This is a genomic window from Pseudoxanthomonas taiwanensis (genome assembly GCF_010093135.1).
GTDB classification, from domain to species: domain Bacteria; phylum Pseudomonadota; class Gammaproteobacteria; order Xanthomonadales; family Xanthomonadaceae; genus Pseudoxanthomonas; species Pseudoxanthomonas taiwanensis.
Genome location: NZ_PDWK01000017.1, coordinates 1 through 48,631, shown reverse-complemented (window position 1 = coordinate 48,631; position 48,631 = coordinate 1). Strand labels below are relative to the sequence as shown.

Below are 48,631 nucleotides of genomic sequence, written 5' to 3'. Positions count from 1 at the left end.
CCGCCGCCGGCACCGCCCAGGCCAGCAGCCCGACCACCGCCGCGCCGGCCAGGCCGCCGACCAGCAGTGGCTGCAGCGAGAGCAGGAACACCGAGTCCAGCGCGTCCACGTCGCCGGCCAGGCGCGCCACCAGGTCGCCGTCGCGCCAGCGCGCCAGCCGCGCCGCGTCCTCGCGCAGCAGCCGGCCGAACACGCGCACACGCAGGTCCGACAACAGGCCCAGGGTGGCGGCATGGCCGGCCACGCGCTCCCCGTAGCGGGCCAGGATGCGCACGAACGCCAGCCCGCGCACCAGCGCCGAGGGCGCGAACAGGTTGAAGGTGGCCAGCGCCCCGGCCACCAGTGCGGTGGCGGTGATGAACCAGCCCGACACGCCGAGCAGGCCGATGCTGGCCAGCAGGGTCACCAGCGCCAGCAGCAGCGCCAGCCCCAGCCGGCGGCGCTGCCGGCGCAGCAGCGGCCACAGCTCGGCCAGCAGCGCCTTCATGCCGCCACCACCCGGCCATCGGGCAGCACTTCCCACAGGCGCGAGGCCAGCGCCACCACCGCCGGATCGTGGGTGGCCACCACCAGGGTGCGGCCGGCGGCGAAGCGCGCCAGCGCGGCCAGCACACGGTCGCGGGTGGCCGCGTCCAGATGCGCGGTCGGCTCGTCCAGCAGCACGATGCGCGGATCGGCCAGATACATCCGTGCCAGCGCCAGGCGCTGCAGCTGCCCACCCGACAGGCCCTGCCCGCGCTGGCCCAGCGGCATGTCCAGGCCGCGCGGCAGGGCCCGCACCACCTCGTCCAGGGCGGCCTGGCGCAGCGCCTGCCACAGCGCGGCCGGGTCGGCCTGCGGCGCGGCCAGGCGCAGGTTGTCGGCGATGCTGCCGGGCAGCAGCCACGGCCGCTGCGGGATCAGCAGCAGCTCGCGGCGCAGCGCCGCCTGCGGCCACGCCCGCGGAGCCAGCCCGGCCAGCTCCAGCCGTCCGTCGTGCTCGCGCAGCCCGGCCAGGGCCTCCAGCAGGGTGGACTTGCCGCTGCCGCTGGGGCCGGTGAGGGCGATCCACTCGCCCGGCGCCACCGCCACCGGCCCCTCCAGGCGCAGCGTGGCGCCGGCCCGCATCGGCACGCGCAGGCCGGCGATCTCCAGCCGCCGCGGACCGGCCGGCGGCGCGCCGGCATCCACCGCCGGGGCGGCCGGGGCGGGATCGGGCAGGGTCCCGTACAGCGAGGCGATCTGCGCCACCGCGCCGCGCGCGGCGGCGCGGTCGTGGTAGTGCGCGGCCAGGCGCCGCAGGGGCAGGTACACCTCGGGCGCCATCAGCAGGCAGAACAGCCCGGTCTCCAGGGTCAGCGGCGCGGCGCGCAGGTCGATCAGGCGCAGGTAAGACAGGCCGAAGTACAGCGCCACCCCGGCCACCCCCAGGGCGGCGAAGAACTCCAGCACCGCCGAGGACAGGAAGGCGATGCGCAGCACCGCCATGGTGCGCTCGCGCAGGGCCTCGCTGGCGGCGCGCACCCGCGCCTGCTCGGCTTCGGCCCGGCCGTGCAAGCGCAGCGTCAGCAGGCCGCGCACGCGGTCGGCGAACAGCCCGGACAGGCGCGCCAGCGCCGCCGCATGGCGGCGGCTGGCCGCCCCCGCGCCCCAGCCGACCAGGGCCATGAACAGCGGGATGGCCGGCACGGTCAACGCCAGCCCCAGCGCCGCCACCACGTCGAAGCCGGCCAGCACCGCGCAGAACAGCAGCGGCAGCACCGCCGCGCCGGCCAGCGCCGGCAGGTAGCCGGCGAAGTAGCCGTCCAGCGCCTCGGCCTGGGTGCCCAGGGCGTCGGCCAGCTCGCCGGAGGGCCGCGCCCGGCTCCACAGCACGCCGGCCTCCAGCAGGTGCGCGAACAGCGCCCGCCGCGCCGCCAGCTTCACCGCCTCGGCCGCCTGTTGCCCGGCGCGCTCGGCCCACCACAGCAGGGCCGCGCGCACCAGCACCAGCGCCGCGGCCAGGGCCAGGGGCGGCCAGGCCTGCGCCAGGTCCGCGCCGTCGGCCACGATCCGCTGCAGCGCCCGCGCCAGGGCGGCGGCCTGGACCAGCAGCAGCAGGCCGGCCAGCAGGGGCAGGCCCATGGCCAGCGCCAGCGGGCGCCGCGCCAGCGACGCCAGCGCCCGCAGCCAGGCCGCGTGCTCCGCGGGCAGGCGCGCGGCCGCGGCGGCCTGCGGCCCGCCCTCAGTGCTCATGTGCGCGGACCGTCCTCCCCGGCGGCATCACGGTCGTGCTCGCGCAGCTCGAACCACATCGCGTTGAGGATGGCGAAGGCGCAGGCCAGGCCCAGCCCCAGGATCCACGAGAAGTACCACATGGCTGTCAGCTCCCGATCAGTGGCCGATGACGCTGGAGACCATCAATACGCATTGGGATTCTCCGAGACCGACTCCGGCGTTACCGTGCCGCGCATCACCCGGTACACGTAGCCGGTATAGAACACCACGATCGGCAGAAACACCACCGTCGCCAGCAACATCACCCACAAGGTGAAATGGCTCGACGAGGCATCCCACACCGTCAGCCCCATGCCCGGCTGCAGCGACGAGGGCATCAGGAACGGGAACAGCGCGAAGCCGACGGTCAGGATGACGCCGGTGATCGCCGTCGACGTCGCCAGGAACGCCGACACCCGCGCGCCGCGCCACAGCAGCAGCGCCGCCAGCAGCGATCCGGCCACGCCGAGCCCCGGCGCGAGCCACATCCACGGCCAGCGCGAGAAGTTGTGCATCCAGCCGCCCCCGACCACCTCCACCGCCTTCAGCGCCGGGTTGCTCGCCGCCGAGACGTCAACCGTGCCGGCGATCACGTGGCCGTCCATCGACGCCACCAACACGCCAGCGAGCGCGAACAGCACGCCGCAGGCCAGTGCCAGCACGGCGCCGATCCTGCGCGCGCGCGCGGCGATCAGGCCATCCGTGCGCCAGGCCAGCAGCGCGGCGCCGTGCGCCAGCAGCATCGCCACGCTCACGACGCCCGCCAGCAGCGGGAACGGTGTGAACAGCTGCCACAGGCTGCCCGCGTACAGCGGGCGCAGCGTTTCCGGGTCCGAACCGAACGGCAGGCCCAGCAGCAGATTGCCCATCGCCACGCCGAACACCAGGCTGGCGACGACGCCGGAGAAGCACAGCAGCCCATCCCAGGTGGCGCGCCAGCGCGCGTCGGGCAGCTTGCTGCGGTACTTGAAGCCCACCGGGCGCACGATCAGCGCGACCAGCAGGAGCAGCATCGCCAGGTACAGGCCGGAGAACGAGGCCGCATACAGCAGCGGCCACGCGGCGAAGATCGCACCACCGCCGGTGATCAGCCAGACCTGGTTGCCCTCCCACACCGGGCCGACGAGGTTGAGCATCACCCTCCGCTCTTCGTCGGTCGTGGCCACCACCGGCAATAGCGCGGCGACGCCGAGGTCGAAACCATCCATGACCGCGAATCCGATCAGCAGCACGCCCAACAGCAGCCACCAGATCACGCGCAACGTGGCGTAGTCCAGCGGAATCATCGAAACGTCCATCGTCGCCTCCTGTCAGTGCGCCGTGAGCATGGCGGGATCGGCTTGCACGCCCGGCGCATCGGCGGATGCCCCGGACGGCTCTTCCGGCCCCTTGCGGATCGCCTTGAGCAGCAACCGGAAACCGACGATCGCCAGCGTGGTGTACAGCACGAAGAACACCAGCAGGCTGATCACCAGGTCGAGCACCGACAATCCGGACACCGCATAGAAGGTCGGCAGCACGCCCTCGATCACCCACGGCTGGCGCCCGAACTCGGCCACGAACCAGCCGCACTGGATGGCGACCCAGGGCAACGCAATGCTCCAAAGCGCGATTTTCAGGAAGCGCCGGCTGTTCTCGATCCTGCCGGTCGACACCAGCCAGAAAGCGAACGCGAAGAAGCCGATGAAATAGAAGCCCAGCGCCACCATCACCCGGAACGTCCAGAACAGCGGCATCACCTGCGGCACGGTGTCGAATGCCGCGGCCTCGATCTCGTCCGGCGTGGCGTTCTGCACGTCCTCGCGGTAGCGCTTGAGCAGCAGGCCGTAGCCCAGGTCCTGCCAGTTGGCGGAGAACTCCGCGCGCGCGACCTGGTCATCCGGATTGGCGCGCACCCGCTCGAGCGCGGCGTAGGCGCGCATGCCGTTCTCGATGCGCCGCTGCGCCGAGGCGACCAGGTCGTTGATGCCCGGCATCTCCTTGCTGATCGAGCGCGTGCCGATCAGGCCCATCACCCAGGGGATCTGGACCTGGAACGCGTTGCGCCACGCCTCCTGGTCGGGCCAGGCGACGACATTGAAGCTGGCCGGCGGCGGCTCGGTCTCCCACATGGCCTCGATCGCCGCCAGCTTCATCTTCTGGTGCTCGGTGCTCAGGTAGCCGCTCTCGTCACCCAGCACCACCACGCTCAACGAAGCCGCCAGGCCGAAGCTGGTGGCCACCGCCATCGAGCGCTTGGCGATGTCGAGGTGGCGCCCACGCAGCAGGTACCAGGCACTGATCGCGGCCACGAACATCGCCGCGCTGACGTAGCCGGCCGCCACCGTGTGCACGAACTTGGCCTGCGCCACCGGGTTGAACACCACGGCCAGGAAGTCCGTCATCTCCATGCGCATCGTGTCCGGGTTGAACACCGCGCCCACCGGGTTCTGCATCCAGCCGTTGGCGACCAGGATCCACAGCGCTGACAGGTTGGTGCCCAGCGCCACCAGCCAGGTCACCACCAGGTGCGCCAGCTTCGACATCCGGTTCCAGCCGAAGAAGAACAGGCCGATGAACGTCGCCTCGAGGAAGAACGCCATCAGGCCCTCGATCGCCAGCGGGGCGCCGAAGATGTCGCCCACGTAGTGGCTGTAGTAGCTCCAGTTCATCCCGAACTGGAACTCCATCACGATGCCGGTTGCCACGCCGAGCGCGAAGTTGATGCCGAACAGCGTGCCCCAGAACATGGTCATCCGCCGCCAGATCTCGCGGCCGGTCATCACGTACACGCTCTCCATGATCGCCAGCAGGAACGACAGTCCCAGCGTGAGCGGCACGAAAATGAAGTGGTACATCGCCGTCAGCGCGAACTGCAGCCGCGACAGGATCACAAGGTCGAGCTCAGGGAACATGACACTCTCCGATCACGTGGTGAGACAGCCATGCGTCATGGCTGTCCAGATCAATCCTTGCCGCGTTCCATCATCCCGGTTTATTCCCGAAACCATAAGATGACAAAATGACGCACCCGCGACCGGATCACGCCGGCTGCGCGGAAAACTCCTCGAACGCCGCCAGCGCATTGGCCGCGTACATCAGCGAAGGCCCGCCGCCCATGTAGACGGCCACGCCGAGCATTTCGCGGAACTCCTCCGGCGTCGCGCCCAGCCTCACCAGCGCCTTGGCATGGAAGCCGAGGCAGGCATCGCAGCGGCTGGCGACGCCGATCGCCATCGCGATCAGTTCCTTGGTCTTCTCGTCGAGTACGCCCGGCGCCAGCGCCGCCTTGCTGAGCGCGCCGAAACCCTGCATCACTTCGGCGTTGTGGGTACGCAGCGGCGCGAGGTTCTTCGAGACGGCGCGGGTGAGATCGGTGTAGGAATCGATGGCGGACATGGCTGTCATCCTTCAGTGGGGTGGCGTGCGGGAGGCAACCGGCGCTTGCGCGCGACCAGGTCGATCAGCGCGGACATGCCCGCGTGGCCGGAACCCTCGGCCAGCGCGCTGTCGTGTTCATGCAGGTACAACAATTCCATATCGGCGGTGTAGAGCTTGTCCACGTCCGACGGGCCGCCGGTGCCGTATTCGAGTTGCTCGGGGCGATAGCCCTGCAACAGCAGCAGACCGCCGGGCTTGAGCGTGCGCTGCATGCCGGCAAACATGGCCTCGCGCAGCGCCGGATCGGCGAACTGGACGAAGATCGCCACGACCGCGTCGAAACGTTCCGCGCCCCAGTTCCACTCGCCCAGGTCGACCTGTTCGGTGGCGATGCGCACGCCGCGTGCGGCGGCCAGCTTCCTGGCTTTCTCCAGACCCGTTTCGGAAGCGTCCACGGACAACACGTTCATGCCCTGCGCTGCCAGCCAGACGCCGTTGCGACCCTCGCCGTCGGCCACCGCCAGCACGGACATGCCGGGCATCAGCCGGTGGGCCTGCGAGGCGAGGAAGGCGTTCGGCTCGGTACCGAACACGTAGTCGTCGGTGCCGTAGCGTGCGTCCCAGCGCGCGATGTCGGCCCTGTCGGCTTCCGCAGCGGTCATGGCGCCCTCCCGCTGCGGACGATCGGCAAACCGCTGGCCGCCCACGCGGCCATGCCGCCGTCGACATTGACGTAACGGCGGCGCGCATCCTTGGCCAGCGACGACTGCGCGATGCGCGAGCGCATCCCGCTCTGGCAGACCAGCAGGACTTCAGCGCCTTCCGGCACCGAGCACGCGTCGAGTGCGCCCGCGCCCTGCGCGCGGATGCGGCCGAGCGGCAGGTGGACGGCATCGGCGGCGTGGCCGGCGGCGAATTCGCCGGGCTCGCGGACATCGACCAGCACCGCGCCGCGGTTGATGCGCTGCACCGCCTCGCGCGGGCCGACCTGCTCGCCGCCCATCCCCAGCAGCGCCTTGAGCAGTCCGATCATGCCGCCCCCTTCTTCTTCGCCCGCGCCGGAGCGGGGCTGCAGTAGATGCCGTGCAGCGTCTGCATCACCTGCGCCGCCGGCCCGGGCATGAGCGAGTAGTAGATGACCTGCGCCTCGCGGCGGGTCTGCACCAGTCCTTCCTCGCGCAGCACCGCCAGGTGCTGCGACAGCGCTGACTGGCTGAGATCAAGCATAGAGTTGATCTCGCCGACCGACCGCTCCCCTTCCGCCAACAGGCACAGCACCTGCAGGCGCTTCTCGTTGGCCAGCGCCTTCAACAGCCGCGCCGCGTCGCCGGCATGCGCCCGCATCGCCTCCATGTCGAAGGCGATGTTCGCTGCCTTCGCCGTCTTGGTCTTCTTCGGTGCCATCGTCATTCCATGCTCACGGACAGGTCTGCATTGCGCCACGCCTCGAAGCCGCCGGCAAGCGAACACACGTCGGTGAAGCCCAACTGCCGCAGGCTGTCGGCGGCCAGCGCGGATCGCCCGCCCGTCCGGCAGTACAGCACCACACGGCGGGACGGCACCGCCAAGGCTTCGTCCGCGACGCAGCCCATCGCCGGATGCGCATGGATCTGGAACTCGAGCACGCCCCGCGGCAGGTTGACCGCGCCCGGCAGGTGGCCCTGCGCGTACTCGTCCGGTTCGCGGACGTCGACCAGCACGAGGTCGCCCGCAAGCGTGTCCACCAACTCTTCCAAGGAAATCTCGCGGATTCTCGAACGTGCCTCAGCCACCAAGTCTTCGACAGTACGGGACATTGCTGTGTTCCAACAACATTAGTTGACTATAATATACGGTATTGCTAATTTAGATACAACTGGCTAGACGAGACCCATTTCCCGGGTCGGATCCGGCGCCTGGGAGGGCATCCAATGACGCACATCGTGGTACTGGGCGCGGGCATCGGTGGCATGAGCGCTGCCTACGAACTGCGCGGCACGCTGGGCTCCGGCCCGGACATCACCGTGGTCGGTGAGGGCGACCGCTTTTCGTTCACTCCGTCCAATCCGTGGGTGGCAGTGGGCTGGCGGAAGCCAGCCGACGTGGAGATGCCGGTCGCGGCCTATCTGGCGAAGAAGAAGATCGCCTTCGAAGGCGCCGGCGCCGAGAAGGTGGAACCCGATGCCAACCGCATCGTGCTGCGCGACGGGCGCACGCTGGACTACGACTACCTCGTCATCGCCACCGGCCCGCGGCTGGCGTTCGACGAAATCCCTGGCCTCGGCCCGGACGGCGGCTTCACCCAGTCGATCTGCACCACCCCGCATGCCAGCACCGCGTGGGAGGCCTACCAGGCCTTCCTGCAGGACCCCGGCCCGATCGTGGTCGGGGCCGCGCCCGGCGCCAGCTGCTTCGGCCCGGCCTACGAGTTCGCGATGATCCTCGACCGCGACCTGCGCAAGCGCAAGCTGCGCGACAAGGTGCCGATGACCTACGTCACTCCCGAGCCGTACATCGGCCACATGGGCCTGGGCGGCGTGGGCGACTCCAAGGGCCTGATGGAAACCGAATTCCGCCAGCGCCACGTCCACTGGATCACCAACGCCAAGATCACCGCCGTGCGCGATGGCGAGATGGAGGTGGCCGAAGTGGACGAGGACGGCCAGCCGAAGAAGACGCACGTGCTGCCGTTCAAGTATTCGATGGTGCTGCCGGCGTTCACCGGCGTGCCGGCGGTGCGCCAGGGCGAAGGCCTGTGCAATCCGCGCGGCTTCATCCTGATCGACAAGCACCAGCGCAACCCGGCCTATCCCAACATCTATTCGCTGGGCGTGTGCGTGGCCATTCCGCCGGTGGAAGCCACGCCGGTACCGACCGGCGCGCCCAAGACCGGCTTCATGATCGAGTCGATGGTCATCGCAGTGGCGCAGAACATCCGGGCCGACCTGAAGGGAGAGCCTGCGACCGCCGAGGCGACGTGGAACGCGATCTGCCTGGCCGACATGGGCGACACCGGCGCGGCCTTCGTGGCGCTGCCGCAGTTCCCGCCGCGCAACGTGACCTGGGCCAAGGTCGGCTACTGGGTGCATCTGGCCAAGGTCGCGTTCGAGAAGTACTTCATGATGAAGATGAAGTCCGGCAACACCGAGCCGATCTACGAGAAATACGTGCTGAAACTGCTCGGGATCACGCGCACGCGCTGATCCTCCACCACACCTTGAGGAAACAACACCATGAACCTCGACCGAGCCGTCCTCGCCTTCGCCGGCGCCATGGTCCTGCTGAGCCTGACCCTGGCCCATTTCCATTCGCCGCTGTGGCTGTGGTTCACCGCCTTCATCGGCCTGAACATGCTGCAGGCCAGCGTCACCGGCTTCTGTCCCGCCGCCATTGTGTTCCGCAAGCTCGGCGTCCCCAGCGGCTGCGCGTTCAAGTGAGGCCGGCATGCCGATGCTTCACGCCCGACTCCTGCTCCCGGCGGCACTGGTCATCGCGCTCGGCGCCTGTGCCGGCGACGTGGCCCCGCCGGCGCCCGCCCCCGGGGCGCCCGTCGGGCTGGCCACGCTACGGGTGGAGGCCGGCCGGCCGTCGGCCCACGCATGGGATGGCGTGATCGAGGCCGAGCGCCAGGCCGTGCTGTCGGCGCAGACGGCGGGCCGCGTCGCCGAGGTCGCGCACGACGTCGGTGACCACGTGCCCGCGGGAGCACTGCTGGTGCGGCTGAGCGCGGTCGAGCAGCAGGCCGGGGCGGACGCCGCGCGCGCGCGCGTCCGCCTGGCCGAGGCCACGTACCGGCGCATGGCCGAGCTGGCCAGGGATCGCTACGTCTCCGGGATGCAACTCGACCAGGCCCGCGCCGAACTCGACGCCGCCCGCGCGCAACTCGCCGAACTGGAACAGCAACGCGCGTACACGGTCGTCCACGCACCCTACACGGGCTTCGTCAATGCGCGCCACGTGCATCCAGGCGAGAGCGTGGGCATCGGCCAGCCGCTGATGGCGATGTTCGAACCCGGTGCGATGCGCATTGAGGTCAGCGTGCCGCAGTCGGATGCGGAAGCGATCCGCCGCGACCCGGTGGCATCCGTGCGCCTCGACGACGGCCGCACCGTCGAAAGCGCCGACGTGACCGTGTTCCCGGCCGCCGATGCCGCGAGCCATTCGGTCCGGATCCGGGTGAGGCTGCCGCCGCTCGACCCGCCGCCGTGGCCGGGCACAACCGCGAAGGTATCGTTCCGCTCCACGGCCGGCGAGGCGTTCCCGCGGATCCCCGCTTCCGCGCTGGTCCGCCGCGGCGAAGTCAACGCCGTGTACGTGCTCAAGGACGACCGCCTGTCGCTGCGCCACGTGCGCCCCGGCGGGCAGGAGGGCGACGCGGTGGAGGTGATCTCCGGGCTCGAACCGGGCGAGATTATCGCCGTCGACGCAACCGCGGCACGGCGGGCCCTGGTCGCCGCACGCGGGAAAGACTGACATGGCGACGGCAGGCGATATTCCGCTGGGCCTGTCCGGACGCATCGCGCGTCAGTTCCAGGACAGTCCGCTAACGCCGATCCTGGCGCTGCTGGGCCTGCTGCTCGGGTTCGTGGCGGTGATGATCACGCCGCGCGAGGAAGAACCACAGATCGACGTGACCATGGCCAACGTCATCGTGCCCTTCCCCGGCGCCGATGCGCGCCAGGTCGAGCAGCTGGTGACGTTCCCGCTGGAGCAGAAGCTGTCCGAGATCGAGGAGATCCGGCACACCTATTCCACCAGCCGCCCGGGCATGGCTCTGGTCACGGTGGAGTTCGAGGTCGGAGTGAAACGCCAGGCTGCGCTGGTGCGGCTCTACGACAAGGTCCTTTCCAACCAGGACTGGCTGCCGCGCGACCTCGGCGCCGGGCCCGCGGTCGTCAAACCCAAGGGCATCGACGATGTGCCGGTGATGGCGCTGACGCTGTGGAGCGACGATCCCCACTATGGTCCGCGCGAGCTAGCAGAAGTCGCGCACACGCTGGAGACGGAACTCAAGCGCGTCCCAGGCACGCGCGACATATATACCATCGGCGCGCCGGACCGGGCGATGCTGGTCACGCCGGATCCGGCACGGCTCGCAGCGCACGGGCTGACCCTGACCGACCTCGCCGACGCGCTCCGCGCGGCCAACGTCGTGCGCCATGCCGGAAACCGCACCGGCGCGGAGGGCGTCGTGCAGGTGACCTCCGGGCAGTTCCTCGCCGGGCGCGGGGACGTGGCCGAACTGGTGCTGGGCGTGTCGGGCGGGCAGCCGGTGCGCATCACCGACGTGGCCACGGTGACCGATGCTGCCGACGCGCCGTCGAGCTACGTCTGGCACGGCGCCCCGGCCGGCCGCGACGGCCCCGAAGCCGGCGTCGCCCCCTCTGTCACCCTCGCCATCGCCAAGAAACCCGGCAGCAACGCCGCCGACATCACCCAGGCCGCGCTGCGCCGCGTGGACGTGCTGCGCGGACAACTGATTCCCGACGGCGTGCATGTCGAGGTCACCCGCGACTACGGCCTGACCGCCAGCGACAAGGCGCAGACGTTGATCAAGAAATTGATCTTCGCCACGCTCTCGGTGGTGCTGCTGGTGCTGTTCGCGCTGGGCCGCCGCGAGGCCATCGTGATCGGCAGCGCGGTGATCCTGACCCTGTCGGTGACGCTGTTCGCGTCGTGGGCGATGGGCTTCACCCTCAACCGCGTGTCGCTGTTCGCGCTGATCTTCTCGATCGGCATCCTGGTCGACGACGCCATCGTGGTGGTCGAGAACATCCACCGGCACATGAGCCAGGGTGGCAAGACCCTGCGCGAGGCGATCCCGCCGGCGGTGGACGAAGTCGGCGGCCCGACCATCCTCGCCACCTTCACCGTGATCGCGGCGCTGATGCCGATGGCGTTCGTGACCGGGCTGATGGGCCCGTACATGCGCCCGATCCCGATCAACGCCTCGGTCGGCATGCTGCTGTCGCTGATGATCGCGCTGGTGGTCACGCCGTGGCTGTCGCTGAAGCTGCTGCGCCGCCACGCCGCCGACCACGCAGCCAACGATGCCGTCGGTCACGGCGGCCACGGCCATGCCGAAGGCACGATGGCGGCGAAACTGCACCGCCTGTTCGAGCGCACGATGGGCCCGTTCCTTGATGCCGACCGCGGTGCCCGCCGCCGCCACGCGCTGTTCGCGGCCATGGCCGCGCTGGTGCTGCTGGCCGCGAGCCTGGCGGTGTTCAAGCTGGTGGTGCTGAAGATGCTGCCGTTCGACAACAAGTCGGAATTGCAGATCGTGGTCGACCTGCCCGAAGGGCGCACGCTGGAAGACACCAGCGCATTGCTCGCGGAACTGGCCGCGGTACTCGATGACACGCCGGAGGTGCTCCACTACCAGGGCTACGTGGGCACGTCCGCGCCGATCAACTTCAACGGCCTGGTGCGCCAGTACGACCTGCGCCAGGGCGCCAACGTCGGCGACCTGCAGGTCAACCTCGTGGACCGGCGGGAACGCGAGCGCAAGAGCCACGAGATCGCGCTGGCGCTGCGGCCACGACTGGCTGAGATCGGCCGCCGCCATGGCGCCTCGGTCAAGGTGGTGGAAGTACCGCCCGGCCCGCCGGTGCTGTCGCCGATCGTGGCCGAGGTCTACGGCCCGGATTACGCGCACCAGCGTGCCGTGGGCCGCGCGCTGGAACAGCGATTCCTCGACACCGAGGGCATCGTCGATGTCGACACCAGCATCGAGGCCGACGCCGCACGCGACGTGATCGTCATCGACCGGGTGCGCGCCGCGCGCCTGGGCGTGTCGCAGGCGGCCATCGCCGAGGCCATTGCCGCCGGCCTCTCGGGCAGCGATGCCACCTGGGTGATCGACGGCAGCAGCAAGTATCCGCGGCCGATCCGGCTGCGCCTGCCGGTGGCCGGGCAGGCCTCGCTCGACGGCCTGCTGGCGCTGCGCGTGCGCGGCGGCAACGGCCAGCTGGTGCCGCTGTCGGAGCTGGTCACGGTGCAGCGCACGCCGTGGGACGGCGCGATCATGCACAAGGACCTGCTGCCGGTGGTGTACGTGATGGGCGACGAAAGCGGCACCGTCGACAGCCCGCTGTACGGCATGTTCGACCTGGTCGGGCAGGTGGCCGACAACGCCATCGACGGCCAGCACCTGTCGCAGCACTACATCGCGCAGCCGGCCGACACCAGCGGCTTCTCGATCAAGTGGGACGGCGAGTGGCAGATCACCTGGGAGACCTTCCGCGACATGGGCATCGCCTACGCCGCCGGCATGGTGCTGATCTACCTGCTGGTGGTGGCGTACTTCCGCAACTACATCGTGCCGCTGGTGATCATGGCGCCGATCCCGCTGACCGTGATCGGGGTGATGCCCGGCCATGCGCTGCTCGGCGCGCAGTTCACCGCGACATCGATGATCGGCATGATCGCGCTGGCGGGCATCATCGTCCGCAACTCGATCCTGCTGGTGGACTTCGTCGACCACCTGCTCGCCCGGGGACACACCCTGGAAAGCGCGGTGGTGGAGGCCTGCGCGGTGCGCGCCCAGCCCATCGCTCTGACCGCGGTGGCGGCCATGGCCGGCGCGTTCTTCATCCTCGACGACCCGATCTTCAACGGCCTGGCCATCTCGCTGATCTTCGGCATCCTCGTCTCGACGGTGCTGACGTTGGTGGTGATTCCGTTGCTCTACTACGCGCTGCTGCGGCAGCGTGCCCCCAAGGAGGCTTCCACATGAACAAGAGGGCATTTCCCCCCGCCGCGCTGGCCGCATGTCTCGTGTTCGCCACGACGGCCTGCGCACCTGGAACCGATCAGGACGCCGCCCCCGAACGACCGATGCAGGCGCAGGGCGATCCCCTTCCCCCGCCCGCGCCTGCATCGGCCACTTCCACCACCGATCCCGCCACCGATCCGGCGCTCGACCGCGCGAAGGCCGCGGCGATGGCGTTCAGCGGACAACTGCGCGGCAAGCTGCAGGCGGCGATGCAGGCCGGCGGCCCGACCGCGGCGGTCGAGGTCTGCCACGCCGAAGCACCGGCCATCGCCGACGCGGTGATGGCCGAACACGGCGTGCGGCTGGGGCGCGTGGCGCTGCCCGGCCGCAACCGCCATCCGGCGCAGGCCGCGCAGGATTGGCAACTGCTGACGCTGGACCTGTTCCAGCAGCGCGTGTCCGGCGGTGAAGCCGCCGCCGACCAGGTGGCAGTGATCCGCGAGCACCTGCCCGACGGCATCGCGCTGCGGATGATGCGCGGCATCGCCACCGAACCCGGCTGCCTGGCCTGCCACGGCAGCGAGGTGGCCGAACCGGTCCGCGCCGCGATTGCCGAACGCTATCCGGACGACCACGCCACCGGCTTCGCCGTCGGTGACCTGCGCGGCGCGCTGTGGGTGGAAGTCCCCGCCGACGCCGGCACCACGGGAGACACGCCATGAGCACCGACACTCCGATCCGCATCCGCCTGGAGCAGGACAGCGACTACGCCTTCCGCATCCTCTTCGACGACACCGCGCTCGATCCGCTGCTGACCGACGAACCGGCGCCACTGGGCCACGACCGCGGGCCCAACCCCTCGCGCCTGCTGCTGGCCGCGGTGGCCAACTGCCTGGCCGCCAGCCTGCTGTTCGCGTTGCGCAAGCACCGCAACACGCCCGGCCCGCTGCACGCGGAAATCTGCGCGTTGCCGACGCGCAACGAACAGGGCCGCTGGCGCATCGCTTCGGCGAAGGCCACGCTGCACCTGCCCGGCCACAACGCCGATTACCACAACCTCGACCGCGTGTTGGCACAGTTCGAGGACTTCTGCGTGGTCACCCAGAGCGTGCGCCAGGGCATCAATGTGGAAGTCCGCGTGGTCGATGGCGAAGGCCGCGTGCTGCTGGGCGACAAGAGTTTCGAGGCCGGGGCATGAACGCGGCCAACGCCCTGCAGGTCGCCTGCCCGCAGTGCAACGCGATCAACCGCATGCCGCAGGCGCGGCTCGGCGATGCGTCGCAATGCGGTCGCTGCGGCAAGCCGCTGTTCGACGGCCATCCGGCCACGCTCGAAGGCGTCGATGGCTTCGAAGCCCACGCCTCCAAAAGCGACCTGCCGCTGCTGGTCGATTTCTGGGCACCGTGGTGCGGCCCGTGCCGGATGATGGCACCGCATTTCGAAGCCGCGGCGGCACAGCTGGAACCGGCGCTGCGACTGGCCAAGGTCGACACCCAGTCGCAGCCGGAGCTGGCGCATCGCTTCGACATCCGCAGCATTCCCACGCTGGCCCTGTTCCGGCAGGGCCGCGAACTGGCACGCCTGTCCGGCGCGATGCCGTCGGCCGTGATCGTGCGCTGGGCACACGCGCAGCTCGCGCACGCGCAGTAAGGCGATGGCCGTGTCCCGACGTCGCGCCTTGCTGTGGCTGGCCGCCGGTCTGGGTGCGCTCGGCCTTGCCGGCGTGCGCTGGCGCGACCGGGCGGCCTCGACATCCTCCGCGTTGGTCCGCCCGGCGCCTCTTTCCGCAGCACAGGGCCACGCCATGACCCGCATCGTCATCCTCGGCAGCGGCTTCGCTGCGCTCACCGCCCTGCGCAAGCTGCGCGAACTGCGCGTCGACGCCGAGATCACCGTGGTCTCGCCGCGCAACGAACTGGTCTACCTGCCCAGCCTGATCTGGCTGCCGTCGGGCGAGAAGACCGGCGACGACCTGCGCATCCCGCTGGCCGGCTTCTTCCAACGCATGCGCGCGCGCTGGTACCCGGGCAGCGTGCAGCAGGTGCTCGACGGTGGCCGCCGTGTGGTCACCGACACCGGCGAGCTGGCCAACGACGTGCTGATCCTCGCCACCGGCGGGCGCTACCTGCGCAAGCTGCCGGGCATCGAACACGCGATCATTCCCTGCGAAGGCATCGCCAGCGCCGAGGCCATCCGCGACCGCCTGGCGGCAATGGACGGCGGCACCATCGCAGTCGGGTTTGCCAGCAACCCGAAGGAGCCCGGCGCGGTGCGCGGCGGGCCGATGTTCGAATTCCTGTTCGGCATCGACACCCTGCTGCGCCGGCAGGGGCGGCGCGAACAATTCAAGCTGGTGTTCTTCAACCCGTCGCAGGAACCCGGCCAGCGACTCGGCCCGTCCGCGGTGCGCAAGCTGCTGGCGCGCATGCGCGCCCTCGGCGTCGACACCCACCTCGGCCACAAGCCGGTGCGGTTCGAGGCCGGCAAGGTGGTGACCGAAGGCGGCGAGATCCCCGCCGACCTGATCCTGTTCATGCCCGGCCTCACCGGCCCGGCGTGGCTGGACGACAGCACGTTGCCGCGTTCGGACGGCGGCTTCGTCGCCGCCGACGCGCAGTGCCGCGCACGCGGCCTGGACCGGGTGTACGTGGCCGGCGACATCGGCAGCTATCCCGGCCCGGACTGGATGGCCAAGCAGGCGCACCAGGCCGCCCTGCAGGCCGAAGCGGTGGCGAAGAACATCGCCGCCGGACTGCACGGCGAACCGGCCGACCACGGCTTCAAGACCGAGCTGGCCTGCATCGTCGATTCGCTCGACGGCGGCCTGCTGGTCTATCGCAGCGAATCGCGCACCTTCACGTCACCGAACTCGCGCATGCTGCACTGGCTCAAGCGCCGGTTCGAGGACCGCTACCTCAAGGTCTACCGTTGAATTCGCTGGGCCCGTTCCCGATGCGCGCGGTGCTGGTGGCCGGCGCCGGGTTGCTGGCGTGGTGGCTGGTGCGCGTGCTGGCCCGGCGCATGGGCGGCGCCGTCGATGCCTCCGTGCCGAAGCTGGCGGCCGCGTTGTTCACCGACGCGTTCTTCGTCGGCCTGCTGGCGGCGCGGCTGGGCTACGTGCTGCGCTGGTGGCCCGAATACGCCGCGTCGCCGTGGTCGGTCGTCGCCATCGGCGACGGCGGTTTCCTGTGGTGGATCGGCCTGCCGGCGGCGCTCGCGTTCACGTGGTGGCGCACGCGGCGGCAGACGCGGCTGCGCCGTCCCGTGTTCGCCGGCCTCGTCGCCGGGCTGCTGGCGTGGTTCGCGCTGACCGGCACGCTGTCGCTGCTGCAACGCTCGGCGCCGCCCCTGCCCGATATCCCCGCCGCCACGCTGGACGGTGCGCCGGTGAGGCTGGCCGAGCGCAGCGGCAAGCCCGTGGTGCTCAACCTCTGGGCGACCTGGTGCCCGCCCTGTCGCCGCGAGATGCCGGTGTTCGCCGATGCGGCGCAACGTTATCCCGGTCTCGACATCGTGCTGCTCAACCAGGGTGAGGACGCGGCCACCGTGCGCAATTTCCTCGAACGGCAGGGGCTGGCGTTGCACGAACAGGTGCTGCTCGATCCGCCATCGCAAGCGATGCTTGCCACCGGCACCCGCGGCCTGCCGACCACGCTGTTCTTCGATGCCAATGGCCGTCTCGTCCACACCCACATGGGCGAACTGACCCGCGCCAGCCTGGCCGACACCCTGCGCAAGCGTTTCGGCACACATGTCGCCAAACAGTCCGAAGCCAAAGAATGAGCAGGCGATTGTCTCCCACCAAATTAAAGTCGACTGGCCTTGGATGAAGGGCTGAAGCCGAAGCAAGCTGATACGCTACTCCGCCATGGGTTATGAACGCTACGAACCGCCGATCACCGCGCCGGTGCCTCGCTGGCGCGAGCGCCTGGGCCAGTACTGGAGGCTGATGCGGGGCGACCGCCCCATCGGCGTGCTGCTGCTGCTGTGGCCGACCTGGTGGGCGCTGTGGCTGGCCGCCGGAGGCCTGCCGGACCCGTGGACGCTGTTCGTGTTCACCGCCGGCGTGTGGCTGACCCGCTCGGCCGGCTGCGTGATCAACGACTACGCCGACCGCTGGCTGGACCCGCAGGTCGAGCGCACCCGCGACCGCCCGCTGGCCACCGGCGCAGTGTCCGGGCGCGAGGCGCTGGCGGTGTTCGCGGTGCTGATGCTGGTGGCCTTCGGCCTGGTCCTGACCATGAACCGGCTGACCGTGCTGCTGAGCTTCGTCGGCCTGTTCCTGGCGGCCACCTACCCGTACCTCAAGCGCTACACCTATCTGCCGCAGGTGTACCTGGGCATGGCCTTCGGCTGGGGCATCCCGATGGCCTTCGCCGCGGTGCGGGGCGAGGTGCCGGCGCTGGGCTGGCTGCTGTACTGCGCCAACATCCTCTGGTCCACCGCCTACGACACCTGGTACGCGATGGTGGACCGCGAGGACGACATCCGCGCCGGCTCCAAGTCCACCGCCATCCTGTTCGGCGAGCTGGACCTGGTGATCCAGGGCGTGCTGTACGCGCTGCTGTTCGTGGCCCTGGCCTTGGCCGGACGCCAGGCGCAGCTGGGCGCCGCCTACTGGACCGGCCTGGCCGTGGCGGCGGCGCTGGTGGCCTGGGAGTTCTGGATCGCCCGCCGGCGCGAGCGCGGTCCGTGCTTCCGCGCCTTCCTGCACAACAACTGGGTGGGGCTGGCGGTGTTCGCCGGCATCGCCGCCCACTACCACCTGCCGGCCGCCTGAGCCGGCCTCACGGCACCCGCGCGCACACCCAGGCGTCCACCCGCACCACCCCGGCGCGGCGCAGGGCCTGCGCGGCCGCGTGCAGGGTGGCGCCGGTGGTCATCACGTCGTCCACCAGCGCCACGTGCGCCGGCAGCGGCCCGCCGCGGACGGCGAAGGCCCCGCGCAGGTTGGTCCGCCGGGCGGTGGCGTCCAGCGCCGACTGCGCCGCGGTGGCGCGCACCCGGTGCAGGCGGCCGTCCAGCAGCGGCAGGCCGAGCCGGCGCGCCAGGGGCCGGGCCAGTTCCAGCGCCTGGTCGTAGCCGCGCTCGCGCAGCCGCGCCCGGTGCAGCGGCACCGGGACCAGCGCCTGCGGCCGCTCCGCCCCGGCGAAGGCCGCGGCCATCAGGGTCGCCAGCAGGCGGCCGGCGGCCAGGTCGCGGTGGAACTTGTGGCGGGGCAACAGGCGGTCCACCGGCGCGGCGTAGAGGAGGGCCGCGCGGACCTCGTCCAGCGGCGGCGGCCGGCGCTGGCAGGGGCCGCACACGCCCGCTTCCGGCAGCGGCAGGGCACAGCGCCGGCAGGCGGCCGTCGGCACCGGCAGCGCGTCCCGGCAGGCGGCGCACAGGTCCAGGCCGCCGCTGCCGGCCTCGCCGCAGACCAGGCAGCGCGGCGGCAGCAGGGCCAGGGACAGGGCGTGCAGGAGCCGGCGCAGGCTTCCGTAAACCATTTCCATTGTATTTGGGTTGACAGGATCGGGCCGGATTTCCAGACTGCCCGGCTTCGGCCGCCGGCCGCAGTCGGAAAACCTCCCCCATGCCTTCGGAAATCCGCCACGACTGGCGCCGCGAGGAACTGCTGGCGCTGTTCGACCTGCCTTTCCCCGAGCTGCTGTTCCGTGCCGCCAGCGTCCACCGCGCCCACTTCGACCCGGCCGCCGTGCAGGTTTCCACCCTGCTTTCGGTCAAGACCGGCGGCTGCCCGGAGGACTGCGCCTACTGCCCGCAGGCGCAGCGCTACCACACCGGGGTACGGGCCACGAAGCTGATGGAGGTGGAGGCGGTGCTGGAGAAGGCGCGCCAGGCCCGCGCCGCCGGCGCCAGCCGTTTCTGCATGGGCGCGGCCTGGCGCAGCCCGAAGGACCGCGACATCCCGAAGGTGGCCGAGATGATCCGCGGGGTGAAGGCGCTGGGCCTGGAGACCTGCGCCACCCTGGGCATGCTCAGCGCCGAACAGGCGCAGGCGCTGAAGGACGCCGGCCTGGACTACTACAACCACAACCTGGACACGGCGCCGGAGTTCTACGGGGACATCATCCACACCCGCCAGTACCGGGACCGCCTGCAGACCCTGGAGCACGTGCGCCGGGCCGGGCTGAAGACCTGCTGCGGCGGCATCGTCGGCATGGGCGAGAGCCGCGAGCAGCGCGCCGGCCTGCTGCAGGCCCTGGCCAACCTGCCCGAGCATCCGGACTCGGTGCCGATCAACCGCCTGGTGCAGGTCGAGGGCACGCCACTGCACGGCACCGCCGAGCTGGATCCGTTCGAGTTCGTGCGCACCATCGCGGTGGCGCGGATCGTGATGCCGCGCTCGATGGTGCGGCTGTCGGCCGGCCGCGAGGGCATGAGCGAGGAACTGCAGGCGCTGTGCTTCCTGGCTGGCGCCAACTCCATCTTCCACGGGGAGAAGCTGCTGACCACGGGCAACCCGGACGCCGCGCGCGACCAGGCCCTGTTCGCGCGCCTGGGCCTGCGGCCGCTGCCTCCAGACGAGTGTGACCGGCATCACGGAACCCGGACGGACGCCGGCGTTACCGTGCACGCCGGCATCACCGCGCCGGCCTAGGCTGGCCGCACATCCTCCGGGGGGGAAGGACCGCACCATGCATCGCATCGACATCCACGACCGCGTCCGGGCGCAGCGCGCCGAACGCGTGGCCCGGGAGCGCCAGCGCCAGCGCCGCACCGTGACCCGGCGCGACGGCGTGCGCCTGGAGGTGGACGGCCGCTGGCTGACCGGCTTCTGCAGCAACGACTACCTGGGGCTGGCCACCCAGTTCGAGGTCGGCGCCGCGCTGCAGGACGCGGCCGCGCGCGAGGGCGTGGGCGGCGCCGCCTCGCACCTGGTCTGTGGCCACCACGCCCTGCACGAGCAGCTCGAGCGCGAGATGGCCGAGTGGCTGGGCGTGCCGCGCGCGCTGCTGTTCGGCTCCGGCTTCACCGCCAACCTCGCGGTGCAGCAGGCGTTGCTGGGCGATGAGGACGTGTGCGTGCAGGACCGGCTCAACCACGCCAGCCTGATCGACGCCTCGCGCCTGGCCGGCTGCCGCCTGCGCCGCTACCCCCATGCCGACGCGGAAGGGGCGATGCGCCAGCTGCGCAACGCTCCCGGCGGAGCGGCCATGCTCGCAACCGACGGGGTGTTCAGCATGGACGGCGACGTGGCCCCGCTGCGTGCGCTGGCGCTGGCGGCGCGCAGCCAGCAGGCGCTGTTCTACGTGGACGACGCCCACGGCATCGGTGTACTCGGCCCGGAAGGCCGCGGCAGCGTGGCCGAGGCCGGACTGACGGTGGAGGACGTGCCGCTGCAGCTGGCCACCCTGGGCAAGGCCCTGGGTGGGCTGGGCGCGGTGGTGGCCGGCGACGCCGACCTGGTCGAGCACCTGGCCGGCACCGCGCGCCCGTACCTTTACACCACCGCGTTGCCGCCGGCCGTGGCCGCGGCGACGCTGGCGGCGGTGCGCCTGGCCCGCCGCGACGAATGGCGGCGCGAGCGCGTGCGCGAGCACGTGGCCCGCTTCCGTGAGGCGGCCTCGCGCGAGGGCCTGGAGCTGGTGGCCTCCTCGACGCCAATCCAGCCGGGGCTGTGCGGCAGCGAGGCGGCGGCGCTGGCCATGTCCCGGGCGCGGGAGGAGGCCGGTTTCCTGGTCGCCGCGATCCGCCCGCCGACGGTGCCGGAAGGCGGCTGCCGCCTGCGCGTGACCCTGACCGCGGCGCACACCCGCGACCAGGTGGAGCAGCTGGTGCAGGCCCTGGCCGCCGCCCGCGATCGCACCGCCGCCGCCGTGGCCATCGCCTGACCCCTCTGCAGGAGCCGCGCAGGCGGCGACGCGCCTCTCCGTCGCGACCGATGCAGCTTCGCCGGGAGCGTCGACGGCGCAACAGGCGCCTCCTGAAAAAGGCGCCGTCGCGGGCCGCGGTGGAACGCCGGCGCCGGATGCACCGGCCGGGTCGCCGCCTGCGCGGCTCCTGGAGGTACACGGACACCCGCGCCGCGGCCCGGGTGGCGTTCAGCGTGGCGGTGTCGCCCGCCCCCCCCATCGGAGACAATTGCCCCATGCATATCGAAACCCTCGGCAGCGGCCCCGATCTGGGGCTGATCCACGGCTGGGCCCTGCACGGCGGCGTGTTCGCGCCGCTGGCCGAACGCCTGGCCCCGCGCTACCGCCTGCCCCTGGTGGACCTGCCCGGCCACGGCTACAGCCGCGACGCCGACGAGCCGCTGGACCCGGGCGTGGTGGTCAGCCAGGTGTCCGCGCGCACCCCCGAGGCCGTGTGGCTGGGCTGGTCGCTGGGCGGCCTGTTCGCCCTGCGCGCGGCCGCGGCGCTGCCTTCCGTGCGTGGCCTGGTCATGGTCGCCGCCACGCCGCGCTTCGTGCGTGGCCCGGGCTGGGAGCACGCGGTGGAGCCGTCGGTGTTCGCCAGCTTCGGCGAGAACCTGGCCAGGGATTACGGCGGCACCCTGGACCGCTTCATCGCCCTGGACACGCTGGGATCGGAGCATGGCCAGAGCGAGCTGCGTGCCCTGCGCGCGCTGTTGCACGCGCGCGGCCAACCCAGCCCGGAGGCGCTGCAGGCCGGCCTGGGCCTGCTCGAGCGCAGCGACCTGCGCCACGCCCTGCCCGAGCTGCGCGTGCCCAGCCTGTGGCTGGCCGGCCGGCGCGACCGCCTGGTGGACCCGCGCGGCATGGCCGAGGCCGCCGCGCGCGCGCCGGGTGCGCGCTTCGTCGAGCTGGCCGGCGCCGGCCATGCGCCCTTCCTGGGCCATGTGGACGCGGTGGCCGCCGAGCTGGACGCGTTCATGGCCGGCATCCGCTTCTGAGGTGCAGGCCGATGCCCGGGTCGTTCGATTTCCGCCACGTCCGCCGCGCCTTCTCGCGCGCCGCCGCCGGCTACGACGCGGCCGCGGTACTGCAGCAGGAGGTGCGCACGCGCCTGCTGGAGTCGCTGGTCTACCTGGACGACCGCGCGCCGGCGGTGGTGGTGGACGTCGGTTGCGGCACCGGCCACGCCGCCGCGGCGATGAAGAAGCGCTGGCCCGGGGCCCGGGTGATCGCCCTGGACCTGGCCCTGCCGATGCTGCAGCAGGCCAGGCGCCAGGCCGGCTGGTGGCGGCCGTTCGCGCGGGTGTGCGCCGACGCGCGCGCGCTGCCGCTGGCCGAGGGCAGCGTGGACGTGCTGTTTTCCAACCTGTGCCTGCAGTGGGTGGACGACCTGCAGGCGGTGCTGGCCGGCTTCCGCCGCGTGCTGCGCCCGGGCGGGATGCTGCTGGTGTCCACCTTCGGTCCGCAGACCCTGGCCGAGCTGCGCGAGGCCTTCGCCGCGGCCGACGAGCAGCCGCACGTGAGCCCGTTCGCCTCCATCGCCGAGTTCGGTGATGCGCTGATGGCCGCCGGCTTCCGCGATCCGGTGCTGGACCGCGACCTGTTCAACCTGACCTACCCGGATCTGCCGGCGCTGATGCGTGAGCTGCGCGCGCTGGGCGCGACCAACGCCCTGGCCACGCGCCGCCGCAGCCTCACCGGGCGCGGCCGCTTCGCCCGGGCGGCCGCGGCCTACGAGCCGCTGCGCGATGCCGACGGCCGCCTGCCCAGCACCTGGGAGGTGATCTACGCCCAGGCCTGGGGCCCGGAACCGGGCGCGCCGGTGCGCCAAGGCGGCCAGGAGATCGCCGCCGTGCCGGTCTCGCGCATCCCGATCCGCCGCCGCAGCCCGTAGGACCGCCCGCGCCGCCCCCTGCGCTCGGTGCGGCGCATCCGTCGCGTCGCCGCTGGCGCGGCTCTACGGACGCCCGGGGCCGGAAACCGCGGCGGGACCGCAGCGCGCTGTGTCAGCGCGAGACCTGGGCGATCCAGTCCTGCAGGTTGTAGTAGTTGGTCACGCGGGCGATGCGGCCGTCGCGCACCTCGAAGAAGGCGCCGCCGGGCAGGACGTAGCGCTGGCCGCGGGCCGGGGGAAGGCCCGCGTCGTCGCGCAGGTACTCGCCGTGCACCACGTACTCGGCGGCGGCGCGGCTGCCGTCGGCGCTGGCCATCACCACCACCTCGTGCAGCTGCTCGCGGTAGCAGGTGTCCATGCGCCGCATGAAGGCGGCGAAGGCCTCGCGCCCGGTCTCGCGCGCGCCCTGGTTGAGGTCGTGGACCACGTCCTCGGCCAGCAGGTCGAGCATGGCGGCACGGTCGCCGCGGTTGAAGGCGTCGTAGTAGGCCCGGACCAGCGCGATGGCGGCGTCCTGGCGGGAGGTGTCCTGGGTCATGCGTGACTGCGATGGGAAGGGGGCGCCATGATACGGCGCACCTCAGCCGGTGTGCACCACCAGGTCGCGGTGGAAGAAGTAGACCTCCTGCAGCAGGAAGCGCCACTGGGTCTGGATGGTGCGGAAGCGGGTGCTGGGCGTGGGCGAGCCGACCGCCTCGATCCCCAGCTCGCGGCACAGCCGCAGGGCGCGGGCCATGTGCAGCGGGTCGCTGACCACGATGGCGCGGTGCAGGCCGTGCTCGCGCATCAGCCGCCGCGCCTCCTGCAGGTTCTGGCGGGTGGTGCGCGAGGTGGTCTCGATCAGGATGGCCGACTCGGGGATGCCCTGGCGCAGGGCGTAGCGCCGCGCCACCTGCGATTCGGAGAAGCGCGCACCGGTGCCGTAGCCGCCGGTGAACAGCAGCACAGGGGCGTAGCCCTGGCGGTACAGCGCCAGGCCGTGGCGGATGCGTTCCTCGAACACCGGCGAGGGCCGCGCGTCGTAGGCCGCCGCGCCCAGTACGATGATGGCGTCGGCCGGCTGGGCCTGGTCGCGCTGGCCCACCCATACGATCCAGGCGGCCACCCCGGCCAGCCACAGCATTGCCAGCAGCAGCAGCCGCCACAGCCAGCGCCACCGGCCCGGGCGCCGCTTCAGGCGCGCCACGGCAGCGCCTCCAGGTCGACGTTGCCGCCGGTCAGGACCACGCCCACGCGCAGGCCGGCGAAGCGTTGCGGCTGCGCCAGCACCGCCGCCAGGGCGATGGCCGAGGAAGGTTCCACCACCTGTTTCAGTTCCTGCCACAGCAGGCGCATCGCGGCGAGGGTGGCGGCATCGTCCACCACCGCCGCCTCGGCGCCGGCCGCCTGCAGGATGCGGAAGTTGGGCTCGCCCAGTACCGCGCGCAGGCCGTCGCACACGGTGTCGGGCACGAAATCCGTCTGCCGTACGCCGGCGACCAGGGCGCGGGCGGTGTCGGCGGCGCCGGCCGGCTCGGCCAGCACCAGCCGGCAATCCGGCGCGGCCGCGGCCAGGGCCAGCGCGGTGCCCGCGGCCAGGCCGCCGCCGCCCACCGGCACCACCACCGCGTCCAGGCTGCCGGCCTGCTGCAACAGCTCCAGCGCCGCCGTGCCCTGCCCGGCGATCACCCGCGCATCGGCGTATGGATGCACCAGGGTGGCGCCGGTCTCGGCCTGCACCTGCACGCAGGTGGCCTCGCGCGCGGCGTGGTCACCCATTCCTCGGGCAACCACGGCGCCGCCCTGGCCATCGCCGCGCAGCTTGAACGCGCCGCCGGGCTGCAGGTGTTCGGCCTTGAAGACCAGGGTGCAGCCGGCCAGGACGTCCAGGGCGCGGGAGCGCAGCACCGGGGTCACGGCCACATGGCCGGCGATGCGGGCGGCGGCGTCCAGGACGTCGCCGGCGGCGGGAAGCTCATCCATGGACCAAGGTTAACGTATCCACACGACCGGTTTTTCCCGTGCACGTGCGCCGCGCCGATTAAGCACGTATTCAAAGCGTGGCCACCACTCTGGCCTTCCATCCCAAGGGGGACCGCCCATGAAACTGCGACTGCTCACCGGCCTGGCCATCGCGATGGCGCTGGGCGGCTGCGCGAGCTACGGCTACGTGGGCGCGGGCGGCGGTTACTACAGCGGCTATCCGGCCACCACCTACCGCTACGACGTCCACGGTGCCGCCTACCCCTACTACCCGTACTACACGCCGGGCTGGTCCCTGGGGCTGGGCTACTACGGTGGCGGCTACTACCCATACCCGCGCGTGATCCACCACTACCACCGGCCGCCCGCGCACGGGCCGCGCCCGGATGGCGGCCACCGGCCGCCGGGTCCGGGTGGCGGTCCGTCACACCACCCGCCGCCGCCTTCGTCCGACCGGGATGGCGACCGCGCGCCGTGGCGCGACCTGGACCGGGTGCGCCGGGCCAAGGAATCCCCCCTGCACCGTCCGCCCTCCGGCGGCAGGCCTGTGGCCATGTCCGCCGGCCAGGCCGGTCCGGCGCCGGCCAGCATGGGCCGGCCGATGCCGGCCCGGGTCGAGCGCGCCGCTCCGGCGCCGCGTCCGCAGGCCGTCCGCGGCACGCCGTCGTCCGTTCCGCGGCAGGGGCGTGCAAGGACTGCGACGGGTCGCACACTCGAGCCCTGAGCCGGCGCTTGCGCCTGCCGCCGAGCTGGCCCAAGCTAGGCGCGCCTTGCAGCATGTGACCGGATGCGTCGGTTTCTGACGCAACCGGTACATACCGGTCCATGCCGATGTCCGGCGGGGAGACACTGGATCCCCCCTGTTCCGGCCCTGTCGGACATCGGCACCCTTCGCGCCGCCGCCCGCCATGAACGCTTCCTTCGACCGCTACGACGTCATCGTGATCGGCGGCGGCCACGCCGGCACCGAGGCCGCGCTGGCCGCGGCCCGCACCGGCGCGCGTACCCTGCTGCTGACCCACAACATCGAGACCGTGGGCGCGATGAGCTGCAACCCGGCCATCGGCGGCATCGGCAAGGGCCACCTGGTCAAGGAGATCGACGCCCTGGGCGGGGCCATGGCCCGCGCCGCCGACCTGGCCGGCATCCAGTGGCGCACGCTCAACGCCTCCAAGGGCCCGGCGGTGCGCGCCACCCGCTGCCAGGCCGACCGCGCGCTGTACCGCGCCGCGATCCGGCGCATGGTCGAGTCCCAGCCCAACCTGCAGGTGTTCCAGGCGGCGGTGGACGACCTGCTGATCGAGGGCGACACCGTGCGCGGCGCACTGACCCAGACCGGGCTGCGCTTTCATGCCCGGGCGGTGGTGCTGACCGCCGGCACCTTCCTGGCCGGCAAGGTCCACATCGGCCAGACCACCTACGCCGCCGGGCGCATGGGCGATCCGCCGTCGGTGACCCTGGCCGCGCGCCTGCGCGAGCGGCCGTTCGTGGTCGAACGACTGAAGACCGGCACGCCGCCGCGCATCGACGGCCGCACCTTGGACTACTCGGTGATGGAGATGCAGCCGGGCGACGACCCGCTGCCGGTGATGTCGTTCCTGGGCCGGGTCGAGGACCACCCGCGCCAGGTGCCGTGCTGGATCACCCACACCACCCCGCGCACCCACGAGATCATCCGCGGCGCGCTGGACCGCTCGCCGCTGTACACCGGGCAGATCGAGGGCATCGGTCCGCGCTACTGCCCCTCGATCGAGGACAAGGTGGTCCGCTTCGCCGACCGCGACAGCCACCAGGTCTTCGTCGAGCCGGAGGGCCTGGACGTGGTGGAGATCTACCCCAACGGTATCTCCACCTCGCTGCCGTTCGACGTGCAGCTGGAGCTGGTGCGCTCGATTCGCGGTTTCGAGAACGCGCACATCACCCGCCCCGGCTACGCCATCGAGTACGACTTCTTCGACCCGCGCGGGCTCAAGCCCACCCTGGAGACGCGGCTGGTGGCCGGCCTGTTCTTCGCCGGCCAGATCAACGGCACCACCGGCTACGAGGAGGCCGCGGCGCAGGGCCTGCTGGCCGGACTCAACGCCGCCCGCTTCGCCCGCGGCGAGGAGGGCTGGTGCCCGCGCCGCGACCAGGCCTACATCGGCGTGCTGGTGGACGACCTGATCACCCACGGCACCAACGAGCCGTACCGCATGTTCACCAGCCGCGCCGAGTACCGGCTGCAGTTGCGCGAGGACAACGCCGACCTGCGCCTGACCGAGACCGGCCGCCGCCTGGGTCTGGTGGACGACGCGCGCTGGGCGCGGCTGTGTGCCAAGCGCGAGGCCATCGAACGCGAGACCGAGCGCCTGCGCGGGCTGTGGGCCACCCCCGGCAACGCCGTCGGCCGCGAGGTGGAGGCGGTGCTGGGTGTGGCGGGCAGCCGCGAGGCCCGCGCGCTGGCCCTGCTCAAGCGCCCGGAGCTGGACTACGCGGCGCTGATGCGGGTGCCGTCGCTGGGCCCGGGCGTGGACGACGCGCAGGTGGCCGAACAGGTGCAGATCGGGGTCAAGTACGCCGGCTACCTGGACCGCCAGCGCGAGGAGATCGAGCGCCAGCAGCGCCACGAGCAGACCCCGATCCCGGCCGACTTCGACTACGCCGCCGTGCGCGGCCTGTCGGCCGAGGTGCGGCAGAAGCTGGAACAGGTGCGCCCGCTGAGCATCGGCCAGGCCCAGCGCATCCCCGGCATGACCCCGGCGGCGATCTCGCTGCTGCTGGTGCACCTGGAGCGGCAGCGCCGCGCGCGCGTGGCCTGAGGGCGCGTCACCGCGCCTGGCCGGCCGTCTCCTCCGCGGCCTCGCCGCCGTGGTAGCCGAAGCCGAAGCCGCGCAGCGCGTGCACCCGGATGCCCTCGAACAGCGGATAGCCAAGCTTCTGGCCATGGATGGTGCCGCGCACCGGCAGCGACAGCCACGCCGGCAGGCGCTGCTCCAGCTTGCGGTACAGCGCGTTGCCCGTCACCGGCGAGGCCATCAGCCAGGCGCACAGCAGGATGCCCAGCACCGGCGTGGCCAGGGTGATGCCGGCGAACAGCCCGGGGGTGCGGAACAGCGGTAGCCGCGGAACAGCGCCAGCGTGTACAGGCCGAACTTGGCGATGTGGGCCAGCGCGCCGTACAGCGAGAACACCAGGGCGATGAACGGCACCAGCAGGGCGCGGCGGGCGTCGCGCCCGGCCTGCACATCGCCTTCCAGGGCCAGCTGGCGCGCGGTCTGGCATTCGGCCTCGCGGTCGTAGACCTCGCGCTTGAACGCCGCCGCGTCACGCCCGGCGCGGCCGGCGTCGAAGGATTCGATGCAGGTGTAGCCCAGCACGCGCAGCAGCGGCGCCTGGTGCTCCGGCTCGGTGTACAGGCTGTTGACGTGGTCCGGCAGCGCCCCCCCGCGCAGTCCGGGGATGTGCTCGCCCACGGCCTGCCGCAGGCGGGTGCGCGCGTCCTCCAGTGGCCAGCGGCTGGCGGCGGCGATGAAGCCGGCACGGTCGGCCGGGTGCCAGTCATGCGGCACCGGCACGCCGTTGCCGCGTACCTGGCTGCGGATGCTGGCGTGGTAGCGGCGCGGCGGCGCGTCCGGGGTCAGGGCGCGCCGCCGCCGCCTCTTCCGGTACTGCTGCCACCCCCCGCCGGCCTTGGCCTGGATCTGCGCGCGGGCCTGGTCGAAGGGCTGGTACAGCGCCGCCAGGGAGCCGTACAGGTCGACGTAGTGCCGCATGCGTTCGTTGGGGTCGCCCATGGCGCTGACCACCAGCTTGCGCGTGACCTCCCCGCGCAGCGCCGGGTCGAAATCGGCCTCGACCCGCTCACCCAGGCCCGAGCCCAGCAGCGGGAACACGGCCAGGAACGCCTTGCCGTCCGGCCCGGACATCCGCGCCCGGTCCACGTCCAGGCCTTCCAGCTCCACCAGGTTGCGATGCAGGCCGTTCTGCAGCAGCACCAGGTGCTGGGCCGAACGCAGCTGGGCCGGCGTGCCGCGCGCCACCAGCCAGCGCACCAGCGCCTCCTGGGCCACGTACACCGCCACCATCACCAGCAGCGTGCGCAGCAGCAGCACGAACCAGGCGCGCAGCCGACCACGGGTGCCGTCGTACAGGCGGCGGATCCAGCCCGGCCAGAGGAACAGCGCGGCGGCGAAGCCGGAGATGCCGCGGCCCCACAGCTCGATCGCGTCGATCTCCTCCAGCGTGGCGCCGCCGCCGGTGTGTACGGAAGGCATCCGAGGACCGATGGACGCCGCCATCGCGCGTCCATTGGGTTTGGCTTGCTGGTGGCCACACGGGCGCCGGTGCTCTATCCATCGTGTGGTGCGTGACCGCCTCGGTCATCGCGGCATCGTTAAGCTGGTAGCCGCTGGGACTGCGGTGACCAGGTGTTGGATGCATGGAAGGCGGAACACACAAGCGGCCCATACTCGCAGCGGCACTTCCCATCCGGAACCATTGAGTCTGCACCGGCGCGTTGCCGGTGTATTCATCTGCCGTTTACATGGGTCCGTATAATCGGGCGCATGCCTCTGCGCGCACTCCTGATGCGGTTGTTCCTGATCGTAGCCTTGCTGGCTAACGGTCCGGGCATCGCTGGTGCGTCCATGCACATGACGGAGCACCTGAGCAACTCCCCGGGTGACGCCGCCCACGTGACAGCGACGCAGACAGCGGCCGACTGCCACGGGGCCGGAGTGATCGCTCCGGTGACCGACGACCACCATCATCCGCAGGCCGCTGATCACACCGGGACAGCACCACCGTTGGGCGACTGTTGTGAGACGGGCAATTGTGGTGCCTGCATGCACCACTGTTGTTCAGCGGCAATCGCCGGGTCGGCACTCGCCGACTTCACCATCCGGGACCGGCACACCGCCGAACCGTTCCTGTCGGTGCACGCGTCCGCTGCACTGACCAATCTTTGCCGACCTCCGATCGGCTAGGTGTCCCTGCGCGCCTTCCGAGGCGCTGATGGATCCTGTCCGCTGCTCCGCACCGACAGGGAAACGCTCGCCTCGCGAGCCCTCGTCACTCTCCCGGAGTTCCCATGTCATCCGATTCTTTCGGCCGTGCCGAGGGGCTGTCTTCCCCGTCGCGCCGCCGCTTCGTCCAGGGCCTTGCTGTTGGCGGGGCCGTCGCAACCTTGGGCCTGTGGCCCCGTTCCAGCTGGGCCGTCAAGGCCGAAGGCGTCCCCAATGTGCTCTCGGGCACCGAATTCGACCTGACCATCGGCGAGACGCCGATGAACTTCACCGGTGCCACGCGCCCTGCGATCACGGTCAACGGATCGATCCCAGCGCCCCTACTGCGCTGGCGCGAGGGCACCACGGTCACCCTGCGGGTCCGCAATGCCCTGCCCCCCGGCTCGATCCATGGCGACCAGACATCGATCCACTGGCACGGCATCCTGCTGCCGGCGAACATGGACGGCGTACCCGGACTCAGCTTCAACGGCATCAACCGCGGCGAGACCTACCAGTACCGCTTCAACGTCGTACAGGGCGGCACCTACTGGTACCACAGCCACTCCGGTTTCCAGGAGCAGGCCGGCCTCTACGGGCCGCTGGTGATCGAGCCGCTGGAGCCCGAGCCCTTCGCCTATGACCGCGATTACGTGGTCATGCTCAGCGACTGGACCGACCTCGACCCGGCGCGGTTGTTCGAGCGCCTGAAGAAGCGCTCCGACTACGACAACTACTACAAGCGCACCGTCGGCGACTTCCTCGACGACGTGCGCACGCAGGGCCTGCGCGCGACTTTGGCCGACCGCGGCATGTGGGGCCGCATGCGCATGACGCCGACCGACCTGTCGGACGTCAACGGCAACACCTACACCTACCTCATGAACGGCATGACCTCGCTCGGCAACTGGACCGGGCTGTTCCGGTCGGGCGAGAAGGTCCGCCTCCGCTTCATCAACGGCTCCGCGATGACGTACTTCGACGTGCGGATCCCGGGGCTGAAGATGACCGTGGTCGCCGCCGACGGCCAGTACGTGCATCCGGTGACGGTGGACGAGTTCCGCATCGCCGTGGCCGAGACCTTCGACGTGATCGTCGAACCGGCCGGGCAGGATGCGTTCACCATCTTCGCGCAGGACAGCGGCCGTACCGGCTACGTCAGCGGCACGCTCGCCGTCCGGGAAGGCTTGCGAGCGCCGGTGCCCGCGGTCGACCCGCGCCCGATCCTGACCATGGCCGACATGGGCCACGGCGGGATGGACCATGGCGGCGGCCACGCCGCGATGGATCGCGCCGCGCACGGCGCCGCCGCGCAGCCCGATCCGCATGCCGGCCACGCCGCGCACCGCGGGCAAGGGCAGGGGATGCAGACGCATCCGGCCAGCGAGGCGGGTAATCCGCTGGTGGACATGCAGGCGATGACGGCGCAGCCGCGCCTGTCCGATCCGGGCGTCGGCCTGCGCGACAACGGCCGCCGCGTGCTGACCTATGCCGACCTGCGGAGCACGTTCCGCGATCCCGACGGACGTGAACCCGGCCGCACGGTCGAGCTGCACCTGACCGGCCACATGGAGCGCTTCGCCTGGTCCTTTGACGGAGTGAAGTTCGCTGACGCGGAGCCCCTGCGGCTGAACTATGGCGAGCGCATGCGGATCGTGCTGGTCAACGACACGATGATGTCGCACCCGATCCACCTCCACGGCCTGTGGAGCGACCTCGAGGATGAATCCGGCAACTTCATGGTGCGCAAGCACACCATCGACATGCCGCCAGGCACCAAGCGCAGCTACCGGGTGCGCGCCGATGCGCTCGGTCGCTGGGCCTACCACTGCCACCTGCTCTACCACATGGAAGCCGGCATGTTCCGCGAAGTGCGGGTGGAGGAATGAACGCCATGACACTTTCGCGCCGCCACCCCCTGGCCATCGGCCTTGCCTCCGCACTGTCTCTCGCAGCTGCTTTCGCGCCGGCGTGGGCGCAGGAGACGGACCACGCCTCGCACCATCCGGCAGCGAAGCCGACTGCCGCACAGTCGCAGGCCAAGCCGGTTGACCCACGCCCCAGCGACCATGCGCACCACGCAACCCCGTCAAAGCCACCGGCGGAACCGATGGAACATGGAACGCAGGATCACGGATCCATGGACCACGGAAACATGGACCACGGAAACATGGACCACGGCGCCATGAAACAGGGGGCGGCGGACCCTGCCGGCAGCGATCACTCCACGATGGACCATTCCTCGATGGATCACTCTGGAATGGATGGATCGAACATGGACCACTCGGGCATGGACCACGCTTCCATGGGCCACCAGGCAGTTGCCAGCCAGGATCTCCCGGCCACGGCCGAAGCACACGAGCCTATTCCTGTCGTCACGCCGGCCGATCGGGCCGCGGCGTTCCCGGACCTCGATGCGCACGTAATGCACGGCGAATCGATCAACTCCTACTGGTCGCTTGACCGGCTTGAGGCCTGGGACGCGGATGAGGACGGCACCGGCATGGCCTGGGAAGCGAAAGCCTGGGTCGGCTCCGACTTGAACCGGCTCTGGCTCCGCAGCGAGGGCGAGCGTGCGGGCGGATCCACCGAGTCGGCGGATGTGGAAGTCCTGTACGGTCGGGCCATCGCCCCCTGGTGGGACGCGGTCGCCGGTGTCCGCCATGACTTCGGTTTCGACGGCGGTCCATCGCGCACCTATGCCGCGCTTGGTGTCATTGGTCTTGCCCCGTACAAGTTCGAAGTCGAAGCGACCGCCTACGTGGGCGAGTCCGGCCAGGTCGGGCTTGGGGCGGAAGCCGAATACGAAATGCTGTTCACCAACCGGTTGATCGGCCAGTGGCTGATCGAGGGCGAAGCCTGGAGCAAGGACGATCCGGCGGTTGGAATCGGCAGCGGACTGAGCAAGGTCGAAGCCGGTTTCCGCCTGCGCTACGAGTTCCATCGGCAGTTCGCTCCCTATGTCGGCGTCGTCTGGGAGCGTGCCTACGGCGGAACCGCAGACTTCCGTCGCGCGGAGTCCGGTGATGTCGACGACACCCGTATCGTGGCGGGCGTGAGGATCTGGTTCTGACCGGAGTACTCGTATGCAACCGAAGACTCGCAAGCGTCTCTGGCTGATCGGGGTTCCGCTGGTTGTCGTGGCCGGTACGGCGGGCTTCATCTGGGGCGGCGTGTACAACGTCGCCGCCGATGACATGCACACGAAGCCCGTGCATTTCCTGCTCGAAACCGCACGCGAGCGCTCCATCCTGGCGCGTGCGGAAGGTTGGACGTCCCGCCGGGCCTGGACGATCCAGCGAGAATCGTGCAGGGCGCGGGCAACTACGCAGCGATGTGCGCCGGGTGCCACCTGGCCCCGTCGATGGCCGAAACCGAGTTGAGCCAGGGCCTGTATCCCACGCCGCCGGACCTCAGTAAGCACAAGGTCGACGTGGCCAAAGCGTTCTGGGTGATCAAGCACGGGATCAAGGCCAGCGGCATGCCCGCCTGGGGCAAGAACATGAGCGACGAGTACATCTGGAACATGGCCGCGTTCCTGCAGGTGCTGCCTACGCTCGACGCGACTGCGTACAAGGAGCTGGTCGACAGCAGCGAAGGCCATTCGCATGGCGGCGGCGAGACGCAAGGCCACCATGACGACGAAACGGCCGAGGACCCCGTTGCCCCCTCCGAGCCGGGCAACAACTCCATGCCGCATGCGCACCCGCTGGGTGTGGCCGATGATCACCACGGCCCATCACCCGGCGACACGGAAGTCGGCTTGGTGGACCACCGCCATCCCGACGGCAAGGTGGAGTCGCACCCTGCACCACGCACGCCCGAGGCCGGTGACGGCCATGCACACACCCATTGATCTCCTTGGAGCCCGCGCGATGAACGCAACAGCAATCTCCTTCACCCTGGCGCTGGCACTGGCCGTCGTGTCCCCCGCAATGGCGCAGGCGACACCGTCGCATGCACATCACCCCGCTGCTGCGGCAGCGGCGGACGTAGACGTGCCGGCCGCCGCGAAGGCTGCCGTCGACGTGGCGGAGCGCTTCAACGCCGCCCTGTCCAGCGGCGACCTGGCCACGGTCGAAGCCCTGCTCGCTGCCGACGTTCTCATCCTCGAGTCCGGAGGTGCAGAACGCAGCCGCGAGGAATACATGGGCCATCACGCAGTCAGCGATGCGGCGTTCCTCAAGGGCGCCCATCGCCAGCTGCTCCGTCAGCGTGCACGAACCGCTGGCGAGTTCGCGTGGGTCGGAACCGAAAGCGAGCTGCACGCCCAGCAGGACGGCCAGCCACTGACCGTCCAGAGCACCGAAACGATGGTGCTGAAGCAGACCGCCGACGGCTGGCGGATCGTCCACATCCACTGGTCCTCGCGGACCAGGCGCTGAGCGGAGAACCGGAAATGAAAGCCTGCAGATTGAACCGACTGGCGTGGGCGGCTTTTGCGGTCGCCGGCCTGGGTGCCTGCACCCAGGCGGATACACCCGCGCAATCCACCATCGCACCCGCTGCACAGGTCGTCTCTGAAACAGCCGACGCCACTCCCGCTGCCCTGCCACGCATGACCGTCCACAAGACTCCGACCTGCGGGTGTTGCGGTAGCTGGGTCGACCACGTGCAGAAGGCGGGCTTCACCGTGGATGTGCACGACATGGATGACCTGGGTCCGGTCAAGGAGCGCCTGGGTGTCCCCTATGCAAAGGGCTCCTGCCACACGGCCGAGATCGGCGGATACCTCATCGAAGGCCACGTTCCGGCCGAGGACATCAAGCGCCTCCTCGAAGAAAAGCCGGACGCACGCGGCCTGGTCCTGCCGGGAATGCCGCTCGGCTCGCCGGGCATGGAGGTCCCTGCCGGGCGACAACAGCCGTACACGGTCGAGCTGGTCCGTCACGACGGAACCACTGAACCGTTCGCACAGCACTGATCCGGTGCAGGAACAGGGGGCGGTGTTGCGGGCGCGCCGATTCTCGTCCGCGAGGAAGAAGGAGAACCACATGACCCACCATTCCGCGGCACACCGGTCCCAGGCCATGAACGAGTGCATCGACAACTGCACGCAGTGTCATGAGATCTGCCTGGAGACCATCAACTATTGCCTGACCAAAGGAGGTGCCCACGCGGCCCCGGAGCACATCGCACTCCTTGCGACGTGTGCCGATATCTGCGCAACCAGTGCCGACGCGATGCTGCGCGGTGCCAGCGTTCACGACGTGGTTTGCGGTGCCTGCGCGGAGGTCTGCCGCCAGTGCGCCGATGCATGCGACGCCATGAACGACCCGGAGATGGCGCGCTGCGCCGAAGTTTGTCGCCGTTGCGCGGAAAGCTGCAGCGCCATGGCGGCTTGACGCGTCGAGGATCCCGCCTGAGCAGGCGGGATCCTCATCTCAAATATCAAAAGCCGACCAACCGTGTTTTCGGTGACAGCCCGACATCCAACGCATGTCGGGTCCAACACAGCACGGCCCCCAACGGGGCTTAGCATCACATTCGCAATGAGGATTTATCCCTATGAAATCATCAAACGTCCTTCGCTCCTTCGCGCTCGTCCTCGCGATTGCGGCTGGGCAGTTCTCCCTGCAGATCGCGCACGCCCACGCCGCGCTGCAGCAGTCCACACCGGCGGCAAATGCGGTGGTGGCCTCGCCAGACCAGATCGATCTCGTATTCAACGAAACATTGATTCCGCGGGCGTCGCGTCTCAAGTTGCTCATGAAGCACGGCAGTTCCACCATGCCGATCGAGAATTTCACGACCGAGATCGTCAACAACGGCAAGACCCTGCGTGCCAAGTTGCCCCAGCCGCTGGCTCCGGGCGTCTATACCGTGGAATACCGCGCAGTCGGTGGCGACAACCACCCCATGACGGGCAGTTTCAGCTTCACGGTGCGCTGAGGAGCCACAAATGCTCGACCTGTCGGCTTATGCAGTGAGGTTCCTGGAATACCTAGTCCTCATGGTGCTTTTCGGGGTCCCATTGCTCGGGTGGTACGGTTCGCGTCGAGCGGCACTCACCGATGCCCTGGCCGGATGGCCACTTATGGGCATTCTATTGGCAAGTGCCGCTGTCGGTATCGTGCTCACCGGCGCCGATGTGGTCTTCAAGACCGCGGGCATCATGGGGATGCCGCTTGCCGACGTTGATCGCGCATCGCTTGGCTGGTATCTGCTCGAGACGTCCGTGGGCCGGGCAGCGATGGCGAGAGGCGCGCTGCTGCTCGCCCTGATGTTTGTGCTTGGATGGCATCGTCGCCGCGGGAAGGTGGAGCCCGCCTTCCCGCTGGCGGTGACGCTGGCGGGCGGCGCACTCGCTTCTCTGGCATGGAACGGCCACGCGGCCGCTGGTGAGGGCGTGGCAGGCGCGGTCCGGCTTGCTGCGGGCCTTGTCCATCTTCTTGCGGCAGGCGGCTGGATCGCAGCGGTCCTGATGTTCCTGGGGATGCTCCTGCGCGGCAAGGAGGCCTCCGGCAGCGGGCGTCTGCGATCAACGCATGACTTTCTGCATGGATTTTCGACGCTGGGAACGATTTTCGTTGCTGCGCTCGTCGTGTCCGGCATCGTGCACTACGGGGATCTCACCGCGTGGTCGTTGTCGGCTCTGTTTCAGAGCACCTACGGGAAGTTGCTGCTGTTCAAACTGGCTCTGTTCGGCGGAATGCTGGGCCTAGGGGCGCTGCACCGATGGACGCTGGTGCCGCGCCTGGGACGGGCGCTGACCAGCGGAGATCCCGCGCAGGAGGTGCGGGCTTTGCGGCAGAGTGTTACGGCTGAGGCCGCGCTGGCCATCTTGATCCTGGTTGTTGTTTCAGTGCTCGGGACGCTCAGTCCTGTGTAGCGGTTGCAATCCATACGGCAGCTCGAGGCTGGCACCGAAGGCAACGGGCATCAGCGCGAGGGCCACCACCACTTGACTCTGGACCATGGTCAAGGGCACACACTCGGAATCTGGTCTAGCGGAGCGCCCACCATGCAGATAGGTCAACTCGCCAAGCGGACACACGTGCCCATCGACACGATCCGCTACTACGAGAGCCACGGCATCCTGCCCGCCCCTGCCCGTCGCAATTCGGGATATCGATCCTACGGCGACGCCGACGTGGCGCGCCTGCATTTCGTGCGTCGCGCCAAGGCGCTCGGCTTCACGCTGCGCGAGATCAGCGAGCTGCTGCAGCTCTCCGGGCGGTCTGGCGAGGACATGGCGGCGGTGCGCGCGTCGGCGGCGGCACGCCTCGCCGACGTCGAGCGCAAGCTGGATGAACTCACACGCATTCGCGATGGGCTACGCCAACTGGTCACTGCCTGCCCGGGTCACGGCGGCATCCAGGACTGCCCGATCCTGGGTGCCTTGTCGAAGGAAGACGCATGAACACGCACACACATCAGCAGGCACACGGACATGGCGGCAGCACTGCCGGGCACGCGCCTGAAGGCGGTCCGCCCTCCGCGCCTCCCGGAACGGTGAAGGATCCGGTCTGCGGCATGAACGTCGATCCGAAGACCTCGCCCCACCACGCCGTAAACGCCGGCACGACGTACCACTTCTGCTCGGCCGGTTGCCGCACGAAGTTCGTTGCCGACCCCGGGAAGTACCTCGCACCTGGGCCGATCGAGCCCGCGGCCGCGGTTCCGGGCGCCATGTACATCTGCCCGATGCATCCCGAAGTCCGCCAGGACCACCCCGGTACCTGCCCGCTCTGCGGCATGGCTCTGGAACCGGAGATGCCCGGGCTTGACGACGAGGAGAACCCGGAGCTCGTCGACTTCAGTCGGCGCTTCTGGTGGACGCTTCCGCTGACGGTGGTGACGCTCGTGCTGGCCATGTTCGGCCAGTACCTCCCGCGTATCGTGCTGGGCGGCGTGCAGATCCTGCCGCTGTCGATCGACCTGCAAACCTGGGTCGAGCTGGTCCTGACCACACCGGTCGTGCTGTGGGCCGGCTGGCCGTTCTTCGAGCGCTGCGTGCAGTCGATCCGCAACCGCAGCCCGAACATGTTCACCCTCATCGGGATTGGCGTTGCGGCCGCCTTTGGCTACAGCCTGGTCGCCACGCTGGCACCCGGCTTGTTCCCGCCGTCGTTTACCGAGCACGGGCGCGTCGGTGTGTATTACGAGGCGGCAGCGGTAATCGTATCGTTGACGCTCCTGGGCCAGATGCTGGAGCTGCGGGCACGTTCGAACACCTCCGCGGCGATCAAGGGCCTGCTCGGTCTCGCGCCCAAGGAAGCACGGCGGGGCAACCCCGACGGTACCGAGGAAGACATTCCGCTGACCCACGTGCATGTCGGCGATCACCTGCGCGTGCGTCCTGGCGAGAAGGTGCCGGTGGATGGCGAAGTGGTCGAGGGCCGCTCCAGCGTCGACGAATCGATGCTCACCGGCGAGCCGATCCCGGTCGAGAAGACCGCGGGCGACCAGGTCATCGGCGGGACCCAGAACGGCACTGGCGCACTGGTGATCCGCGCCGCCAAGGTGGGTTCCGATACGGTGCTGTCGCAGATCGTGCAGCTGGTCGCGCAGGCGCAGCGCTCCCGCGCGCCGATGCAGCGGATGGCTGATACCGTCGCCTACTGGTTCGTGCTCGCAGTGCTGGCGATCGCGGTGGCCACCTTCTTCATCTGGGGCTTCTTCGGCCCGGACCCGGCCTGGACCTTTGCCATCCTGAACGCGGTCTCGGTGCTGATCATCGCCTGCCCCTGCGCGCTGGGCCTGGCGACGCCGATGTCGATCATGGTCGCTACGGGCAAGGCGGCGCAGGTGGGCGTGCTGTTCCGCGATGCCGAAGCCATCGAGCATATGCGCCGCATCGACACCCTGATCGTCGACAAGACCGGCACGCTCACCGAAGGGCGCCCGGCCTTCAAGGAAGTCGTGGCCTTCGAGGGCTTCGACGCCGACCAGGTGCTGCGCCTGGCGGCCAGCCTGGACCAGGGCAGCGAGCATCCGCTGGCCGATGCCATCGTGGCCGAGGCCCGACGCCGGAACTTCGAGTTCGACCGCGTGGAGGACTTCGACTCGGTGACCGGCATGGGTGTGCGCGGAACCGTAGCGGGTCACGCGCTTGCGTTGGGCAATACCGCACTCATGGATGATATGGGCGCCGATCCCGGTGCGCATCTCGACGTCGCCGAGCGTCTGCGCCGCGAGGGTGCTAGCGTCATGTTCCTCGCCGTGGACGGTCGCTTGGCGGGTCTGATCGCGGTCGCAGACCCGATCAAGGCGTCGGCCGCGACCGCCATCAATGAGCTGCACGCCGCCGGGCTGCGCATCATCATGGCCACCGGTGACGGGCTCACCACCGCACGGGCCGTAGCCACCGAGCTAGGCCTGGACGAAGTGCATGGCGAGGTCCGCCCCGAGGACAAGGCCGAACTGGTGCAGCGCCTCAAGGGCGAAGGCCGGCGGGTGGCGATGGCCGGCGACGGCATCAACGATGCTCCCGCGCTGGCCGCCGCCGACGTCGGCATCGCCATGGGCACGGGCACCGACGTCGCGATGTCCAGCGCCCAGATCACCCTGGTCAAGGGCGACCTGCGCGGCATCCTGCGCGCCCGCAAGATCTCCCAGGCCACCGTGGCCAACATGAAGCAGAACCTCACCTTCGCGTTCCTGTACAACGCGCTTGGGGTGCCGGTCGCGGCCGGGGTGCTCTACCCCGCGTTCGGGATCCTGCTGAGTCCGATGGTCGCGGCGCTGGCAATGAGCTTGAGTTCGGTATCGGTGGTGGCCAATGCACTTCGCCTGGCCAAGTCGGCCGCCGTACCGCCCTCGCCGACGGCACCCGTGCGGGACCGTACCTTGGGCCTCGCCAGGGATTGACTTGAGTCAATTGCATCGGTCCTGGTAAGAGATAAGCTCAGGTCATGATCCGCATCCGCCATCGGAATTGGTTCCAGCGCACCGCCCTCCTCGCGATGGCGGCGCTGCTCTGGTCCCAGTTCGCGCTGGCAGGCCACGGCGAGTGCCTGGATCTCCCAGGCACGCCGGCGGCGTTTGTCGCTGCCGCCACCGACACCCGACACGACCATGGCCACGGCTGCGATGCCGAGCTCCCCTCGGCGAGCAAGGCACTGTGCGACGCGCACTGCACCGCGGGTGACATCTCGGCGGACAGTGGGCGCATCCCTTCGATTCCGCCGCTCCTTGTCGGAGCATGGCTCTCCTGGTTCGCAGTCGCCGAGATCGGGGATGGTGCGCGGGGCGTCACGTCCACATGGGTGGATTCGCCACCCAGGCCCGCCTGGCACCGACCTACCGCCCATCCCGCGGCGCTCCTGCTGATCTGATGCCCGGACGCTGACTGCTCCGCACCTCTGTGCGGCGCGGTCCTGTGCGTTCGCGCCGTGGCTGCGTCACGGCATGTGTTCCTGCCCTCGTCCGAGCGACCTGCGTCGCGTCGGCCCAAGGACACTGATATGGCATCCCTGTTCGACCCGATGCAGGCCAGGCGCCTGCACCCTTACCCGCTGTTCCGCCGTCGGCCACTGCTCCGGCACCTGCTTGCCTGCGTGTTCGCCGGCGGCTTGTGGACGCTGGCGCTGCCCGCGACCGCCACCGAACCCATCCCGGGGCACAGCCTCGAGTCGATCCGCACCTGGGTTCTGGAACACAACCCCGAGCTGCGGGCCATGGACTTCGAAACCCAGGCCGCCGAAGCGAGGATCCTTCCCGCAGGTGCCCTGCCCGATCCGATGGCCTCGGTTGGATTCCGCGGCCTCGATCCGGACAAGCCCTGGCGCACCGCCGGTGCCGAGCGCGAGGTGAACTACGCGCTGCGCCAGCGCTTCCCGCTCTGGGGCAAGCGTTCGCTGGCCCGCGAGGTCGCCACCCATGAGGCCGAGGCGATGCGGCTGGAGCGCGAAGCCACCGCGCGCACGCTGCTCGCCGAGGCCGAAGCCGCCTACGTCCGCTACTGGCACGCCGACCAGGCGGTGGCGGTGCTCGACCGCCGCATCGCCCTGCTCCGCCAGGTCGAGGAAATAGCCGGCGTGCGCTACGCCCTGGGTCGCGCGGCGCAGCAGGATGCCATCCGCGCCCAGGTCGAGCAGACCAGCCTACAGCGCGAGCGGATCGAACGCCTCGCCGTCAAGCAGGAGGCCGCCGCCACGTTGAACGCGGTGCTGGGCCGCCGCGCCGACGCGCCGCTGGCGACCCCTGATGAGGCGCCGCGACTGTTCGTTCGCAGCGCCTCGCTCGCCGAGGCGCTGGACGGCGCTGATGCGCATCCGGCGGTACGGTCGCAGCAGGCCCGCGCCGAGGCCGCCCGTACGAACGTGGTGCTGGAGCGTCGCAACCGGTTTCCCGACATCACCGTGGGCGTGGGCGCGATGCAGCTCGGCAACGGTATCGAGAGCACCGAACTGATGCTCGAGGTCGAGATCCCGTTCCAGCAGCGCGCCCGCCGCGAACGCGAGCGCGAATCGCGCCTGCTCGAAGAAGCAGCGCTCGCCCGCAGGGACGCCACGCTGCGGGCCGTGGAGGAACGCGGCGCCTCCGCCTGGTCGCAATGGACCAGCGCACGCGAACGTCGCGAGCTGATCGAGAACACGCTGCTGCCGCAGGCCGACGCCAACTTCCGCTCCGCGCTGGCGAGCTACCAGGTGGGCGAAGTCGATTTCGGCACGCTGCTGGAAGCACTGGACGCCTGGCAAGGCGCCGACCTCGCCCGCGTGGATGCCCTGCGCGACGAACTGCTGGGCGCCGCCGCCGTGCGCGCCCTCGAAGGAGACACCCGATGACCCGCTTCCGGACCCTGGTCCTCGCCCTGTCCGTGGCCGCCGCGGCGCTCGCCGTCGGCTGGCTCGCCGGCCGCGCCTCGCGCGAGCAGGCCGCCGCGCCGGCGCAGGCCGACACCGGCCGCCCCACGCGCAAGGTTCTCTACTACCGCAACCCGATGGGCCTGCCGGACACCTCGCCGGTGCCGAAGAAGGACCCGATGGGAATGGACTACATCCCCGTCTACGAAGGCGAGGAGGCCACCGCGCCCGGCACCGTCGTGCTGACGCCGGAGAAGGTGCAGACGCTCGGTGTGCGCACGGCGGTGGTGGAACGCGCGCCGCTGGCCGCAGGCATTCGCGCCAGCGCCACGCTGGAGATCGACGAGACCCGGCAGTACGCGATCGCACCGCGTTTCGAAGGCTGGATCGAGCGCCTGTACGCCGACCAGACCGGCATGCGCGTGCGCCGCGGCCAGCCGCTGATGCGCGTGTACAGCCCGGAGCTGATGGCGGCGCAGCAGGAGTACCGCGTCGCCGATGCGGCGGCGCGCAAGCTCGCGCAGAGCGATCCGGTCAGCGCCGCCTCGATGACGCGCCTGCGCGATGCGGCGGTGGCCCGCCTGCGCAACTGGCAGATCGCCCCGCGCCAGCTCGGACAGGGCGACGGCGGCTTCGTGCTGACCTCGCCGGCGGACGCGGTGGTGATCGAGAAGCCGGTCGTGCAGGGCGCGCGCTTCGAGCCGGGCGAGACCGTGCTGCGGCTGGCGGACCTGTCCACGGTGTGGGCGGTGGCGCACGTGCCAGCCGCGCAGGCGGCGGAGCTGCGGGTCGGACAGGCCGCGCGTTTCGAATCCACCACCCTGCCCGGCCGTCGCTTCGACGGCACGGTGACGTTCGTGCAGCCGGTGCTGGACACCGCCACGCGCACGGTGCAGGTGCGGGTGGCGCTGCCGAATCGGGACGGCGTGCTGCGTCCCGGCCTGTTCGGCGCGATCGTGCTGGAGCGCGACGACCCGACGCCGGTGCTGAGCGTGCCGCGCTCGGCGGTGCTCGACAGCGGACTGCGCCAGGTGGTGCTGGTCGAGCGCGCGCCCGGCCGGTTCGAGCCGCGCGAGGTGCGCACCGGGCGGCGCGCCGGCGATCGCGTCGAGATCCTGGACGGCGTGCGCGAAGGCGAACGCGTGGTGGTGGCGGCGAACTTCCTGATCGACGCCGAGAGCAACCTGCAGGCGGCGTTGCAGGGACTGGGCGCGCACGCCGGCCACGGTGGGTCCGCACCCGCCGCACAGGCGACCGCGCCCGCGGCGGTGGACCACGCCGGACATGGGCCGGCGATGCCACCGGTCGATACGAAGAAGGACACGCAGCCGGCCCCGGCCACGCCGCGACCGACGCCGCAGGCGCCCGCGCAGCCGCCGCCGGCGCCGGCCGACCCGCACGCGGGCCCCGCCCCGACCGCATCGCCCGATCCGCACGCCGGGCACGCCCCGCCCCCGCCATCCGATCCGCACGCCGGCCACGCGCCGGCAACCGACGGCACGCACGACGGCCAGGAGGACCGCTGACATGCTCGGCCGCATCATCGAGGGGTCGGTCCGCAACGTCTTCCTGATCGCGGTGATGACGCTGGCGGTGATCGCCGGCGGCGTCTACGCGCTGCTGCGCACTCCGCTGGACGCGCAGCCGGATCTGTCCGACGTGCAGGTGATCGTGTTCACCGAGTATCCGGGGCAGGCGCCGCAGGTGGTCGAGGATTAGGTCACCTACCCGCTCACCAGCGCGCTGCTGTCGGTGCCGAAGTCGAAGGTGGTGCGCGGTTTCTCGTTCTTCGGCGCCTCGTTCGTCTACGTGATCTTCGAGGACGGCACCGACCTCTACTGGGCGCGCTCGCGCGTGCTCGAATACCTCAACTTCGCCTCGAAGAACCTGCCGGCCGGCGTCACCCCGAGCCTCGGGCCGGATGCCACCGGCGTCGGCTGGGTCTACCAGTACGTGCTGCAGAGCGACCGCCACTCGCTGGACGAGCTGCGCGCGATGCAGGACTGGTACGTGCGCTACCAGCTCGCCAAGGCGCCGGGCGTGGCGGAGATCGCCAGCGTCGGCGGTTTCGTGCGCCAGTATTCGGTCACCGTCGATCCGGCGCGCCTGCGCGAGTACGGCATCCCGCTGGCGCGCGTGTCGCAGGTGGTGCGCGAGAGCAACCGCGATGTCGGCGGCCGCGTGGTCGAGATGGCCGAGACCGAATACATGGTGCGCGGCCGCGGCTACCTGCGTGGCGTGGAGGATATCGAGAACCTGGTGCTGAAGGCGGAGGGCGGCGCGCCGGTGCGCGTCGGCGACGTCGCCCACGTCGAACTGGTGCCGGACGAGCGCCGCGGCCTGGCCGAGCTCGACGGCGAAGGCGAGACGGTCGCCGGCATCGCGGTGGCGCGCTACGGCGAAAACGCGCTGGCGGTGATCCACGGCCTGAAGGAGAAGCTGGCCGAGATCCGCGGCGGCCTGCCCGCCGGCGTCAGCCTGCGCACGGTGTACGACCGCTCCGAGCTGATCCAGCGCGCGATTGCGACCCTGCGCACCACGCTGATCGAGGAGAGCCTGATCGTCGCCCTGGTCTGCCTGGTATTCCTGTTCCACGCCCGCAGCGCGCTGGTGGCGATCGTGATGCTGCCGGTCGGCGTGCTGATCGCGTTCATCGCCATGCGCGTGCTCGGACTCAACAGCAACATCATGAGCCTGGGCGGCATCGCCATCGCCATCGGCGCGATGGTGGACGCGGCGATCGTGATGATCGAGAACGCGCACAAGCACATCGAGCGCGACGACGGCACGCGCAGCCGCGCGCAACTGATCATCGACGCCTGCCGCGAGGTCGGCCCGGCGCTGTTCTTCAGCCTGATGATCATCACCGTCTCGTTCCTGCCGGTGTTCGCGCTGGAGGCGCAGGAAGGACGGCTGTTCCGGCCGCTGGCGTTCACCAAGACCTTCGCGATGGCCGGCGGCGCGCTGCTGTCGATCACGCTGGTGCCGGTGCTGATGCTGCTGTTCGTGCGCGGCCGGATCGTGCCGGAGGCGAAGAACCCGGTGAACCGCGTGCTGATCGCCGGCTACCGCCCGGTGATCAACGCGGTGCTGCGCCACAGGCTCGCCACCCTCGTGCTGGCGGTGGTCGCGCTGCTGGCCACGCTGTGGCCGGCATCGCGCCTGGGCAGCGAGTTCATGCCGACGCTCAACGAAGGCACCCTGCTCTACATGCCGGCCTCGCTGCCGGCGATGTCGGCGACCAAGGCGGCGGAACTGCTGCAACAGCAGAACCGCATCATCAGGAGCTTCCCCGAGGTCGAATCGGTGTTCGGCAAGGCCGGACGCGCCAACACCGCCACCGACCCCGCGCCGCTGGAGATGTTCGAGACCGTCATCAACCTCAAGCCCGAATCCGAATGGCGCGAGGGGATGACGGTGGACAAACTGATCGCCGAAATGGACCGCGCGCTGAGTTTCCCCGGCGTCGCCAACTCCTGGACCATGCCGATCAAGGCGCGCACCGACATGCTGGCCACCGGCATCCGCACGCCGGTCGGCATCAAGGTGTTCGGCCGCGACCTGGCGCAGATGGAGACGCTGGCGCGGCAGATCGAGGCGGCGGTGCGCAAGGTGCCGGGCACCACCAGCGCCTACGCCGAGCGGCTCACCGGCGGCTACTACCTCGACGTCGAACCCGACCGCGCGCGGCTGGCGCAGTACGGCGTCACGCCCGGCGAGCTGCAGGACGTGGTGGCGGCCGCGCTGGGCGGCGAGATGGTGACCACGCTGGTGCAGGGACGCGAGCGCTTCGGGCTGATCGTGCGCTACCCGCGCGAGCTGCGCGACGATCCGCAGCGCATCGCCGACAACGTGCTGGTGCCGACCATGGACGGCGCGCAGGTGCCGCTGGGCGAACTGGCCACGGTGGTGGTGCGCAAGGGTGCGCCCAGCATCCGCACCGAGAACGCGATGCTGTCGGCCTACATCTACGTCGACACCCGCGAGAGCGACATCGGCCGCTACGTGCGCGCCGCGCAGCAGGCGGTGGCCGAGTCGGTGAAGTTCCCGCCCGGCACGTACGCCACCTGGAGCGGGCAGTACGAGTACATGCAGCGCGCCGCGGCGAAGATGCGGATCGTGGTGCCGGTGACGCTGGCGCTGATCTTCCTGCTGCTGTACCTCAACTTCCGGCGCGTCACCGAATCGCTGATCGTGATGCTGTCGGTGCCGTTCGCGCTGGTGGGCGGCGTCTGGCTGATGTGGGCGCTGGACTACAACCTCAGCGTGGCGGTGGCGGTCGGCTTCATCGCGCTGGCGGGCGTCGCCGCCGGGACCGGCGGGGGGATGCTGATCTACCTCGACCATGCGCTGCAGGCACGCGCCGAGGCCGCACGCCGCGAAGGCCGCGCGCTCGATGCCGCCGACCTGCAGGCGGCGATCGTCGAAGGCGCGGTCGAACGCGTGCGGCCGAAGATGATGACGGTGGTGGCGATCATGGCCGGCCTGCTGCCGATCATGTGGAGCACCGGCACCGGCTCGGAGGTGATGCGCCGCATCGCCGCGCCCATGGTGGGCGGGATGGTGTCCTCCACCGTGCTGACGCTGGTGGTGATCCCGGTGATCTACGCCCTGCTCAAGCAGAGGAATCTCGAACGCGAATCCCGTCGATCCCGTCCCGCTCCGGCGTAGACGCCTCCGACACTCCCGTCCTTCCGGCCGGGCCACGCAATGAGCGACAGACCATGTCAAAGGAGACATCATGAGAATGCACACACTTGCGGCGATCATCGCGGCCTCGCTGGCCGCAGCAATGGCACCTGCTCGAGCGGTCGAGGCATCTGCCGACAACGACTCCGGGGTGCAGGCTTCCGCAGCCCGGGACGAGGGGGTATCGGATCAGGGCGGCGCCGCGGACCAGGGCGCACAGGACGCCGCGTCGGCGGCGAACGTACGAGCCGGCGGAAGCGACCGGCCCGTGCTGTTCCACTTCGCCGGCTATGCCGATGTGACGTACGTGAACAGCCAGGACGACGATGCCCCATCCGTCCTCTACACCCTCGCGCCGATCCTCCACGTGCAACTGGGTGACCGGTTTTTCGTCGAGTCCGAGTTCGAGATGGAGGGAGACAACGGCGGCGAGCGCGAGACCGCGGTGGAATACGCCACGATCAATTGGCTGATCAACGACCAGGCCGCCCTTGTGGTCGGCAAGTTCCTGAGTCCCGCCGGATATTTCTTCCAGAACCTGCATCCGTCCTGGATCAACCGGCTGGCCTCGGTGCCGGCCGGGTTCGGACATGGCGGCGCCGCCCCGCTGACCGACGTCGGCGTGCAGCTTCGCGGCGGCCGGACCTTCGACAACGGTCAGCACATCAACTACGCCATCTATTACGCCAACGGCCCGCGACTTGGTCTGGAAGACATGGAGGGCCTCGACCTGGATGTCGAAGGAAGCACGCGCAATCCCGACGGCGAACGCGTCGTCGGCGGACGCCTGGGTTGGATGCCGGTGCCGAACCTGGAGCTCGGGGTTTCAGCAGTCAAAGGCAACGTCGTGCTGGATACGGGGGAGATGGCGATGGGACCGGAACCCTCGCGCAGTTATCGCGTCGAGGGAGTGGACGCCGTCTGGCGGCCGGTCAAGGCCCTGGAGCTGCGCGGAGAATGGATCAGACAGCAGGTGGGCGCAGCCGCGGCAAGCATCGCCCCCGATGGCGCGCGTTGGCGTGCCTGGTATGCGCAGGGCGTGTACCGCTTCGGCGCCGATCGATGGGAAGCGGTGCTGCGGTACGGGGATTCGGACTCCCCGCACGGTGAGTCCACCTTTACCCAGACCGCGATCGGCCTGAACTATCTCTACCGACCGCATCGCCAGGTGAAGCTCACCTGTGAGTTCAACGACAGCGACGACGCCGAGGCCAGCGCCGATCGGCTGCTCCTTCAACTGGCCTACGGATTCTGAGGAGAGCGGACATGCGTACATCTTCACTGCTGCTGCTCGCGGCCATGCTGTCCTTTTCCGCAGTCGCCACAGGCGGCGAGGAACCACAGCAACAGCCCCCCGCACAGCCCGACATGGCGGCCTTCGCGCGTGGCGCCAAGGCCTGGGCGGACAACTGCGCGCGCTGCCACAACATGCGAGACCCGAAGGATCTCAGCGACGACCAGTGGAAGGTCGTGACCACCCACATGCGCCTGCGCGCCGGCCTCGACGGCCGCGAGGTGCGCGACATCACCGTTTTCCTGCAAGGGAGCAACTGACATGACACGCACCCTGTTCCTCGCCGCCGCGCTGCTGGCGCTCGCCCCGCAAGCGGCCGACGCCGCGGATCCCAAGGCGCTCTACAACGCCACCTGCATCGCATGCCATGGTCCAAAAGCGGAAGGCGCGATTCCCGGCGTTCCGAATCTCGCCAAGAGCGGACGCCTGTCGCGGCCTGACGCCGAACTGGTGACCAACATCATGAACGGGTACCAGTCGAAGGGCTCGCCGCTGGCGATGCCCGCGAAGGGCGGCAATCCCAATCTCACGCCGGCCGATGCCAAGGCACTGGTGGAATACATGCGCAGCCTCACCGGAGCCAAGGCAGGCGGCAAGTAGCATCCAAGGCGCGTCCAGGTGCATGGAAGTTGATCGGGATCAGGCCCTGCTCATGTGGAACCTCTAGTGTGGGCCTGCAGTGCACCTGGACGCGTCCGCGGAGCTGTTCGGGATGACCACCTGCTACCCAAGCTGTCCGGAGGCATGTCATGAGCGGCAAGTCTTCTTCGCGTGCCACACGGGCACTTCGCATAACCCCATTTCCGAAGGCTGAACCGGCATGAGGGCGCTCGCGTCGTTCAGTTCGGGGTTCTCGGTGCCGCTCAGGCCCCGTCATCGCAGCCTTGGCGGGCGCCCGAGGCCCTGC

Annotated in this window: 48 protein-coding genes and 2 pseudogenes; 34 read left to right on the top strand and 16 right to left on the bottom strand. The window is 70.3% G+C overall.

Annotated elements, in window-relative coordinates:
• The 10 genes and pseudogenes from CR938_RS05130 to CR938_RS05085 form a co-directional block, all read right to left on the bottom strand.
• Window positions 1-487: pseudogene (locus CR938_RS05130) on the bottom strand (thiol reductant ABC exporter subunit CydC); the annotation flags it as partial.
• Window positions 484-2,214, bottom strand: coding sequence for a thiol reductant ABC exporter subunit CydD (cydD, locus tag CR938_RS05125; RefSeq protein WP_162123963.1), 1,731 nt, complete (start codon window positions 2,212-2,214; stop codon window positions 484-486). The gene cydD and the pseudogene CR938_RS05130, both read right to left, overlap by 4 nt.
• Window positions 2,211-2,336 (bottom strand): cytochrome bd-I oxidase subunit CydX, encoded by a 126-nt coding sequence (gene cydX, locus CR938_RS05120; protein WP_162123962.1) that lies wholly within the window; start codon window positions 2,334-2,336, stop codon window positions 2,211-2,213. Before cydX ends, cydD begins: the two co-directional genes overlap by 4 nt.
• Before the next feature lie 42 nt (window positions 2,337-2,378).
• A complete protein-coding gene (gene cydB, locus CR938_RS05115) occupies window positions 2,379-3,533 on the bottom strand; it encodes a cytochrome d ubiquinol oxidase subunit II (protein ID WP_162123961.1) in 1,155 nt (384 codons plus the stop codon).
• 12 nt (window positions 3,534-3,545) lie between these two features.
• A complete protein-coding gene (locus tag CR938_RS05110) occupies window positions 3,546-5,129 on the bottom strand; it encodes a cytochrome ubiquinol oxidase subunit I (protein ID WP_162123960.1) in 1,584 nt (527 codons plus the stop codon).
• Between the two features lie 127 nt (window positions 5,130-5,256).
• Complete coding sequence (locus CR938_RS05105) at window positions 5,257-5,613, bottom strand: carboxymuconolactone decarboxylase family protein (RefSeq protein WP_162123959.1); 357 nt, start codon at window positions 5,611-5,613, stop codon at window positions 5,257-5,259.
• 5 nt (window positions 5,614-5,618) lie between these two features.
• The gene (locus tag CR938_RS05100; protein WP_246190983.1) at window positions 5,619-6,257 is read right to left on the bottom strand and encodes an SAM-dependent methyltransferase; all 639 of its coding nucleotides are present in this window, start codon (window positions 6,255-6,257) and stop codon (window positions 5,619-5,621) included.
• Window positions 6,254-6,628, bottom strand: coding sequence for a rhodanese-like domain-containing protein (locus tag CR938_RS05095; protein WP_211365180.1), 375 nt, complete (start codon window positions 6,626-6,628; stop codon window positions 6,254-6,256). The genes CR938_RS05100 and CR938_RS05095 overlap by 4 nt, the downstream gene beginning before the upstream one ends.
• Window positions 6,625-6,999 carry an ArsR/SmtB family transcription factor gene (locus CR938_RS05090; protein WP_233581714.1) on the bottom strand — a complete coding sequence of 125 codons (375 nt, stop codon included), beginning with the start codon at window positions 6,997-6,999 and terminating at the stop codon, window positions 6,625-6,627. Before CR938_RS05090 ends, CR938_RS05095 begins: the two co-directional genes overlap by 4 nt.
• A 2-nt stretch (window positions 7,000-7,001) precedes the next feature.
• Window positions 7,002-7,391 carry a rhodanese-like domain-containing protein gene (locus CR938_RS05085; RefSeq protein ID WP_162123958.1) on the bottom strand — a complete coding sequence of 130 codons (390 nt, stop codon included), beginning with the start codon at window positions 7,389-7,391 and terminating at the stop codon, window positions 7,002-7,004.
• Window positions 7,392-7,505: 114 nt separating this feature from the next.
• On the opposite strand from CR938_RS05085, the gene CR938_RS05080 reads away from it, so the two are divergent.
• The 10 genes from CR938_RS05080 to ubiA all read left to right on the top strand — a co-directional run bounded on the left by CR938_RS05080 (window position 7,506) and on the right by ubiA (window position 18,071).
• On the top strand, window positions 7,506-8,777 hold the full coding sequence (locus CR938_RS05080; RefSeq protein WP_162123957.1) for an NAD(P)/FAD-dependent oxidoreductase: 1,272 nt from the start codon (window positions 7,506-7,508) through the stop codon (window positions 8,775-8,777).
• A 30-nt stretch (window positions 8,778-8,807) separates the two neighbouring features.
• Window positions 8,808-9,011 (top strand): YgaP family membrane protein, encoded by a 204-nt coding sequence (locus CR938_RS05075; protein WP_162123956.1) that lies wholly within the window; start codon window positions 8,808-8,810, stop codon window positions 9,009-9,011.
• 7 nt (window positions 9,012-9,018) lie between these two features.
• Entirely contained in the window at window positions 9,019-10,047 is a 1,029-nt protein-coding gene (locus CR938_RS05070; protein ID WP_125112018.1) for an efflux RND transporter periplasmic adaptor subunit, read from the top strand.
• Between the two features lies 1 nt (window position 10,048).
• A complete protein-coding gene (locus CR938_RS05065; protein ID WP_162123955.1) occupies window positions 10,049-13,312 on the top strand; it encodes an efflux RND transporter permease subunit in 3,264 nt (1,087 codons plus the stop codon).
• Entirely contained in the window at window positions 13,309-14,013 is a 705-nt protein-coding gene (locus CR938_RS05060) for a c-type heme family protein (RefSeq protein WP_162123954.1), read from the top strand. Before CR938_RS05065 ends, CR938_RS05060 begins: the two co-directional genes overlap by 4 nt.
• Window positions 14,010-14,489 (top strand): OsmC family protein, encoded by a 480-nt coding sequence (locus CR938_RS05055; protein WP_162123953.1) that lies wholly within the window; start codon window positions 14,010-14,012, stop codon window positions 14,487-14,489. Before CR938_RS05060 ends, CR938_RS05055 begins: the two co-directional genes overlap by 4 nt.
• A complete protein-coding gene (trxC, locus tag CR938_RS05050) occupies window positions 14,486-14,941 on the top strand; it encodes a thioredoxin TrxC (RefSeq protein WP_162123952.1) in 456 nt (151 codons plus the stop codon). The genes CR938_RS05055 and trxC overlap by 4 nt, the downstream gene beginning before the upstream one ends.
• A gap of 154 nt (window positions 14,942-15,095) precedes the next feature.
• On the top strand, window positions 15,096-16,223 hold the full coding sequence (locus CR938_RS05045) for an NAD(P)/FAD-dependent oxidoreductase (protein WP_162123951.1): 1,128 nt from the start codon (window positions 15,096-15,098) through the stop codon (window positions 16,221-16,223).
• The gene (locus CR938_RS05040) at window positions 16,220-17,074 is read left to right on the top strand and encodes a TlpA disulfide reductase family protein (RefSeq protein WP_162123950.1); all 855 of its coding nucleotides are present in this window, start codon (window positions 16,220-16,222) and stop codon (window positions 17,072-17,074) included. The genes CR938_RS05045 and CR938_RS05040 overlap by 4 nt, the downstream gene beginning before the upstream one ends.
• An 85-nt stretch (window positions 17,075-17,159) precedes the next feature.
• A complete protein-coding gene (gene ubiA, locus CR938_RS05035; protein ID WP_162123949.1) occupies window positions 17,160-18,071 on the top strand; it encodes a 4-hydroxybenzoate octaprenyltransferase in 912 nt (303 codons plus the stop codon).
• Between the two features lie 7 nt (window positions 18,072-18,078).
• Here ubiA and CR938_RS05030 read toward each other — a convergent pair whose 3' ends face one another.
• Complete coding sequence (locus CR938_RS05030; RefSeq protein ID WP_246190982.1) at window positions 18,079-18,780, bottom strand: ComF family protein; 702 nt, start codon at window positions 18,778-18,780, stop codon at window positions 18,079-18,081.
• Window positions 18,781-18,866: 86 nt separating this feature from the next.
• On the opposite strand from CR938_RS05030, the gene bioB reads away from it, so the two are divergent.
• From bioB to bioC, 4 genes are all read left to right on the top strand, one after another.
• Window positions 18,867-19,895 (top strand): biotin synthase BioB, encoded by a 1,029-nt coding sequence (bioB, locus tag CR938_RS05025; protein WP_162123947.1) that lies wholly within the window; start codon window positions 18,867-18,869, stop codon window positions 19,893-19,895.
• A 37-nt stretch (window positions 19,896-19,932) separates the two neighbouring features.
• The gene (gene bioF / locus CR938_RS05020) at window positions 19,933-21,129 is read left to right on the top strand and encodes an 8-amino-7-oxononanoate synthase (protein ID WP_162123946.1); all 1,197 of its coding nucleotides are present in this window, start codon (window positions 19,933-19,935) and stop codon (window positions 21,127-21,129) included.
• 257 nt (window positions 21,130-21,386) lie between these two features.
• Window positions 21,387-22,151: a pimeloyl-ACP methyl ester esterase BioH gene (gene bioH, locus CR938_RS05015; RefSeq protein WP_162123945.1), complete on the top strand. Its 765-nt coding sequence runs from the start codon at window positions 21,387-21,389 to the stop codon at window positions 22,149-22,151.
• A gap of 11 nt (window positions 22,152-22,162) precedes the next feature.
• A complete protein-coding gene (gene bioC / locus CR938_RS05010) occupies window positions 22,163-23,047 on the top strand; it encodes a malonyl-ACP O-methyltransferase BioC (RefSeq protein ID WP_162123944.1) in 885 nt (294 codons plus the stop codon).
• Between the two features lie 112 nt (window positions 23,048-23,159).
• Here bioC and CR938_RS05005 read toward each other — a convergent pair whose 3' ends face one another.
• From CR938_RS05005 to CR938_RS04995, 3 genes are read right to left on the bottom strand one after another with little or no spacing between them, the layout of a single operon-like run.
• The gene (locus tag CR938_RS05005) at window positions 23,160-23,585 is read right to left on the bottom strand and encodes a ketosteroid isomerase-related protein (RefSeq protein ID WP_162123943.1); all 426 of its coding nucleotides are present in this window, start codon (window positions 23,583-23,585) and stop codon (window positions 23,160-23,162) included.
• A gap of 42 nt (window positions 23,586-23,627) precedes the next feature.
• Window positions 23,628-24,170, bottom strand: a complete 543-nt coding sequence (locus CR938_RS05000) for a YdcF family protein (protein WP_246190985.1) — start codon at window positions 24,168-24,170, stop codon at window positions 23,628-23,630.
• Between the two features lie 50 nt (window positions 24,171-24,220).
• A complete protein-coding gene (locus tag CR938_RS04995; RefSeq protein ID WP_162123941.1) occupies window positions 24,221-25,009 on the bottom strand; it encodes a pyridoxal-phosphate dependent enzyme in 789 nt (262 codons plus the stop codon).
• A 118-nt stretch (window positions 25,010-25,127) separates the two neighbouring features.
• On the opposite strand from CR938_RS04995, the gene CR938_RS04990 reads away from it, so the two are divergent.
• Both CR938_RS04990 and mnmG read left to right on the top strand, forming a co-directional pair.
• Complete coding sequence (locus tag CR938_RS04990) at window positions 25,128-25,733, top strand: hypothetical protein (RefSeq protein ID WP_162123940.1); 606 nt, start codon at window positions 25,128-25,130, stop codon at window positions 25,731-25,733.
• Between the two features lie 184 nt (window positions 25,734-25,917).
• Window positions 25,918-27,807 (top strand): tRNA uridine-5-carboxymethylaminomethyl(34) synthesis enzyme MnmG, encoded by a 1,890-nt coding sequence (gene mnmG / locus CR938_RS04985; RefSeq protein WP_162123939.1) that lies wholly within the window; start codon window positions 25,918-25,920, stop codon window positions 27,805-27,807.
• A 7-nt stretch (window positions 27,808-27,814) separates the two neighbouring features.
• Here the strand turns inward: mnmG and CR938_RS04980 are convergent, their stop codons facing one another.
• Both CR938_RS04980 and CR938_RS04975 read right to left on the bottom strand, forming a co-directional pair.
• A complete protein-coding gene (locus CR938_RS04980; RefSeq protein ID WP_162123938.1) occupies window positions 27,815-28,054 on the bottom strand; it encodes a hypothetical protein in 240 nt (79 codons plus the stop codon).
• The gene (locus CR938_RS04975; protein WP_162123937.1) at window positions 28,024-29,262 is read right to left on the bottom strand and encodes a hypothetical protein; all 1,239 of its coding nucleotides are present in this window, start codon (window positions 29,260-29,262) and stop codon (window positions 28,024-28,026) included. Before CR938_RS04975 ends, CR938_RS04980 begins: the two co-directional genes overlap by 31 nt.
• Before the next feature lie 291 nt (window positions 29,263-29,553).
• Here CR938_RS04975 and CR938_RS04970 point away from each other — a divergent pair, with 291 nt between their 5' ends.
• The 18 genes and pseudogenes from CR938_RS04970 (at window position 29,554) to CR938_RS04885 (ending at window position 48,324) form a co-directional block, all read left to right on the top strand.
• Window positions 29,554-29,973: a CopL family metal-binding regulatory protein gene (locus CR938_RS04970; protein WP_162123936.1), complete on the top strand. Its 420-nt coding sequence runs from the start codon at window positions 29,554-29,556 to the stop codon at window positions 29,971-29,973.
• Window positions 29,974-30,077: 104 nt separating this feature from the next.
• Window positions 30,078-31,880, top strand: a complete 1,803-nt coding sequence (locus tag CR938_RS04965) for a copper resistance system multicopper oxidase (RefSeq protein ID WP_162123935.1) — start codon at window positions 30,078-30,080, stop codon at window positions 31,878-31,880.
• A 5-nt stretch (window positions 31,881-31,885) separates the two neighbouring features.
• On the top strand, window positions 31,886-33,064 hold the full coding sequence (locus CR938_RS04960) for a copper resistance protein B (protein WP_162123934.1): 1,179 nt from the start codon (window positions 31,886-31,888) through the stop codon (window positions 33,062-33,064).
• Window positions 33,065-33,355: 291 nt separating this feature from the next.
• Complete coding sequence (locus CR938_RS04955) at window positions 33,356-33,847, top strand: c-type cytochrome (RefSeq protein WP_343038570.1); 492 nt, start codon at window positions 33,356-33,358, stop codon at window positions 33,845-33,847.
• Window positions 33,831-34,376, top strand: coding sequence for a nuclear transport factor 2 family protein (locus CR938_RS04950; RefSeq protein ID WP_246190980.1), 546 nt, complete (start codon window positions 33,831-33,833; stop codon window positions 34,374-34,376). Before CR938_RS04955 ends, CR938_RS04950 begins: the two co-directional genes overlap by 17 nt.
• Before the next feature lie 14 nt (window positions 34,377-34,390).
• Window positions 34,391-34,915 (top strand): DUF411 domain-containing protein, encoded by a 525-nt coding sequence (locus tag CR938_RS04945; RefSeq protein WP_246190979.1) that lies wholly within the window; start codon window positions 34,391-34,393, stop codon window positions 34,913-34,915.
• Window positions 34,916-34,985: 70 nt separating this feature from the next.
• Entirely contained in the window at window positions 34,986-35,336 is a 351-nt protein-coding gene (locus CR938_RS04940) for a four-helix bundle copper-binding protein (protein WP_024889951.1), read from the top strand.
• Window positions 35,337-35,499: 163 nt separating this feature from the next.
• Complete coding sequence (copC, locus tag CR938_RS04935) at window positions 35,500-35,883, top strand: copper homeostasis periplasmic binding protein CopC (RefSeq protein WP_024889950.1); 384 nt, start codon at window positions 35,500-35,502, stop codon at window positions 35,881-35,883.
• A gap of 10 nt (window positions 35,884-35,893) precedes the next feature.
• Complete coding sequence (gene copD, locus CR938_RS04930; RefSeq protein WP_162123933.1) at window positions 35,894-36,823, top strand: copper homeostasis membrane protein CopD; 930 nt, start codon at window positions 35,894-35,896, stop codon at window positions 36,821-36,823.
• 132 nt (window positions 36,824-36,955) lie between these two features.
• Window positions 36,956-37,354, top strand: coding sequence for a heavy metal-responsive transcriptional regulator (locus CR938_RS04925; RefSeq protein WP_024889948.1), 399 nt, complete (start codon window positions 36,956-36,958; stop codon window positions 37,352-37,354).
• A complete protein-coding gene (locus CR938_RS04920; RefSeq protein ID WP_281350226.1) occupies window positions 37,351-39,804 on the top strand; it encodes a heavy metal translocating P-type ATPase in 2,454 nt (817 codons plus the stop codon). The genes CR938_RS04925 and CR938_RS04920 overlap by 4 nt, the downstream gene beginning before the upstream one ends.
• A 44-nt stretch (window positions 39,805-39,848) precedes the next feature.
• On the top strand, window positions 39,849-40,271 hold the full coding sequence (locus CR938_RS04915; RefSeq protein WP_162123932.1) for a hypothetical protein: 423 nt from the start codon (window positions 39,849-39,851) through the stop codon (window positions 40,269-40,271).
• Between the two features lie 129 nt (window positions 40,272-40,400).
• On the top strand, window positions 40,401-41,723 hold the full coding sequence (locus tag CR938_RS04910) for a TolC family protein (RefSeq protein ID WP_246190978.1): 1,323 nt from the start codon (window positions 40,401-40,403) through the stop codon (window positions 41,721-41,723).
• A complete protein-coding gene (locus tag CR938_RS04905; RefSeq protein WP_162123931.1) occupies window positions 41,720-43,267 on the top strand; it encodes an efflux RND transporter periplasmic adaptor subunit in 1,548 nt (515 codons plus the stop codon). Before CR938_RS04910 ends, CR938_RS04905 begins: the two co-directional genes overlap by 4 nt.
• Window position 43,268: 1 nt before the next feature.
• Window positions 43,269-46,412 (top strand): annotated as a pseudogene (locus CR938_RS04900) (efflux RND transporter permease subunit).
• Window positions 46,413-46,482: 70 nt separating this feature from the next.
• On the top strand, window positions 46,483-47,685 hold the full coding sequence (locus tag CR938_RS04895; RefSeq protein WP_162123930.1) for a hypothetical protein: 1,203 nt from the start codon (window positions 46,483-46,485) through the stop codon (window positions 47,683-47,685).
• Between the two features lie 11 nt (window positions 47,686-47,696).
• Window positions 47,697-47,984: a cytochrome c gene (locus tag CR938_RS04890; protein WP_162123929.1), complete on the top strand. Its 288-nt coding sequence runs from the start codon at window positions 47,697-47,699 to the stop codon at window positions 47,982-47,984.
• A gap of 1 nt (window position 47,985) precedes the next feature.
• Window positions 47,986-48,324 carry a c-type cytochrome gene (locus CR938_RS04885; RefSeq protein ID WP_162123928.1) on the top strand — a complete coding sequence of 113 codons (339 nt, stop codon included), beginning with the start codon at window positions 47,986-47,988 and terminating at the stop codon, window positions 48,322-48,324.
• The last annotated feature ends 307 nt before the right edge of the window (window positions 48,325-48,631 follow it).

Excerpts from the sequence above, each read along its gene's own strand:
- cydD (WP_162123963.1), bottom strand. The coding sequence starts at position 2,214 with ATGAGCACTGAGGGCGGGCCGCAGGCCGCCGCGGCCGCGCGCCTGCCC.
- cydX (WP_162123962.1), bottom strand. The coding sequence starts at position 2,336 with ATGTGGTACTTCTCGTGGATCCTGGGGCTGGGCCTGGCCTGCGCCTTC.
- cydB (WP_162123961.1), bottom strand. The coding sequence starts at position 3,533 with ATGGACGTTTCGATGATTCCGCTGGACTACGCCACGTTGCGCGTGATC.
- CR938_RS05110 (WP_162123960.1), bottom strand. The coding sequence starts at position 5,129 with ATGTTCCCTGAGCTCGACCTTGTGATCCTGTCGCGGCTGCAGTTCGCG.
- CR938_RS05105 (WP_162123959.1), bottom strand. The coding sequence starts at position 5,613 with ATGTCCGCCATCGATTCCTACACCGATCTCACCCGCGCCGTCTCGAAG.
- CR938_RS05100 (WP_246190983.1), bottom strand. The coding sequence starts at position 6,257 with ATGACCGCTGCGGAAGCCGACAGGGCCGACATCGCGCGCTGGGACGCA.
- CR938_RS05095 (WP_211365180.1), bottom strand. The coding sequence starts at position 6,628 with ATGATCGGACTGCTCAAGGCGCTGCTGGGGATGGGCGGCGAGCAGGTC.
- CR938_RS05090 (WP_233581714.1), bottom strand. The coding sequence starts at position 6,999 with ATGGCACCGAAGAAGACCAAGACGGCGAAGGCAGCGAACATCGCCTTC.
- CR938_RS05085 (WP_162123958.1), bottom strand. The coding sequence starts at position 7,391 with ATGTCCCGTACTGTCGAAGACTTGGTGGCTGAGGCACGTTCGAGAATC.
- CR938_RS05080 (WP_162123957.1), top strand. The coding sequence starts at position 7,506 with ATGACGCACATCGTGGTACTGGGCGCGGGCATCGGTGGCATGAGCGCT.
- CR938_RS05075 (WP_162123956.1), top strand. The coding sequence starts at position 8,808 with ATGAACCTCGACCGAGCCGTCCTCGCCTTCGCCGGCGCCATGGTCCTG.
- CR938_RS05070 (WP_125112018.1), top strand. The coding sequence starts at position 9,019 with ATGCCGATGCTTCACGCCCGACTCCTGCTCCCGGCGGCACTGGTCATC.
- CR938_RS05065 (WP_162123955.1), top strand. The coding sequence starts at position 10,049 with ATGGCGACGGCAGGCGATATTCCGCTGGGCCTGTCCGGACGCATCGCG.
- CR938_RS05060 (WP_162123954.1), top strand. The coding sequence starts at position 13,309 with ATGAACAAGAGGGCATTTCCCCCCGCCGCGCTGGCCGCATGTCTCGTG.
- CR938_RS05055 (WP_162123953.1), top strand. The coding sequence starts at position 14,010 with ATGAGCACCGACACTCCGATCCGCATCCGCCTGGAGCAGGACAGCGAC.
- trxC (WP_162123952.1), top strand. The coding sequence starts at position 14,486 with ATGAACGCGGCCAACGCCCTGCAGGTCGCCTGCCCGCAGTGCAACGCG.
- CR938_RS05045 (WP_162123951.1), top strand. The coding sequence starts at position 15,096 with ATGACCCGCATCGTCATCCTCGGCAGCGGCTTCGCTGCGCTCACCGCC.
- ubiA (WP_162123949.1), top strand. The coding sequence starts at position 17,160 with ATGGGTTATGAACGCTACGAACCGCCGATCACCGCGCCGGTGCCTCGC.
- CR938_RS05030 (WP_246190982.1), bottom strand. The coding sequence starts at position 18,780 with ATGGTTTACGGAAGCCTGCGCCGGCTCCTGCACGCCCTGTCCCTGGCC.
- bioB (WP_162123947.1), top strand. The coding sequence starts at position 18,867 with ATGCCTTCGGAAATCCGCCACGACTGGCGCCGCGAGGAACTGCTGGCG.
- bioF (WP_162123946.1), top strand. The coding sequence starts at position 19,933 with ATGCATCGCATCGACATCCACGACCGCGTCCGGGCGCAGCGCGCCGAA.
- bioH (WP_162123945.1), top strand. The coding sequence starts at position 21,387 with ATGCATATCGAAACCCTCGGCAGCGGCCCCGATCTGGGGCTGATCCAC.
- bioC (WP_162123944.1), top strand. The coding sequence starts at position 22,163 with ATGCCCGGGTCGTTCGATTTCCGCCACGTCCGCCGCGCCTTCTCGCGC.
- CR938_RS05005 (WP_162123943.1), bottom strand. The coding sequence starts at position 23,585 with ATGACCCAGGACACCTCCCGCCAGGACGCCGCCATCGCGCTGGTCCGG.
- CR938_RS05000 (WP_246190985.1), bottom strand. The coding sequence starts at position 24,170 with ATGCTGTGGCTGGCCGGGGTGGCCGCCTGGATCGTATGGGTGGGCCAG.
- CR938_RS04995 (WP_162123941.1), bottom strand. The coding sequence starts at position 25,009 with ATGGATGAGCTTCCCGCCGCCGGCGACGTCCTGGACGCCGCCGCCCGC.
- CR938_RS04990 (WP_162123940.1), top strand. The coding sequence starts at position 25,128 with ATGAAACTGCGACTGCTCACCGGCCTGGCCATCGCGATGGCGCTGGGC.
- mnmG (WP_162123939.1), top strand. The coding sequence starts at position 25,918 with ATGAACGCTTCCTTCGACCGCTACGACGTCATCGTGATCGGCGGCGGC.
- CR938_RS04975 (WP_162123937.1), bottom strand. The coding sequence starts at position 29,262 with ATGCCTTCCGTACACACCGGCGGCGGCGCCACGCTGGAGGAGATCGAC.
- CR938_RS04970 (WP_162123936.1), top strand. The coding sequence starts at position 29,554 with ATGCCTCTGCGCGCACTCCTGATGCGGTTGTTCCTGATCGTAGCCTTG.
- CR938_RS04965 (WP_162123935.1), top strand. The coding sequence starts at position 30,078 with ATGTCATCCGATTCTTTCGGCCGTGCCGAGGGGCTGTCTTCCCCGTCG.
- CR938_RS04960 (WP_162123934.1), top strand. The coding sequence starts at position 31,886 with ATGACACTTTCGCGCCGCCACCCCCTGGCCATCGGCCTTGCCTCCGCA.
- CR938_RS04955 (WP_343038570.1), top strand. The coding sequence starts at position 33,356 with ATGGCCGAAACCGAGTTGAGCCAGGGCCTGTATCCCACGCCGCCGGAC.
- CR938_RS04950 (WP_246190980.1), top strand. The coding sequence starts at position 33,831 with ATGCACACACCCATTGATCTCCTTGGAGCCCGCGCGATGAACGCAACA.
- CR938_RS04945 (WP_246190979.1), top strand. The coding sequence starts at position 34,391 with ATGAAAGCCTGCAGATTGAACCGACTGGCGTGGGCGGCTTTTGCGGTC.
- CR938_RS04940 (WP_024889951.1), top strand. The coding sequence starts at position 34,986 with ATGACCCACCATTCCGCGGCACACCGGTCCCAGGCCATGAACGAGTGC.
- copC (WP_024889950.1), top strand. The coding sequence starts at position 35,500 with ATGAAATCATCAAACGTCCTTCGCTCCTTCGCGCTCGTCCTCGCGATT.
- copD (WP_162123933.1), top strand. The coding sequence starts at position 35,894 with ATGCTCGACCTGTCGGCTTATGCAGTGAGGTTCCTGGAATACCTAGTC.
- CR938_RS04925 (WP_024889948.1), top strand. The coding sequence starts at position 36,956 with ATGCAGATAGGTCAACTCGCCAAGCGGACACACGTGCCCATCGACACG.
- CR938_RS04920 (WP_281350226.1), top strand. The coding sequence starts at position 37,351 with ATGAACACGCACACACATCAGCAGGCACACGGACATGGCGGCAGCACT.
- CR938_RS04915 (WP_162123932.1), top strand. The coding sequence starts at position 39,849 with ATGATCCGCATCCGCCATCGGAATTGGTTCCAGCGCACCGCCCTCCTC.
- CR938_RS04910 (WP_246190978.1), top strand. The coding sequence starts at position 40,401 with ATGGCATCCCTGTTCGACCCGATGCAGGCCAGGCGCCTGCACCCTTAC.
- CR938_RS04905 (WP_162123931.1), top strand. The coding sequence starts at position 41,720 with ATGACCCGCTTCCGGACCCTGGTCCTCGCCCTGTCCGTGGCCGCCGCG.
- CR938_RS04895 (WP_162123930.1), top strand. The coding sequence starts at position 46,483 with ATGAGAATGCACACACTTGCGGCGATCATCGCGGCCTCGCTGGCCGCA.
- CR938_RS04890 (WP_162123929.1), top strand. The coding sequence starts at position 47,697 with ATGCGTACATCTTCACTGCTGCTGCTCGCGGCCATGCTGTCCTTTTCC.
- CR938_RS04885 (WP_162123928.1), top strand. The coding sequence starts at position 47,986 with ATGACACGCACCCTGTTCCTCGCCGCCGCGCTGCTGGCGCTCGCCCCG.